Origin of the sequence: Mesorhizobium sp. WSM3224 (genome assembly GCF_000427725.1) — a bacterium.
GTDB lineage: Bacteria > Pseudomonadota > Alphaproteobacteria > Rhizobiales > Rhizobiaceae > Mesorhizobium.
Genome location: NZ_ATYO01000023.1, coordinates 57,672 through 115,342, shown reverse-complemented (window position 1 = coordinate 115,342; position 57,671 = coordinate 57,672). Strand labels below are relative to the sequence as shown.

Below are 57,671 nucleotides of genomic sequence, written 5' to 3'. Positions count from 1 at the left end.
CTCTTCGTTTGCGCCGCGCCTATCCGGCGCTCCACGCGACCATCGCAGGGCGCGCCTCTGTTAGACTCGCGCAGCTCCTCTGAGGGAATTAATGACCATTGCGGATCCAAGTTGAGTCTGGGCCGAGGATGACAGCCGGCGCCTTTAGAGGCCGATGGTCAAGGGGCAGGTCTGGGCGTCGTGGCGACGCTTGGAGGCAGGGTCGGATACGTCACCTGCGGCTGGTCTCCTGTTAGAGACGCCAAGAAGGCAATGATCTTGGAGACTTCCTCAGGCGCCAATTGGGTGCCTAGCTGACTTGTGCCCATCACCGCGACGGCCTGCTCCAGGTCCCATGCACGGCCGCTATGGAAGTACGGGGCGGTAAGTGCGATATTTCTCAAGGTCGGAACCTTGAAGGCATACTGATCGTCGGCTCTCGCTGTAACCTGGATACGGCCCTTGTCGTCGGGCGGTAAGAAGTCCCAGCCGGGCTTCTCGACCACCCCAAAGGTGGCGTACATGCCGCCGCCGACATTGATGCCGTTATGGCAAGAGGAGCATCCCTTGTCGACGAAAAGCCTGAGACCATCCTTTTCTTCGATCGTGAGCGCGTTCTCGTCACCCTCGAGATACCGGTCGAACGGCGCGTTGGGTGTGGTCAGCGTCGCCTCGAACACGGCAATGGCCTTCTCGATGTTGTTATAGTCGAGAGGATCGATTTCATCTGGGAAGGCTGCTCGGAATGCCTCCACATAGCCGGGAATGCCCTTGAGCTGCTCGACGGCCTGCTCAGGGGTGCTCCCCATCTCGATCGGGTTGGCGATTGGCCCACCCGCCTGCTCTGACAGGTCGGCTGCCCGACCGTCCCAAAACTGAGCGGTATTGAACACCGCGTTGAGCACAGTTGGCGCGTTGCGGCCGCCGTGCTGCCAGTGGTCGCCAAGGGAGGTGGAGCGCCCATCTGCGCCGCCGCGCCCGAGTTGATGGCAGGTGTTGCAGCTGATGTTGTGCGCTGCCGAGAGTCGCGGCTCGAAATAGAGCATCTTACCCAACTCGAGCTTCTCTGCAGTCGCCGGATTGCCGTCCAGGGCCGGCGCGTTCTTGGGAACGGGGCTGAACAGCGATTTCGCGTGATCGAGCAGACTGTCGTGCCCCGCCGCCATGGAGGTGAGCAGACAAGATCCGAGTGCAGCATATGGCAGACTCCATCCCATCGCCGTGCGCAAGTAAAAGACCACGCCTATTTTGAAAGGCGACATGCAAATATCCTGGCCATTCTCAACAAATCTTTCCTTGCGGTCCTGATCCTGCACGTGAAATCAGCGGCATTTCATCATCAGTTGGGTTGCGTCCTCAACAGCATGTGCGCCGTCGCGACGAGAGCAGCAAAAATCGAGCCAGAGGCGCAGGAGGAAAAACGAATAAATCTCCGCGCGATTTCACCCTTTCGGCCCATCTGGGCGAAAGATCGAACGCACTAGCGTATTGCACCCGACAAACCCGACAATGGGTGTTGCACCGGTGTTTTCGCGGGACTGGGACGAACTTTCATCGAGAGCGTGGTCGCGCCGCCAGTCGCTCCGGCGGGACACTTCCGCATGCAAGCGAGGAGCTTCTCCAGCAGAAGCACCGGGCGTTGTCGATCGCTGCGGATCTGCGCAAGAGGCGTCCGCGAATAGCCGAGCTCGTTGGCACTTGCTCCAATCGCTGCTGGCCCGATTGTAGGCCCTGGCACGGTCCGCGCCGGAGGCCCGGACACAATTGCCAAGACAGGAGCACGTAATTCAGACGTATTGTCATGCGCATCCAGATCTTTTAACGACCTTCGCGAAAACCCGGGCGTGGCTGCTGACGCCATCCTGGCGCGCACCATGCCCGCGCCGCATACATTGGTTAGCAGCGAAACGCTACGGTCAGCGGCGTTTTGCTATTGCTCGCTGATGCCGACGCGTCGACGGATCTAGGTTCCGGCTGCCAAAAAAATAGCGCCGCGCGTGCTCAAGCAGTAGCGAGGTACCTCAGGTCCATTGGTCTGCGGACGAGCTTCTCGATGCCTGTCCGCAGAGCCCTGTGGCGCTACCGGCAACCCACATCGAGAAATCACATGCGATGAGACGTTGGTGAACACGCCGTGACGGCAAGGACAGGGAGGTTAGCGGCGCGTCCTTAGCTCCTCAACGCCCACGGCGCTCTCGAAAACATAGCCCGCGCCGCGCTCGGTGCGGATATACTGAAAGGACGAGCGGTGTCCCAGCTTACGGCGAAGGCGCAGGATTAGCACGTCGATGCTGCGGTCATAGACTTCTTGATCATAGACCCTGGTCGCCTTCAAAAGCTGCTCACGCGAAAGCACCCGCCCTGGGTTCTTGAGGAAGGCCATCAGCAGGCTGAACTCGCCCGCCGTGAGCTTGATTTCAAGATCCGTCCCTCGGCGCAAGCGGCGACGCTTGGTGCTTACTTGCCAGTCATCGAAATTAAAGATCGCGTTGCGGTCGCGCCCCGGGCGCTGGCGTATAGCGGCACGCACGCGGGCCAGGAACTCCGGGTGGCCAAAGGGCTTGGTGATGTAATCGCGGGCGCCGGTTTCGAGCCCAACCACCTTGTCGGCCTCATCCTGATAGTCGGCGCTGATGATGATGATCGGAAGATTCCTGTTGGCGCCAAACTCCCGAACGAATTGCAAACCGTCCTCCCGGCTGAGGCTCAGATCGACAATTGCCAGATCAATCGCTTCAGACACCATCTTTCTGGCAGCCTGCTCGCCGTTTTCGACAGCACTGATCCTGAATTCATGCCTAGACAAGAAGTCCACAAGCAGTTCTCTGTCTGAAGCGTCCTGACTCAAGACGAGAATGTTCTTCATGGTTACTCCTGTTGACTGCATCTCGGGCTTCCGGACGCTGGGCCAAATTAGGCAGGGTCAGCAGGCGGCACAATCTTCGTTGTGCGTATGACACAATAGCGCGGACAGATGGGTCCTACACGGGATTGCTGATGTGGCCCAGGAACCGAGCTCGCCAAAGCTTCTAGACTTTATGGGCCGTGTTTTCCCGATTTTAGCGTTGAGTGTTGGCCCCTCCCCGGGAGCGTTCGCCCGTGAGACGCGCCGATCTTCTTCTCTCCTAGATCCCCTTCCCCGCGGATCGTCAGGCGGCGGCATCGGCGTTCAGCGCCTGTAGGTTCCGTTCATGCATCTCCCAATCGAATTCAACCTCGTTTCATCTGAAACCTCGAAAAATTTGACTTTCTCACGGCGAAGACTGCTTTATTACCGGACACGGCAACACATAACCAGATGTTCTTTAGCACATCTTATATCCACGAAAGCTCATATAGAAATGTACCCCTATCCTAGTATAGTTCTCCGTCGCTCAACACATGGGTCTAGCGCATTCTCTCCACCGCGAGCGGCCTTTAGTCTCAACCAAACTCAATCCAATTGCCAGCAAAATCAGAACAACTTGGGAGCAGAGCTCTCGCGACGTGCAACCGCAGGAGGTGAAATTGAGTAGACTCATCGTTGTATCGAACAGGGTTCCGTTGCCCGATGAACACGGGTCGGCGCCAGCGGGCGGGGTGGCCATTGCGCTGAAGGCGGCGCTCAAGCAAAAGAAAGGCTTCTGGATGGGCTGGTCGGGGAAGGTGAAATCCGAGGCGGCCCCAGCGGCGCTGATCCCGCGGGAAATCGACGGCATCAGCTACCAGCTTGTCGATCTCTCGCAGAAGGATCTGGACGAATATTACCACGGCTTTGCGAACAGGGTCCTTTGGCCGATCTTCCATGGCCGTCCCGATCTCGCCGAATATACCGAGGCACGAAGGTCCGGATATTATCATGTCAATCAGATGTTCGCAGGGCTGTTGAAGTCGCTCTTGCGCGAGGATGACGTCATTTGGGTGAACGATTATCACTTGATACCGCTCGCTGAAGAATTGCGTCAGGCGGGCGTGCGCAACCGGATCGGCTTTTTCCTGCACATTCCATGGCCGCCGGCAGACATCCTCTCCACCGTCCCGATGTACGCTACTTTGCTGTGCGGGCTTTCGGCGTATGACCTTGTCGGCTTTCATACCGATTACGATCTCAGCAATTTCAACGAATGTCTGGAGCGCGAGCAGCAGGGGGAAACCGTCGAACAGCGTTCCCGCGCAGTCGATGAGAACAAATCTCGCTGCGCCGTTTTTCCGATCAGCATCGACACGGCAAACTTCGAAAGCCTGGCCGAGCAAGCTGCGCGCGGCGAGCGTCTGCAGAAGGCTTATCCGAGGATCGCTGGATATGACATCGCGATCGGCGTCGACCGCCTTGACTATTCAAAGGGGATTGAGAAGCGCATTGGCGCCTTTGGCGCTTTTCTGCGGCGCTACTGTCAACGCGTCGACAAAACGCTGCTGCTGCAGATCACCCCGAAATCAAGAGGAGTTATACCGGCATATTTGGCGATTCAGAAGGAGATCGCCGAACTGGTGGGGCGCGTTAATGGAGAATTCGGAACCATCGATTGGGTGCCCGTGCACTACATTCATAAGCCAGTCAGGCACTCGGAGTTGGCAGGCCTCTACCGCAAGGCGCGCATAGGTTTGGTGACCCCGCTTCGTGACGGAATGAATCTGGTGGCCAAGGAGTATGTCGCTGCTCAGGATCCACTTGACCCCGGCGTTCTCATACTCTCGCGCTTTTGCGGTGCAGCCAGAGAGATGAAAAGTGCGATGCAGGTCAATCCTTATGACACGGAGGAGATGGCGCGTACCATTGAAGAGGCTCTTATCATGCGCCTAGAGGATCGGATTGAGCGCTGGAATGCAATGATGACGACGCTTCGCACCCACGATGTCCATCACTGGTGCGACGAATTTCTCCGGTCCCTGAATGAGTCTTGAGGTGTGGAAGCCGGTCCAGCTTGCGGCGATACCGTCGCGAGTACACCCTGGGCCGCGACTTGGTGAAGGAAGGCAGCGGTCCCTGGCGAGCGCCTTGCCCCTGCATCAGGCGAAACCGCAGGAGGCGCTCGTCGGCGATACCAACGGACTGCGATTGCTTCGCTGATTGAGGCCTGCAAACTCGAACCGCGTCGATTCAGCTAGCGAGACATCGCTGCTGTCACCAGCAAGAACTCGGCCCGCAATCTCAAATCTCAAGACGCCGGCCTGAGCACACTGCCAGAAAGATAAGGAGAGGCGCATGAACGACCTCGTTTACGACCGAAATAGTTCAAAGAACAGCGAGCGGCGGCAGCAGATTGTCACGGGCGCACGGGCCGCACGGCAACAGCGAATGCTGGCATCAATTGACCTGAAATTGCTCTTGGCTCTTGAGGCGCTGCTGGAGCACCGCAACGTTACGCATGCGGCTCGGCACGTGGGCGTGAGCCAACCGTCCATGAGCCGAGCGCTGGCAAGGTTGCGAGGAATTTTCAATGACGATCTGGTGGTCCGTGGATCGACCAGTCTGGTTCCGACGCCGCAGGCCGAGCGCCTGGCCAAGATCCTCCCGCCGGTCTTGAACGCTATCCGCGCGATGATGGACCGCAACTACGCCCACGAGAGATGGCGATCGAAAGCCACAATGGTGATGCCCGATCACCAAGCGCTGATTTTGCTGCCGCCTCTTCTACCGCTTCTGCGCCAGCACGCGCCTAATCTCGATATCGTTACCGATCCGCGTTTAGCCGGCGCTCTCCGGCGGCTTGAGCAGGGGGAAATTCATCTCGCCGTTGGTCAGATCGATGCTGCGCCACTGGGCTATTTGCGCCGTACGCTCTACGCTGACCGCCTTGCCTGCCTGCTACGCCACGACCACCCAGCCTTGGCGCAGGAATGGACGATCGAGACCTTTGCGGCTTTGCGCCATGCTGCCATCGCCTCGGACTCCAAGGATGGCTTCGGGCGGGTGCATGACGAATTGGTCGAATTAGAACTCCTGGAACGCGATCCTGTATTGGTTTCAAATATTCTGACGGCGGCGGCGGCGATCGCGACGAGCGATCTGGTGCTGATTGTCCCACGGCGCGTCGCCACGCGGATCGCCGTCTTGCTGCCGCTAGCGATTGTCGATCCGCCCGTGGAACTGACCCCCTACGAGGTCGCCCTGATCTGGCATGAACGGTGCCATCGCGATCCCGAGCACCGCTGGCTGCGCAACGAGATCACCGCAGCAGCAGCGGCAGCAGAGCTGACGCAAGTATCACAGAGTGGAAGTGCAGCAACGGATGCTTCCGCCTGGGAACAGATCTGACCCTTATCGCAATCGGGCTCTGTTCTCAGGTTGTGCGGGAGGGAAATCAGTCAACGCGGCAAACCGATGCCCGCCGATTTTCTGCAAGAAGCTGAAACGGCGATTTTGGAGAATATGGGCAAACGAGGAGGTTTTCACACTTGCACATTCAAATCAGTTAACCCTCTTCCCTCTTTGGCCGCCATTCAATTGAGCCAAGAGGCATAGCTGATACTTAGGGCTCAGCGCATTTGAGACGCCTCAGCAATCTAGACCTCACGTAGGAGAATAAGATGTCGAACAAATACGCACTGGATGTTCAGGAGCGTGAACAAAGATACTCGGACAAGAGTTACGAGGCAGCGCACGCATATTTCCTCGCCAAGCCTCTGCATTTCGCCCTGACAGATGCGGCACCCCCGGGGGAGGATAGTATCGCTAACGAACAAGGGACGATTCAGTTCCACCTCATCGGCCAGAAAACAGCCGACCAGATGTATAGCGCGATAATGAACGAAAACGAGGATAATCTTCTTGCGATTGGCGGGCTAATTCACGACTACATGCAGAGACATCATCCAAGCATTGATCGGAAGAAGCTAGACATCCGGACATGGACCGACGTTCTTAGCAACATCCCAAACCTCTCAATTGGAGGAGAACGGCAGAAAAGTTATTCAAAATCGGCTATTGGAACTTCTGTCTCAGCCGATATTCTTTCCTTGGTTGCGCAGGCGATCATCACCGACGGGGCGTCGCTGCTGACAGATTTCCAGTCCTTCCTGACGGCAATGGGTGACATCACCTTCAGAGCCAATGCCAACGCACAGCAATACAGGGCGGTGACATGCACGTATCAGAGCTACCTTCTCAACAATGGGGCCGGAGGATATTACGATTACGGAGCAATCGTTCTCCGCCAAATCAACTTCAAACAGCACTTCCTTGAGCTGAAATCCTGCTGCTCGTCGTCGCGGCATGTCAATGTCGACATTGACTATGCCGAGGTCACTAGCATCGTCCAGGCACGCAGGATCCGAAAAGGCGGACCTGACCACGAAAACTTCCTGAAACTCGTGAATACGAACTCCACCAACCGGTTCAGCACGGCGACGAACTTTTTTAACGGCGGTTCGACCCCACAAGACGATATCAAACCGCAGGTCTGAACTCAGCGCTCTTCCCGCGAAGGCAGCGCACCCAACCAACGGCGTGGTCCCAGGAATCTCGCTCGCGTGTAGAGGCCGTCGATCAAGACGGCCTCAGCTGGCGAAGGATATCCTCTCTATCTAGAAGCCCCAGCATCCCACAATACCGTCAGGCTGAGACGCTACAAACCATCTTGAGCATGGCAAGCCTAACCTTAACTAGCTTTCTCGCGGACGCGTGAAAATTGTGACGAGCACATTCCACGACAAAGACCAAGGTCATCAGGTCCAGCAAGAACTGCTGGATTGCGTCGGCGGTCATGATCGACTCGACCTGACGCAGCATCGTACGTGCATGATTGACGGCTTCGGCGTCGGGCGCATCGACCAATGCTTCAAGTCTTTCGAAAATTTCCATTTGGTCAATCCCCCTGACCGCGCGTTTACAATGCCAGGCGCCAAGTTACACCGCCAAAAAGTAACAAGGTACCGCATTTTCCTCGGCCCATTCCGGCGCTGTGCGGTTGTCCCGAACATCGGTTGCGGTCACCTGTCCAGCAAGCGAGCCAGTCTCACGATAGCGAGCAACGCGAACATGGACGATGCCGAGATCCTGACTCGACCCGGCCGCAGTCAAATTGCCTTTCCGGCAGGGTTGGGGTTCGATCTGGAGGAGAGGAAGCTTTCCCAACCTTGGGCGCGCAGTAAGCATGCTGGACAGGCTCCGCAACCGAAACCCCAGGCATGGGCGTGCTCGCGGTCGCCATTGTAGCAGGTGTGAGTTTCCTCGCAGATGAGTTTGACCAGCGCCTCTTTTCCTAGCCGTTCCGCCAAGGCCCAAGTCTGCGCCTTGTCGATCCACATCAACGGCGTGTGGATGACAAAGCGCGTCTCCATTCCAAGGTTCAGAGCGAGTTGCATCGCTTTGATCGTGTCGTCTCGAGAATCGGGGTAGCCTGAGTAATCCGTCTCGCAGACGCCAGCTATCAAATGCCTCAAGCCTCTGCGATAAGCGACAGCGGCCGCGAACGTCAAGAAGAGAAGGTTACGGCCAGGCACGAAGGTATTCGGGAGTCCATTCTCCTGCATCGCGATTTCGACACTGCGGGTAAGCGACGTTTCGCTCAGATCTCCAAGCACCGCTATATCGATGAGGTGATCTTCGCCGAGGCGAGCACTCCACCCCGCAAAGCCCCTCCGCAACTGATCGAGCACGCGCGGCCGGACGTCTAGTTCGATCCGATGCCGCTGCCCGTAGTCAAAGCCGATTGTCTCGACGCGCGCGAATGTCTCGAGCGCCCAAGCCAAACAAGTGGTTGAATCTTGGCCGCCGGAAAACAGAACGAGCGCAGTCTCGGAATCTTGTTGCATCGTTTCACCCTTCATATTCAGCCCCGCATTGCGGGGTCTCCCAAACTATTACCGATGCAATTTGCGGCAGCAGGGGCTTTATTCGGTCCCAAATCCAGATAGCGATATTTTCGGCGGTGGGATTTGCTAGACCCTCAACCTCATTTAGGCAGTGATGGTCAAGGCACTGCAAAAGGGGGGCGAAAGCAGCCTCGACGTCGAAGAAGTCCACGACGAAACCCGTCTCCCGGTCGACTGGGCCTTCGAGACGAAGATCCACACGGTATGAGTGGCCATGCATTCGGTGGCAGCGATGGGATTCGGGTACTTGGGGAAGGCGATGAGCTGCCTCAAAGGTGAAAGCCTGCGTGATTTTCATGGGATCCCCAGGAACTTGTGGGTTTGAAGGGTCAGCCGCCAGCTTGGATTAGCAAGACAATAGGCGACAGCGGCCGCGGTATTCGCGTCGCGTTCAGGTCCATCCATCGGTTGGAGCGACAGGTGGTCGAATGCCAAGCCTTCGAAGCGCTCTGGCTCGGCATTGATTTGGGGATAAACGAGCTTCAATTCGTCCCCGGCCGTGACCAGGAGCGGAGCCTCTGCCTTCGGACTGACACACAACCAGTCGATGCCAGCCGGCGGACGGATGGTGCCGTTGGTCTCCACAGCGATTTCAAACGCTGCGGCGCGTAGTTCCTCTATCAGCTCTTCATCAACCTGCAGAAGGGGTTCCCCTCCGGTAAGCACAACCAGGCGCTTCCCGCCCCCAGACCCGCGCCAGGCCCGTTCGACCGCAGATGCAAGCCCCTGTGCGGTCGCAAAGCGTCCGCCCGCGGAACCGTCCGTACCAACGAAATCGGTATCGCAGAATCCGCAGATTGCCATAGCGCGGTCGGCCTCACGGCCCGACCAAAGGTTACATCCTGCGAAGCGACAAAATACGGCTGCCCGTCCCGCATTCCGCCCCTCACCTTGTAGCGTATAGAATATCTCCTTGACCGCGTATGACATAGCTAAGCTACCTCCGATTGAGCGAGTGCCGCCTCAGTATCTCGACGACACGGGGAGACTGGGCGTAAGTCTGGCGGCACGTTCTGGACAGCGCTCCGACGTCGATCTCCATTCCCGAAGACCCAAACGCCCGGGGTAAGAAGCTAACGTCGGGGGCGGCAGCCTCAATGGAGGCCTCGCGCTCTTGGTAGCCTGTCATCATATGAATCACTTGAACCGCACAACGCTTAGCGACAGGGTTCTCTCGCGAAAGGCAAGAGGCAATCCTGCATGAGACCTTCTCCATTTAGGCAGCTCGGGATTGAGGGTGCGGTCTCGGGCGGTAGCCGAGCTGGTACCCTCCCAATCTGGTTAAAATTTTCAGACACTCGCCGCTTGTGCATCACCCAAAGGCGGCCTTTGTCTACCGCACCGCAGTGGCCGCTTTGCGCCTCGTATGCGGCCGTGGCCGACCCCCTCCTCGCCGATTCGAAAGCAAACGTTCGCGACAACCACAGATGGCGCAGAAGGGTAGTCGGCGACATGGCCGTTACTCCAGCGAAAGTCGCTTACTATCTTGAGAAACCGTCCCCTCCTCGGAGCACCGACGTCGGCAAAGCCAGAAACGGACAGCGATCGTCGTGCTTTCGACGTCGAACAAATTCAGATCGAAGCTCGCACCGTTGGGGAGCGGCCAGCGAGTCAGTTCGTCAGGCGGACGGGATCCGGTAACCGAGGTATGGCAGAAAGCATAGACGAGCCCTCGCTAGTAGTTGCCTACGACTCCATCTCGGCGCCAATGGCGACTAGCGTGTCGAGCGACAAGCAGCGGTAGTACAGCGGACCGCCGGTCTTGCCCATTCCCTTGACCAGAGACGCGTTGCCAAAAAATTGTCGGAAAGGGCCAGTGTTCCTGTCTTGTCCAGAAGGACGCCGAATAAATATTTGTCTGGCAACCATTAAGGCAACGCCTTACAGCATTAACGTATGGGAAATCAGTTTTCGATTAGGTCAATTCTTCGCCGCCCTGGCGAAAGATCAGACTGAACGCCGGAGCAGCCATGACCGCAGAGATTGCAATACTAAACCGGGAAGCCGTCGCGCTCGCAGCAGACAGCGCGATGTCGCTTGCCGGCCCCCAGTCGTCCAAGACCTATGACTCCGCGGAAAAAATCTTTGAGCTCTCCAGATTTTTGCCGATCGGTCTGATGATCTACAACAACGCACTCTTCATGAACATGCCGTTGGGCGTCCTAGTACGGCGGTACCGCGAGCGGCTTACCAGGAACGAACCCAGCGACCTGTTCGATGCTTGGGACCCGTTCGAGCGGTTCCTGATAGATACAGCATCGGACGAAGCCGACCACAATGATCATTTCCAAGTGATGTTGAACGAAGAGCTGAAAACCCTTCAAAGGATGGTCTTTAACTTGCTTTCGGAGGCCTTGGTTCGGGTTGGCAGAAAACCGAACCGTAAAAAGTTTCTGCAAAGGAAGATCGCCGAACGGGCGGCTGAAGCCCGGGCCGATCGTCACCACGATAACTTTCTGCAGGACATCAGCCTAGAACAGTTCGTCCAGATCTATGGCGAGCTCATCTCGTCTCGCGCGAAAGAATGGCTAGCATCCTTCATCAAAATCGACGAGGACCTGCTTCATGGCTTGCACGAAATGGTCTTCGCTGTAATTAGGTCCAATCACCGTTCTAATGCCTACACCGGCTTCGTGCTTGCGGGCTTCGGCTCAAACGACCTGCTGCCGAAGCTGGCCTCGATCGAATGGGACGGGATCTTTTTCAAGCGCGCGCGCAAGTTGAAGGCCGCGCCGCCGGTCGAAATCGACCGGCGCACCCTTACGGCCGCTGTCGTGCCCTTCGCACAGAAGGACATGCCCGAACGCTTCATGCTCGGGATAGATGGGAAGTGGGAGATCGACCTCGAAAAAGCGGCGGCGGCGGCGATCGGCGAGGTGATTGACCGGGCCGGCTCCGCCTTCAAGAAAAAGGCGGCGGGGGCGGCGAAAACCGAGGCGATTGCGATCTACCGGCAGGAACTGCAGAGGCTACGCAGCAAATCCCGTGACGCGATCGTCTCCGTGGTCAACCACATGTCCAAGAAGGAACTAGGAGAACTCGCGCACTCACTGGTCGAGATCACGTCGCGCAAACGGCGTTACTCCAACGAAAAGGAGACGGTCGGTGGGCCAATCGATCTCGCCATCCTTACTCTCAACGAAGGATTCATTTGGGTGAAGCGAAAGCACTATTTCGACCCTGCTATCAACCCGCAATATCCGCCCGCGGCGAGCACACTGCGTCAGTTGCGCGGCCTGAAATAACCCAATATCGACTTTTCTTGCCGCACGGCGATCTGCGTATGGTTGCGGGAATGAAAGCCGCCCCCGGGGTACAGTTCGCCGCCTTCGACGAACAAGCCCCTTACCGTGTTGAACGGGGGGACGGCAGGCACCTCGCCCTTCTTGGCCGCTTCCGTGGCGACTGCGTCGATGTTCTGATGAAGGTGCTCGATCACCGCACAGTCCAGTAGCCTCAATAGTTTGTCGCCCGTCCCGCCCTTCTTCGGATCCTGGTTTTCGGGCAGGGCCTCGCCAGCTTTCCTGAACGCCGATTCCAAGGACGCGAAAGCGTCCTTCAGCAATTCGAGATCGGACCTTTTAGTCAGGTCAAGGCAATGACCGAGGTCGATAATGGCGCCGACTACCGCCGCCTTCGTGAACTTTCCCCGGGCGACGCGGTCCTCTGCCCATTCTAGGGCACGCTTGGGATCACCCTCCCAGAAATATGCGCCCGGTCCCAGCCAATCATATTTTTCGGCGCTAGGCCTGATGGAGCCGCCTGCAAAGATCGCTTCGGCGACTGTGGCGTCGCATCCATGATAGCCCAAGACAAAGCCCGTGCGAACGTCGCTCAATCGTCCTGCTCGCCCTTACCCTCGCCGCCGAACTGGGGCTGAAGCTTGCCGTCCCTATTAAGGAGACCTTCTTCTACCAGCCACTGTTTGGCGAGCTCGGCGGTGGCGGTCCTTTCGCGTTCCCGTTTCAGCAGGAGTTCCTTGATGGCCTTTTTCTGATCTTCGTCCAACATCGACCTCACTTCGCATTCTTGGTTAGCCGCGTGTAAGCTGCGGTGATCATATCGATCATGGTGTCCCTACCATCCTCGGAAAGGCTCTGATCGGCGTACAGGACGCTTGTGATCTGGCTGAGGGGCTCCGTCGCCTGCGGCTTGGGCCGGCCGCCCACGAAAGCGTCGGCGCTCAGACCGGACCAACTGACCAGCGACGCGAGGCTGTCCACGTCCGGCCTTTTCCCTTGGGCCAGCCTCGTCAATGTAGATGCGCTCACGCCGGATGCCTCGGCCACCTGCTTCCAGTTGAGCCTTCGGATCAACCGCGCACGATCCAGTGCCTCGTAAAATGACTCAGTACGGAATTCCGATCTCGCCATCGAATTTCATTCTTGCAATTGAGACCTCTTGATTGCTAGATAGCAATTCAGAACGACTCATGCAACGGAGTTTCCGATGACTCAGGCTGGCAAGCATCTCGTCGACTTCATCGAGGTAGCCGACGTCGACCTCGTTTTCCGACCCATTACTGTTTCCGACAGGACCCTGACAGGCCATCAGATCCTAGCGTACGCAGACGCGGCGCCGCGCGAGGAACATGTAGTGCTGCACTGGCTACCAGGGGGCGATATCGAGGAGATCCGGCCCGACGAGGTCGTGCAGATTCCGCCTGCGGCCCCGGCGCGCTTCATCGTTTCGAAGAGCGACAGGCTGTTCAGGCTCGTGCTGGACGACCGGTCGATCGTTTGGCCAAAGCGGAAGATCAATGAAGCCGCGCTTCGAAAGCTCGCCCACATCGACGCCCATGCAGAGCTCTACCTCACCAAGGAAAAGGGCAGCGACCATTCGATCGCGAGGGATCAGGACGTGTCTCTCGCCGAGGCGGGGGTGGAAAACATCTACTCCAAGGAGACCATTTGGAAGCTAAACGTCCAAGGAGTGACGATCAAGTCGACAGACCCGGTCATCACGGTCCGGAAGGCACTGGCCGAAGCCGGGTTCGACCCCGCACAGGAATGGATAATTATTCTAAAGACATCCGACTCCAAACGTCCAGTGACATTGGACGACGCCATCGACCTTCGCGCACCCGGCATCGAGAAGCTCCGTCTGACTCCCAAGGATGTGAACAACGGCGAATTCGCGGCAAAATGCGATTTCAAGCTACTCCCTACAGACGAAAAGGGGCTGGCGGCCCTGGGACTGTCGTGGGAAACCGTGATTGAAGGCGGCCACCGGTGGCTGGTGATGCGGTCTTACTCGGTCCCGACGGGATACAATCACGCGGCCGTCACCATGGCGCTCGATATTCCTAGCAGCTACCCGGCCGCCGAGATCGACATGTTCTACTGCTCGCCGCGTCTGGAGCGTACCAACGGCCGCCCTATTCCCCAGACGGAGGCTAACGCGACCATCTGCGGGATGTCGTTCCAGCGCTGGTCTCGCCATCGTGGTCCGGCATCACGGTGGAAGCCGAGCGTTGACAATGTCCTGTCACACCTTGCACTGGTCGACTCCGCCCTGCTGCAAGAGGTCGAGGGATGAGCCAAGCGTTTGACCTGGTCCTGTCCGGCATCGACCACGATGTCCTCACGCGGCACCTTCTGCCGGAGGATGGGAAGGAGGCGGCGGCTATTCTGCTTTGCAGGGACATCACACCGGTGCGCAACCGGCTGTTGGTGACTGGGGTGCGTCTCGTTCCCCACGAGGAATGCCGGTCGCGCGAGCCGGACTGGATCACCTGGCCGGGCAAAAGGCTTTCCGACGCCATCGGAGAGGCGGAGGACCTGGGACTCTCCATCATCCTGATCCATTCCCATCCGGGTGGATACCCGGTGTTCTCGGCGATCGATGACAAGAGCGACCGCGTGACGATCCCGAGCATCTTCTCCGGTTGGAGTGGGCCGGAGCCGCAGGCAGGCCACGGTTCGGCGATAATGACTCCGCCAGGTGCTATCCGAGGTCGGCTCTATTCCGCGGACGGACAGATGGGCCACTTTCGGCGGGTAATCGTCGTCGGGGATGACATCAAGATCTTTCCTGATGAAGAACCAGGGCGACCTATCGCGATGGCTTTCGGGTCCGGAATGACCGAAACGCTAGCGGGGCTGCATGCCTGCGTCGTGGGGGTCTCTGGAACAGGTTCCATCATCGCAGAGCAGGCCGCCCGCATGGGTTTCGGCACCATCACATTGATCGATTTCGACACGGTGGAACCCAAAAACCTGAATCGCATCCTCGGGTCATCTATCGAGGACGCGAACACCTCGGCCATCAAGGTCGAGGTAGTCGCCTCAGCGATCCGGCGCTATCGCAACGACGTCGATCTAGTCACTGTTCCGGAGAACATCTTTTCGCGCGTAGCGGTGCTCGCAGCCGCAAAAGCCGATATCATCTTCTCCTGCGTCGATTCATCCGAAGGGCGTCAGATTTGTGACCTTGTCGCCCGTGCTTTCCTGATCCCTCTGGTGGATATGGGCGTGACCATCCCAACCCGACGCATACCCGAGGGTGGGACCGCCATCGCGGAGGTGATGGGCCGGATCGACTATGTCCAGCCCGGCGGTCCCACGCTTGCGGACCGGCAGGTCTTCACACCTACTTCGCTACGGGCGGAGTATCTGGCGCGGGTCGACCCAGTTGCCTACGCGCACGAGGTCAACGAGGGTTACATCCGTGGGGCGCCCAGGGAGGCTCCATCGGTGATCGCTCTGAATATGCGCGCGGCCAGTGCCGCGATGCTTGAATTCATTGCCCGGGCCTTTCCCTATCGGCACGAAGCAAACAAGCTCTACGCGCGCACGCTTTTCGCGCTGGCGGATGGGGAGCAGGAATACCTGCCCGAGAGCGTTTTTGAGAACTCGGGGGTTCCCCCCGGGGGGGGATTGACGGAACCACTTCTCGGGCTGCCGGCCTTGGGTATCTAAGATGTTCAAGTCGTTCTTTCGGGGCATTGCAGGCTGGTTTTCAAGGCTGCTCGGCCGAAAGCCGACGCCACCAAAATTACGCACCGTATTGTTCGTCGAGGGTGATGACCTTCCCGCCGAACTTGCGCCCATGAACTTGGTCGTCGCCCGCGAAGGCGAAACACTGTGGTCGGCCGGGATGATTTGCCCATGCGGGTGCGGCCGGCGACTTGAACTCATGCTGCTTAAGGGGGTCAAACCGAGATGGGATCTGGACGTGGACCAAAACGATGTCCCGACGCTTCATCCCTCAGTATGGGTGGCGGACGGGTGCCGGTCGCACTTCTTCCTGCGCAGCGGGAAGATCGAGTGGTGCCATGACGGTCTCACCCACGAAACCACATCGGGACGAGGCTTGTGAACTCAATACTGCAGGCGCCAGATCCGGCAGCACCTGTGTGATCCAGTCGGAGGTTGCTCAGAGGGTTTAGCTCCTACGTGCCGTAGCGTTGCCATACCACAAGAACTGCGCCTCTGCGGCAAACCTCACGTAACCTACATTAATATTGGCCGCGAGTTCTGGGGCGTAGCGGATAGCTCCAATGTCGCTAGGTCAGCTTGAGGCGACGTCGATCAGTAAGCTGCCTTGCCGCTACAGTGAAGAGTTTCAGGCGCCGGCGGGCGTACGAAAATCCCCGAGAAAGGAAACCGCGGGCCACAATCGATGGTTATGGGGATTTCGGATTTGGCGGTGTAGGCAGGTTGCGCGATGCGCCAGACGAACGAGTCGCGCGCCGGATCCGGACGATCCACCGTATGGGTGAGGAAGAAGCGAGCGCGGACACGATGCTGTCATCGTCGGCACCGGAACACCGTCGTCCTGCTGCTTGATCTGGAACCGTCGCAGGTGGTCGGTGGTCGCTGCATCTGGTGAACGCCCGAGGAACGTCGCCAAGTATCCGATGTCGCGGAGATAGTTGCGCTGGGTTCTCCCGTGAGAAACGCCGCATGTTCATATTGTCGATCAGCCGCTGGCGCAACAGGCTGATGGGAGCTTCGAGAACTGAATGAGGCATAGCAGGCTCCTTGTTGAAGAAGCCTGCTATGCTCTGCCCCTGCCGGACGGCGCACAACGCGAGCGCGGCGCTCGGCCCATTACCCCTAGCTCAACCGCAGGTGCCCTCCTGCGGGAGGTTGCCCTGTTCTGAGATGGCGCTGTGTCCATCGGCCTTGAGCGGGTAGAGACCGGATTTGATCATGGAGTTCCCTTAATGAGAGGAACTTGCCACGGCTATCTTGTCGACCGATGCTCCGAGATATGCTGCACGAAATACTTATGCGGGGCTTGGACGCGAAACAATTTAGCAAGTCGGTCGTAACGGTTCCTGCTTGTCGACCGTGGCCCAGAGCAGGCTGTAGGCGATCGGCGGCTCTCGGTAGCTGCTTCTCCATGACCCGGTAAACAGGATGATCCCGCAGAAGAAGAGCAATGCCGGGATCCTGCCTAGGCGGGCCGCGTCTGCAGGACAGTACGGCGATCGAGCGCCTGCAGCAGCACCGCCACGATCGCCGCCAGCAAAGCGAGCACCGCGCCGACCAGCGGCAAATTGGCATAGGAAACGCCCGCCGACAGCGCCACGCCGCCGATCCAGGCGCCGCCGGCATTGCCGACATTGAAGGCGCCCTGGTTGAGCGTGGCGGCAAGGTTCGGTCCTTCGGACGCCGCCTCGACGACACGGATCTGCAGCGGCGGCACGACGACGAAGATGAGCAGGCCCCACAGGAAGACGATGCCGATGGCGACGCTGGCGATGGCGCCGAACTGCATGAAGCCGACGAACAGCAGGGCCATTAGCAGCAAGGTGCCGATCACCGTCGGCATCAGTTTCCAGTCGGCCAGCCTGCCGCCGATGATGTTGCCGATGGTCATGCCGGCGCCGAACAGCAAAAGCACCCAGGTGACCGCCGCGGTCGACAGGCCCGACACGTCGGTGAGGTAGGGTTTGATATAGGTGAAAACGGCGAACAGGCTGGCCGAGGTCAGCGCCGCGATCAGCATCGCCAGCCACACCTGCAGCTTGCCGAGCACGCGGACTTCGGCGCGCAGACCGCCGCCGCTCGGTTCCGTGACGTCGGACGGCACCAGCCAGGCGATGGCCGCGACCGAGATCAGGCCGATGCCGACCACGGCCAGGAAGGTCGCCCGCCAGCCAAAGGCTTCGCCGAGTGCGGTGCCGGCCGGAACGCCGAGGATGTTGGCGAGCGTCAGCCCGGCGAACATCAGCGCGATGGCGCTGGCGCGCTTGTTGCGCGGCACCAGGCTTGCCGCGACGACCGAGCCGATGCCGAAGAAGGCGCCGTGGCCGAAAGCGGTGAAGACGCGCGCGGCCATCAGCAGCCAGTAACTGGGCGCGATGGCGCAGAAGAGATTGCCGACCACGAACAAAGCGGCGAGCCCCACCAGCACGGGTTTGCGCGGCAGATGCGCGGTGGCCATGGCGACGATGGGCGCGCCGAAGACGACGCCCAGCGCATAGCCGGTGACCAGCAGGCCGGCTGCCGGGATCGTCACGCCGAGATCGGCGGCGACCTCCGGCAGCAGCCCCATGATGACGAATTCGGTGGTGCCGATGCAGAAGGACGCAATGGCAAGCGCAAGGATCGGCAAAGGCATGGGAGGTCCAGACCGGTTCGATGACGATTCGCAGACAGCCAAGCACGCACCGTTCCAAGCCAGAGGTCGTGCCGAAACAAGATGATAGGGCTGAGACGGCTATCTCGATGTCCGACGATGTCGGACATCGCACTCGACGAGCCGCTTCTCTCAAATTTCGCTGGGCACGCCAAAAGACGCGTCTCTGCCGTTCCGGGCGCATCTGGGTGGGGTCGTGAGTCGAATGCCACAGAGGGCCATACCGCTAGAGACGGGCTTGGCGCCTAAGATGAGTATTTCGCTAGGGTGCAGGTGCTGTCCCTGAGACCGCGCAGAAAGGCGATGCGGCGGCAGGTTGCTTCGCGCTTTGGCACACGCTCGACGTGAACGGGCATTGGCGCTTGCAGGCCAATCTGTCGGGTTGCCGGCTGGCAAATCGGCGAAATCGGACAGGTTTCGATCAATCTCTTGGGTTGAAATTGACCCAGATCAAGGCTCGTCCGTCAATGGCATGCTCTCCTCACCCCGTTTTCAAAGGAGAATGATATGACAGCGGAAAGCGTTTTCGTGGCTCTTGGGATTTGCATGACAGTGATGGGCTTAGGGTCCTTCGCAGTCTCGTCATCACGCATGCAAGCGGCAACTGTCCCTGGCCGGAACCGGCGGCAGGTCGCCATCACACGAGGTTTAGCCGAGCCGAAAGCCTGAAGCATCAAATATGAGATGACGACCGGTGATCAATGGGACCATGATCGCTGGGCCGGCTTCGTTCTGATGATGCAGCGGCCGGCCGGCGACATAGGAATGTCGCTTCAGCGTTGTCTGCCAGATCGTGGAAAAATCGATCCCCTGTTCTCGCGCTGAATTGCACTCCCGGACGAGCCTCAAGACGATGTCGGCCATGAATCACCTGCCTGACGTTGCTCTTACAAGGATCGTCTGAACTCGCCGGTCGGCCATGACCTGGATCAATCTCGCCAAAATTTCCTTTCTCTTGAGGGGCAACATGTCGAACGGTGCCATGCGAACGCTGTCGGGAACGCCGGTTCCACCTCTGCTCCCTTCGCATCACTACGGCGTTAGCGCGACATGACCAGCTTTGACATCGTCGTCGTCGGGGCCGGCCCGGTTGGCTTGGCCTTTGCCGCGTCGCTCGCCGCAAGTGACCTCAAAGTCGCGCTGATCGACCGCCAATCGATGGCCGATCTGGCGCAGCCCGCCTTCGACGGACGTGAGATTGCACTCACTCACGCCTCGATCAAAATTCTACGAGAGCTCGGCGCATGGGATGCCATTCCTTGTTCGGAGAAATCCCCGCTGTTTGGTGCTCGGGTGCTCAACGGATCGAACCCTTTCGCACTGAGCTTCGATGCACCTGCTGGATGCTGGAAACCACTCGGGGTTCTGGTCCCCAACCATTGGATTCGCAACGCTCTTTTCAGCGTGGTGCGGACACGGGCGCATGCACGCCTGTTCGCCGGCTGCAACGTCGTCGCCGCCCAAAGCAATCCCCGCGAAGCGACGGTGACCCTTTCGGATGGTCGACAGCTCAAGGCCCGGCTCCTCGTTGCGGCGGATTCACGCCTGTCTGCCCTGCGCGATTTGTTGCACGTCGCCGCCGAGATCAACCGGCTCGGATGCTCGATGCTGATCTGTCGTGTGCGGCATGAGGTCAACCACCACCGGATCGCGACCGAATGGTTTGATCATCGCCAGACGATCGCAATGCTGCCGCTTGCGGAGGGCATGTCGTCACTGCTTGTCACGCTTCCGGCAAACGAGGTCTCCAGGCTTCTCGTTATGGACGATGCTGCTTTTCTTGCGGAGATGACGCGGCGCTGTTGCGGACGCTTGGGCAAAATGTCACTGGCCAGCAGCCGCCACGCCTACTCACTTGTCACGACCTGGGCACATCGGTTCTGGACGTCGCGCGCCGCACTTATCGGGGATGCGGCCGTCGGCATGCATCCCGTCACAGCGCATGGTTTCAACATCGGCCTTGGCGGTCAGAATAGGCTCGCTCAGGGAATCGTGACGGCTTGGTGCAAACAAAGCGATATTGCCGATCCAACCTTGCTGCGCAGGTATGAAATCCGGCACCGGCTGACCGCCGCGCCGCTCTACCACGCCACCAACATGCTGGTTAAGCTTTACACAGACGAGCGCCCTCTGGCGCAGGCTGCAAGGCATGTTGGCCTGCGGGTCAGCCAAAATCTGCCGTTTGTCCGACGTGGAATCTCTGCCTTCCTGAGGCGTTGACTTCGCTCTTGCAGCCCGCAGCCGGATGAACGCCGATCGTCTCGGCCGACGATGGAGGCCAACACGCCCAGATCACCTTCTTGAGAGTTCGCCACAACGACGTCGCCCATGATTGGTATGTTCAAGATGCGGGGCCACACCGAACGGCTTCAGACGGCCAGGGAATACCTGATTGTTCCCGTCTCGAGATATTTGTCGAATTTCGCCGCCACGGTCCTGACCAAAGGACGGCTCTCCTGCGGCACGATAAAACTGTCGCCATCAAGTTTTAGCAGCCTGCCTGAGCCACCGATCGCGAGGCGGCTAGCCTGGCAGAGAAGCCTTTGGCCGGCTTTGCCGAAACGCTCCACCAGATCGAGCGCCGAGAAGCCGAAGTTGCACATCAGCCGTTCGATGATCCAGCCCCTTGCCAGGTCATCGATGCTGAACTCAATCCCGCGTGCCGTCACCAATTGACCGGCAATCACAGCTTTCTCATACTCGCCCGTCGCAACGATGTTCTGGGCGTAGCCTTGCCGGAAGCGGCTGATGGAAGATGGGCCAAGACCGATCAGGGTTTGGCAGTTGTCCTCGGTATAACCTTGAAAATTGCGGCGGAGGCCGCCAGTGCGCGCAGCAATGGCCAGCAAGTCGTCCGGCTTTGCGAAATGATCAAGCCCGATCGCCTCATAACCGGCGCCCACGATTAGCCGCGCGGCAAGCTGCGACTGTGCCAACCGCTCGGCGGAGTCAGGCAACCAAGCTTCGTCGATCATCGTCTGATGTTTCTTGAACCACGGCACGTGCGCGTAGCCGAACAGCGCAATCCGTTCGGGCGCCAGCGTCAGCGCCTTCGCAACTGTCACGCCGACACTTTCAAGCGTCTGGTGTGGCAGTCCGTATAGTAGATCGAGATTGACGGACTTCGCTCCGCGCGCCCGAACCCCGTCCACCACCGCCTTGGTTTGCAAAAAGCTCTGCTCGCGATTGATGGCTTTCTGCACCTTGGGATGAAAATCCTGTACGCCAAGGCTTGCTCTCGTCATGCCGATTGCGGCGAGCGCATCCAGACGGGCTTCGTCGATGTCGTTGGGTTCGACCTCGACGCTGATGCAGGCATCGGGGAGAACGTCAAACCACTCCCGCAGGGCTTTTCCCAGCGCCAGGATGTCCTCGGGTGTCAGCATGGTCGGCGAACCGCCGCCGAAATGGATGGCACGCACGCCGCCCTTGCCGCGCACTAGAGCGGCGACGGTTTCGATCTCCCTATGCAGCGCGTGCAGGAAGGTCGCCACCCGCGTATAATGCCGCGTGTGCTTGGTGTGGCAGGCGCAAAACCAGCACAGCTTGTGACAGTAAGGAACGTGCAGATACAGCGATAGCTCGTGGTCGCTTTGAAGCGTCTCCATCCAGTTGCGAACCAGACCCGCATCAACACCCGGATGAAATTGTGGCGCGGTCGGGTAGCTCGTGTAACGCGGCACGTTCTCGCGCAACATGGCAGTCAGTTCGGGATCGGTGTCGATGGCTGCGGCTGCTGTTTTTTGCATGGCGGTATTTTGCCCTCAGATGCCCGCGGCGGCCTTGATTTCGATCAAGCGTGGCGCAGGCAGGACAAACTGACGCAAGGCCTAACGAACCAGCGGTGCTATCGTGCTGCGATTATCAATCTGGGGGCGATGCGATGACCATCCAACAAGACGTCCACAGTGCGGTCATTCCGGTGCTTTGCCAATCGTGCGACGTACGGCACGGCGGGGTCTGCGGCGCGCTCGAGCCTAATCAGTTGGTCGACTTGGCCAAGACCTCCTCGAGGCATAGCATCCCAGCAGGAACCGCGCTGGTCGGCGATGCCGAAGCGGTCGAGAGCTATTCAAACGTGCTTTCGGGTGTCGTGAAACTGACCAAAACCCTTTCGGACGGACGTCAGCAGATCGTCGGGCTTCAATTCCCGCCCGATTTTCTGGGCCGGCCGTTCAAGTCGGAAAGCGTGATCAACGCCGAGACCGCGACCGATGTCTCGCTGTGCTCGTTCCCGAAAGCGGCAATCGAGCGGATGATGCGGGAGGCGCCGGCTCTGGAACACCGACTGTTCAAGCAGACCCTGATGGCATTGGACGAGGCGCGCGACTGGATGGTGACTCTCGGCCGCAAGACAGCGATCGAGAAGGTGGCGAGCTTTCTCTTCCTGATCGCGCGGAATATTGACCCGGCGACGGATACCAGCAAGGGATCGGTAACGTTCGACCTGCCGCTCACCCGTGCCGATATCGCGGACTTTCTCGGCCTGACGGTGGAGACCATCAGCCGCCAGCTGACAAAGCTTCGTGACGATGGCGTGATCCGGATCGCGAACAATCGCCGTGTCGTGGTCGATAGCGTCAGCCGGCTGCAACGCTGTTCGGTTTCTGGGGAGCTTACTGACGCTTAGCCCTCCGGTCTATTCTTCAGTTCCGTTGTGCGATAAACGGCAGGATGTGCTCCCGCTCGAATGCGACATGTCGCCGCGACGCACAAAAGAAGGCCCTTAACATGAAGCCGAGGGCTTCGGGGTTGGCGACAGCCTCCCGATACCCGACCGTCAGCAAGGCATCGGTCAAATCCTGTGCTGCGTCCTCGTCCTCAATGTGCTCGGCCCGCAAGCGATTTATCGAAGCGGCCCGCTCTCCACCACTTGCGCCGCTCGCAAACGCAGGAAATACATGCTGTTCCTCACAGGAATGGCTCATGCGGAGCAACGGCACCAGTGCGTTTGCCGTCAGCAGACACTTCAACCGATCCACCCTGGGCAGTTGATCGGCTATCGCCTCCAGCTCATCGCATATCCGCAACTTGCGATCGTGCCAGAGACAGACATCTCGGCACGGCCGGCTGCCATGAACGCAGCCTTCGACAAACGGCAAGGCTTTGCAATTAAAGGCGATTGAGCATTCGCAGCTGGCCATCAGGACGTCTCCGCGTGAATTCCACACGAAGCATTGTCCAGCTGGCGACCATTGCCCTTGACATGGATCAAGGCGCCGACAGGCCATTTGCGCAAGAATGTGGAGCGGACCGCATCCGCATCAAATCCGCCGTCGGGAACCTGATATGAAGTTTGGCACCGAGATCGTCGCTTTGAGTCTGTTCGCGTTCGCGGCCGTGGTGGCCGCCGGCTTCGGTGTGGACGCACCTTTTCGGCAACATATGTGGGTGTTGTTCTTTGTCCTTGCCGGGTTCACGGCAATCTTGTTGCGCAACATCGACTTGAAACCGGCAGCTCCGATTGATCCCTCGGCTTATATGGATGGGCCGATTCGTTACGGGACCATCGCCACGGTGTTCTGGGGCGTCGTCGGCATGCTTGTCGGCGTGGTCATCGCGCTGCAGCTGGCCTACCCGGATCTCAACATCCAGCCCAGGTTCAATTTCGGCCGGCTGCGCCCGTTGCATACGTCGGCCGTCGTCTTCGCCTTCGGCGGCAACGCGCTACTCTGCACATCTCTGTATGTCGTACAGCGCACCTGCCGGGCGCGGCTGTTCGGCGGCAATCTGGCCTGGTTTGTGTTCTGGGGCTATCAGCTCTTCATCGTCATGGCGGCTACCGGCTACCTGCTCGGCATCACCGAATCCCGGGAATATGCCGAACCCGAATGGTACGTGGACATCTGGCTGACCATAGTCTGGGTCGCCTATCTCATCCTGTTCCTCGGCACCATCCTGAAGCGCAAGGAACCGCATATCTACGTCGCCAACTGGTTCTACCTGTCCTTCATCGTGACCATCGCGATGCTGCACGTGGTCAACAACCTGTCGATGCCTGCGTCGTTCCTCGGATCGAAGAGCTATTCGGCATTCTCGGGTGTCCAGGATGCCCTGACGCAATGGTGGTACGGCCACAACGCGGTCGGCTTCTTCCTGACCGCGGGCTTCCTCGGCATGATGTATTATTTCGTGCCCAAGCAGGCCAACAGGCCGGTCTACTCCTACCGGCTGTCGATCATCCACTTCTGGGCGCTGATCTTCCTCTACATCTGGGCTGGCCCGCATCACCTGCATTACACCGCCCTGCCCGACTGGGCGCAGACGCTTGGCATGGCGTTCTCGATAATGCTGTGGATGCCATCGTGGGGCGGCATGATCAACGGCCTGATGACGCTTTCGGGCGCTTGGGACAAGATCCGCACCGACCCGATCATTCGCATGATGGTCGCGGCCATCGCCTTCTACGGCATGTCGACCTTCGAAGGCCCGATGATGTCCATCAAGACCGTCAATTCGCTGTCGCACTATACCGACTGGACAATCGGTCACGTTCACTCGGGTGCGCTCGGCTGGGTCGGCCTGATCTCGTTCGGCGCGATCTACTACATGGTTCCGAAACTGTGGAACCGGGAACGGCTCTACTCGCTGCGCCTCGTCACCTGGCACTTCTGGCTGGCGACACTCGGCATCGTCGTCTACGCGGCCGCGATGTGGGTCTCCGGTATCATGCAGGGAATGATGTGGCGCGAATACGACGAGCAGGGTTTTCTCGTCTACTCCTTCGCCGAGTCCGTGGCCGCCATGCATCCCTACTACCTCATGCGCGCCATCGGCGGAGCGATGTACCTCTCAGGCGCACTGATCATGGCCTGGAACATCACCATGACCATCCTTGGCCGCCAGCGCAAAGAACAGCCATTGCCGGGTTCCGTATCCGCTTACCAGCCGGCAAGGAGCCAGACATGGGCTTGATCAGCAAACACGCCCTGATCGAGAGAAACGCGACCCTTCTTCTCGCCGGGTCACTGCTGGTCGTGACGATAGGCGGCATTGTCGAGATTGCCCCGCTCTTTTACCTCGACAACACGATCGAGAAGGTCGACGGCATGCGGCCCTATTCGCCGCTCGAGCTGGTCGGCCGAAATATTTACGTGCGCGAAGGCTGTTACCTCTGCCACAGCCAGATGATCAGGCCGTTCCGCGACGAGGTCGAACGGTATGGACACTATAGCCTGGCCGCCGAGTCGATGTACGACCATCCCTTTCAATGGGGTTCAAAACGCACCGGTCCCGATCTGGCGCGTGTGGGCGATCGATATTCCAACGAGTGGCATACACAGCACCTGACAAACCCGCGCTCGGTCGTGCCTGAATCGATCATGCCGAGCTATGGGTTCCTCAAGGACACACCGCTCGACGTCAAAGACTTTTCAACCCATCTCGTGGCGAATGCTGATGTCGGCGTTCCCTACACGCCCGACATGATTGCAAATGCCAATGCCGACCTGAAGGCGCAGGCGGATCCTGCCGCCGACACAACCGACCTCGAGAAGCGCTATCCCAAAGCCAAGGTCGGGGATTTCGACGCCAATCCAGCCGAGGTCACCGAGATGGACGCGCTGGTCGCCTATCTGCAGATGCTCGGCACGCTGGTCGATTTCAAGACCTACGATGATGCAGCCGGCTACCGCTGAGGAGGGCGCGATGAGCTATGATTTGATGCGGGAGTTCGCCGACAGCTGGGGTCTGCTTGCCATGGTCCTGTTCTTCGTCGGCTGCATTGCCTTTGCCCTGCGGCCCCGTGGCAGAACATGGGCCGATCAAGCCGCCCGGATCCCTTTCAAGGACGACTGATCATGAGCAGCGAGCATATCGACGAGGTTTCCGGCATCTCAACGACCGGTCACGAGTGGGATGGGATAAGGGAGCTCAACAACCCGTTACCGCGGTGGTGGGTGATAACCTTCTACATCACAATTGCCTGGGCGGCGGCCTACACCATCGCCTTTCCCGCATGGCCCATGCTGACTTCGGCGAGCAAGGGCGTGCTCGGCTATTCCAGTCGCAACGACGTCAAGAATGAGCTCGCTGCGGCGGAAGCGGCCAAAGGCAAATATGTTGCCGCCATTCAGCAGAAGACGGTATCGGAAATCGCTTCCGACAATGCGCTGCGTGAATTCGCTGTCGCAGCCGGCGGCGCGACATTCAAGGTCAACTGCGTGCAGTGCCATGTCTCGGGCGCTCAGGGCTCCAAGGGCTTTCCAAATCTCAATGACGACGACTGGCTGTGGGGTGGCAAGGCCGAGCAGATCCAGCAGACCATCACGCACGGGATCCGCTTTGGCTCGGACGCGGATACTCGCCAGTCAGAAATGCCGGCTTTCGCTGACGTGCTTGAACCCGAGCAGATCGCCCAGGTCAGCGCCTATGTGGCAAGCCTTTCGGGGTCGGTGCGCGACAAGACCCTGATCCAGCCCGGCGCGGAGGTGTTTGCGGACAATTGCGCTGGCTGTCATGGCGAAAGCGCAAAAGGAAACAGGGAGCTTGGGGCTCCTGACCTGAGCGACGCGATCTGGCTTCATGGCTCGGGCGAAAGCGCAATCGCCGCGCAGGTCCGCGCACCCAAGCAGGGTGTGATGCCGGCATGGGGCGCACGCCTGGGGGACACCAAGGTGAAGGAGCTTACCGTATACATCCATTCGCTTGGCGGTGGGGAATAGGTGACGGACCTATTCCCCGCCCCCCGCCGTCAAGCGACGAGGCCCGGCTGCGGCCGGGCCTCGACACTTCGCCGCGACCCACGCTGCGGCAAAGATTGTTAACGGGCAGCTGGAGACTCTCGATTGGAGGTGTGGTGCTGGACCAAACGCAGATAGAACGGCACGAAGCCGAGGCTGTGACCTGCGTCAAGCTTCGGCAACCGCTCTATGCCGCGCGCAAGAAGATTTTCCCGAAGCGTGCTTCGGGCCGCTTCCGCCAGTTCAAATGGCTGGTCATGGCGGTCACGCTGGGGATCTACTACCTGACGCCCTGGCTGCGGTGGAATCGAGGGGCCTTCGCTCCGGATCAGGCAGTCCTGCTCGACCTTGCGAACCGCCGCTTCTATTTCTTCTTCATCGAGATTTGGCCGCAGCAATTCTACTATGTCGCCGGCCTTCTCATGATGGCCGGCATCGGCCTTTTCATGGTCACGTCTACGGTCGGGCGGGCCTGGTGCGGCTACACCTGTCCGCAGACGGTCTGGGTCGACCTGTTCCTCGTCATTGAGCGGGCGCTCGAAGGCGACAGCAGTGCCCGCATCAAGCTCGACGCGGCCCGGTGGACGGCCCGCAAGCTATTTGTACGCGGAGCCAAGCATGCGATCTGGCTCATCATCGCAGCTGCCACGGGCGGTGCCTGGATTTTCTACTTTGCCGACGCGCCGAAATTGCTCGGTGCCGTCCTCACCGGAGCTGCGGCACCGGCCGCCTATGTCACGATCGCCGTCCTGACGGGAACGACGTACCTATTTGGTGGGCTGATGCGCGAGCAGGTGTGCACCTATATGTGCCCCTGGCCGCGCATCCAGGCCGCCATGCTCGACGAGAATTCGCTGACGGTGACATATAACGACTGGCGCGGCGAACCCCGTTCGCGCCATGCCAAGAAAGCCTTGGCGTCCGGAAAGGCCGTCGGCGATTGCGTCGATTGCAATGCTTGCATGGCTGTCTGCCCGATGGGTATCGACATACGCGATGGCCAGCAGCTGGAGTGTATTACCTGCGCGCTGTGCATCGACGCCTGCGACGGCGTGATGGACAAGCTCGGCCGGGCGCGCGGCCTGGTCTCGTATGCGACCTTGGCGGACTACAACGCCAACATGGCACTGGCGACAGCCGGCGGCACCGGTGCCATCAACCCGGCGCTGATCAGGAGCTCGAGCACAACCTTCGTCAACGCTATTGCGGGCTTCCACCTGCGCAAGATTTTCCGGTTGCGCAGCTTCATCTATCTCGGCGCGTGGTCGGCGATCGGCCTGGTGCTCCTGTTTTCGCTGCTGACGCGTGAGCGGCTGGCGTTGACTGTCCTTCACGATCGCAATCCGCAATTCGTAACACTTTCGGACGGCTCGATCCAAAACGGTTACACCGTCAAATTGGTCAACATGATCGCCGCGCCGAGGACGATCATGCTCAGCCTTGAAGGGCTCGCCGGCGCGGAAATGAGTGTCGTCGGCGTCGACCTGCCAGCGGGCCGCTCATTCGCCATTCCAGTGGCGCCCGACCGGCTCACAATGCTCAAAGTCTTCGTCCGCCAACCGGCCAACCAAGTCAGCAAGCCGGCGCAAAGCTTCGCGTTTCGGATTGGGGACGAGGCGAGCTCTGAATCCGCCGAGTACACCGCCAGCTTCAATGCACCGGAGATCACCCGATGAAACCCAATGCGGTTAGCGGAAACGAATTCACTGGCAAGCACATGCTGCTGACAGTTCTTGGTTTCTTTGGCGTCGTCGTCGGCGTCAACGTGACCATGGCAACGCTCGCCAGCGCGAGTTGGACCGGGCTTGTGGTGGAGAACACCTATGTGGCCAGCCAGCAGTTTAACGGAAAGGCCAAGGAAGGACGGGCACAGGCCGCCCTTGGCTGGGCTGGCAGGTTGACCATTGCCTCCGGCGAGGTTCGCTACAGCCTTGTGGATGTCAGGGGCAAGCTGGTTCGGCTGCACGGCGTGCGGATCCTGTTTCGGCATCCAGCCTACGACGCGCAGGACGGAGCCGTCACACTTGCTGCGGCTTCAGGCGGCAATCGCCAGAGCGCCGGGGAATTCGCCGCGCCCTATAAGCCGAAGGATGGCGTCTGGATCGTCGAGATCGACGCCGATGCAGGTCTTGCCTCGCCATACCGTGATGTCCGCCGCATCATGATTTCGAAGGGAGCGCTGCGATGAGCTGCTGCGCGCCGGGCGCCGAAACGGCACTGGATGTCGTCGACCCAGTCGCGCTGCCGTCGAGCGATGAAGTCAGACTGGCCAGCCGCAGTTTGGGTGGTGGCACGCACCAGACCGCTCTATCGGTGCCGACAGTTCACTGCGGGGCCTGCATACACATCGTTGAGACGGCCCTGAGCACGCTGGAGGGGGTCGAGAGCGCTCGCGTCAATCTATCCACCAAACGCGTGTTGGTGCGCTGGCATGGCGACCAGGTGCCACCGTTCTTCGCCACGCTTGGGCGACTTGGTTATCGGGCGTATCTGTTCGACCCGGAGACCGGCAAGGGGGACACAATCTTGTCGGAGTTGATCCGGGCGGTTGCCGTTTCCGGCTTCGCCGCCGCAAACATCATGCTGCTGTCTGTCTCGGTCTGGTCCGGTGCGCAAGGAGCCACCCGCGATCTGTTCCACTGGGTTTCGGCGTTGATTGCCATCCCTGCCCTCGCCTTCGCCGGCGGCATCTATTTCCGTTCGGCGTGGAATGCCCTTCGCCATGGGCGGATGAACATGGACGTGCCGATCGCCGTCGGGATTTCACTCGCCTATGCCATGAGCCTCTACGAAACGATCACCCATGGCGAGTATGCCTATTTCGATGCGTCGGTGTCGCTGCTCTTTTTCCTATTGATCGGCCGCACGTTGGACCACGTGATGCGCGAACGGGCACGCACCGCGGTGAGTGGCCTTTCGCGGCTGGCCGCACGCGGTGCCATTGTGCTGCGCCGCGGCCGTGTCCGCGAGTATCTGCCGGTGGGAGAGATTGAAGCGGGCATGGACTTGATGATTGCCGCTGGCGAGCGCGTGCCCGTTGATGGCGATATCCTCAACGGCAGCTCGGATCTGGATTGCTCGCTTGTTTCGGGTGAAAGCACGCCTCGCATGGTCAGTCCGGGAGCGCATATCCAGGCCGGCACACTCAATCTCACTGGTCCGCTCACGCTACGTGCGACGGCGGCCGCGAAGGATTCCTTCCTGGCGGAAATGGTTCGGCTGATGGAAGCCGCCGAGGGGGGCCGTTCCCAGTATCGCAGGATTGCCGACCGGGTCGCTGGCCTCTACGCCCCGGTGGTGCATCTGGCCGCGCTTGTGACCTTCCTTGGATGGATGGCCGCATCGGGCGACTGGCATTTGGCAGGGACGATCGCAATCGCCGTTCTTATCATCACATGCCCCTGCGCGCTCGGCCTTGCCGTGCCGATCGTGCAGGTGGTCGCGGCTCGGCGTTTGTTCGATGCCGGTGTCATGGTCAAGGATGGTTCCGCCATGGAAAGGCTGGCGGCCATCGATACAGCCGCGTTCGACAAGACCGGGACGCTCACGCTTGGACGGCCGCGGCTTGTGAACGCACCATCCATCGATAAGGCCTTGCTGGCGATCGCAGCCGAGCTGGCCACGCATTCGCGCCATCCATTCTCGAAGGCGATCGCTGCTTTTTCAGGCTCTTGCAACCAGCAGAGACCGGCTTCGATCAGCGAGCACCCGGGCTTCGGTATCGAGGCCACCACCCAGGGCCAGGTTTGGCGCCTGGGCCGACGGGAATGGGCCGAATGGAAGGCGTACTGTGGTGGGGAAGGCCAGCATGGCACCTGCAGCGGGACGGTGCTTTCGAGGAACGGTGTGGTCGTCGCTTCGTTTGACTTTGAGGACGCCGCGCGTCCCGACGCCGGGACCGCGGTGAAAGAACTGAAGGATGCGGGCCTGTCCGTCGAGATCTTATCGGGGGATACCGGCAAAGCTTGCCGTGACGTGGCCAGGTCCTTGGGGATCGGCAGTTTCATGCCATCGCTTCTTCCGTCGGGCAAGGTCGAGCACATCGAGGCGCTGACCCGGGCTGGCCGCAAGGTCCTGATGGTCGGCGACGGGCTTAACGACACGCCGGCCTTGGGTGCCGCGCACGTCTCGATGGCTCCTGCCACCGCCGCCGATATTGGTCGCAATGCCGCCGATTTCGTCTTCCTGCGGGAGAGCCTTCTGGCTGTGCCTTTGGCATTGGATATCTCGCGAAAGGCAGGCCGGCTGATCCGTCAGAATGTAGCCATTGCAATCGTCTACAACGTCTTTTCGGTGCCGATCGCCATATCAGGGCATGTGACGCCACTCATCGCGGCGATCGCTATGTCGGCCTCGTCACTGATCGTGGTCGCAAACGCCATGCGGCTTCAAGCGTCCACGAAGCCTGCCCGAAAGGCGCGCACCCCTTACATGGTGGTCCAGCCCCGATGACGACGCTTGTCTATCTCATCCCGGTTGCGCTGTTTCTCGGTGCGCTTGGATTGGCCGGTTTCCTGTGGGCTCTGCGCAGCGGCCAGTACGAGGATCTCGAGGGTGCGGCAGAGCGCATTCTGATCGACCGGGACGACAGGCCGGACGGTTTGACTGGACGCGCGAAGATGCGGCCCTGAAATCAACTCGAGGATTATTCCGTCCCGGATCAGCTCGAGGATGGAGCAAACCGTCTCGCCTGCGCACATGCCGGAAATTTGCCAGCCTATCTTCGGGCAAACACGCAGCACTCTTGGCGGTCGCAACGCAGCAACGCGCTACGCCGACGCTGATGTCCGAAGATTCATTCCTCATCCTCATGGCAGGTCGGCCACTGGCGCCGATCCTCCTTGGCGCCATCGGGATGCTTAGTGTCTTGTGCAACTCTCCCAGGACGCCTTGACCGCCAGATCAGAAAGAGCACGCTTCCGAAATAGCCTGCCTGGAGAAGCAGCGCACAACTCAGCGTCTTGACGATCACCGCTCGGATGGAATGCGAGACGAGATAGACAGCCAGAGCATTGATGGACAGGATCACCGCCATGGCGTGGCAAAACATTCTGAGAGTCACCGACGTTCTCCCGTTGTCTATCAGATCATGCTGCGGCGTTGTCGGCCGCTTCATGGGTCTGGCAGTTCTTTGCACAGACGCGGGCGCAGGCTCCGCAACCGATGCAGCGGCCAGGATGGTCGACGACCATAATCATGCGATTGAGCTCGCCGTCGAAGTCATCGTCCTCATCGCAAATGCCGAGGATTTCACCCGCGTCGTCGACGCCGTAAAGATGCATGACTTCGCGCGAGCAGACCTTGAAGCAACGGCCGCAGCCGATGCAGGTCGTGCCATCGATGGCGCTCAGATATGCAGGCATCCAACTGGAACCGTCGCGGGTAACGAACGGGCTGGTCATTGTAACCTCTCCAAGGCAGCGAGTTCTCTCTTTGCAGCATCCAACTCGACAAAAACGTCGGTCGCTTGCCGACTTTCTTTTGCAGTTCGTCACGATCCGACATGACGTCCTTCCTCCGAACCGTTGCCCTGCCCCCCGCGCTGCGGCGACTCCTTGGATGACACTTGCCGAACCGTTCCGGCCAGGCTCGATTTCTTCGTGCGGCAACTGACTCGATCTTCAGCGCGCCACAAGCAGTGGCAATGGCGGTTCCCCCGTTATCCATCTGGTGACGCCGCCGAAAATCCGCTCACGCAGCCGGCGGTGGCCACAAGCGCCCAGGACGACCATGTCGGCGGACGTGTCGATCGCGTGCCGCGCGAGAGCTGTGGTGACGGGCTGGACGGGGGTCGGCAGTCGGTCGACAACCACGCGAATACCCTGCTGGGCGAGAAAGGCCGCGATGTCGATTTCCGACTCGGGGCCGTTCCCGGTTGCCTCCGGATCAATCAGGGTGACACGAACGTGCGCTGCGCCGGATAGCAGATGCAGCGCTTGCCGAACGACACGCGACGTCTCCACTCGCGAATCCCAGCCGACCAGTATGCGGCGCGGCCGTAGCGAGGCCTTGACGCCGTTCGGAACAAGGAGCACCGGCTTTCCCGATTCGAACAGGCTACCGTCTATCGCAAGTGGTCCAAGATCGTCGTCGTTGAGGAGGGAGGGGCCGATGACCGTCAGGTCTGCACAGAGTGCTCTCTGCCGCACCACGTCGCCGACACAGGCCCGGTCAGAATAATCTGTGTCAATGTCACAAGGAACCCACATTCCTTCCAGCAGGGTATGGATTTCCCTGCACCGGTGTTCCAGTCTGGCGAGATCATGTGAAAGTGTTTCGGCAGACCGTCTTTGCAGTCCGAGCATGTCCTGTTTGCACTCAAGCCACCCGGTTGAAACTGCGTCGATGGGCCGACGCAGAGCAAATTTGATGACCAATACGGACAGGCGTGCGGCAACCTCGGCACACAGACTGGCGGCGATTCTGACGTCCTGATTGGAGTGGTCAACTTCCGTGACACACAGCACCGTTTTAAAAGCCATTTCACTGCTACTTTCCGAGTATTTTTCTACTTGCCACGCGTTCCAAGCCGCATCCTGCCCTCGGCAATAGGGGCAATGGGCAATGGCGCCGCAATCGCTGCATGGTCTGCCGCGCTCCTCCCCCAGAGACTAGCCGGCCAGTTCGTGGCACCGCTTGGGGCTGGCACCGAAGACGGACCTTGCCCACCCTTGATGTTCCTCAGTACCGGCGCGCGGCAGCGAAAGCGTTCCATCACGCCCGGGCGGCGTCGGGATAGATTTCGATGGCCGCGATCGCATCATCAACCAGCCTTGTCCCAGCCTCCGCAAGCGTCCGAAACGTCTCGAACCCGAACCGATGCACGTCGCGAAGCGTCTTCGACAGAACCACCAATCGCCCGGCCGTGAGAAGCACGCGTCCGAAGCCCTCATGGCTGATTTTCATCATGGGCGATGCCATGAGGCCGGTGCGCTCCTCGATGGCTAGCCCGACAGCGGTGTAATAGACGTCGAGCCTCCACAAGACGTCCGGATCAGGATCGCCGATGATTGGGATCTCACGACGCTGTTCTTTGGTGACTATGAAGTCGGCCAGTAGTTCTGGGTCAGGCTTGCCTTCCCACGCGCCGTAGGAATCCTGCGCGCGAAGCAGCCGCACGAGACACTTGACGAAAGAGGTGGCAAGCGCCGCCTTGTCCTCATTGACTGCTGGGATCATCGCCGCATCATCCATTGTGCATTCTCCTTGATTCAATCTTCGTCATCGAAAGACGGTTTCCTTTGGCGAAGGCCTGCGCCCGCTAACACCTTGCGCAGCCAGGGCGGAGGCGTCTTCCTGAGCATCCCCTGGGTTCGCCAAAGGACGTCAGAGATGGATTGAGGGTGTGGCACTTTGATCGGATGGATTTTTGCCGTAACGAGCTTGGCTGCGGAGGGCCCGCCGATCGCCAGACAAAACAGGAGATGACAGCCTTTCAATGCCCTCACTCTCGGGGTGATGCGGTCGTCGCCTTCGGTTCGCTGCGTACCGCTCTCGTTGGAAATGTCCTCGAACTCCACTGCTTCCACGAAACTCCACCCGGCGGGCGTCACGTCGTAGACGGCAAACCGCCTGGCCGATCCGAAATGGGCGTTAAGATTTTTCAAGTCTTGTGTAGCGATCGCCACGCGTAATGCGCCAGGTCGCCTCTCCGGGGGCATTGCGTGAACCTCGTCAGGAACGAGCGAGAAGCGACGAAGCGTCATCTGGCATGTCTCGGTTGCGAAATGGATCAAGTGTCTCGGGCTTCGGTGCATGCTGGGTGGCCTGGAAAAGGTTGGCGGCTTCGAAGAGGAGGTCGCGCGTCCCTTGATAGAGGATTGTGAGCTTGTGCTGGCTGCCGAGACGGTCGAAGATCGGGAAGCCGACGCGCATGAGGGGAATGCCGAGCCGCGCTGCTGCCTGGCGCCCGTGGGAATGGGTGACAATGAGGTCAGTGCCGGCAGCAAGGGCTTCCAGATCGCCAAGATCGCCGACCTGGACCGATTCCGCTGGAATTGTCTCCAGAATCCTCGACGTCTCGGCCGTGGTGACGGCCGCCGCAATTTCGGCGCCCATGCCGACGAAAAAGGTCGCCAGTTGATAGAGCTGATCAGGTTCGGCTGCGATCGCAATTTTCTTGCCACCGAAATGGAAATGTCCGTCGAGCAAGGCATCCTGCAATTGAGCCCGACGACGGCGTACCGTGACCGGCACCGCCGCGCCAGAAATCATGGAAAGAAACGAGATAAGCCGATCGACGGCCTGCAAGCCGATCAGAGACTGAGACAACATGTACGGCACCCCCGTCAGCCGCTGCAGCGCCTCCGCCGGACAGCGCATATGCTCGCCGATGGCGATGCAATGCGCCGCGGTGCCAAGCTCGCGAATATCCTTGACGCTGGTGCCGCCGTAGGTGGTGGGAACCCAGCGGTCAGGCACCATACCATCGAGCGAGCCGGAGACGTCCGGCAGGACCACCGGCTGCAGACCGAAGCTTTCCACGACCTCGCGCAAGTGCTCGATATCAGCCACGGTGAGATTCCAGCCGGGCAGGACCGCGACCTTACTGGCCTGCCGCACCTGCTCGCCGGGCCGTGTAATGCCTTCGATCATCGCGGTGACAGCCTTGGCCCAGCCCTCTTCGATCGCGCCGTCGAAATCCGGCGTCTTGGCCAGCATGATCTCCGTCCCCGCGAGTTCTTTCGCGCGATCGCGCTTAATGCTGGCGATGTCGCTCGCGAAATCTTCACCACGGGTTTCCACCAGCGCCGTTGTGCAGACTCCGATCAGCTTTGGCTTGGTGCGGGTCTTGAGGTTCAGGATCGCTTCTTCGAGATGATCCGCCCCGCCAAGGATCGTCGCCAATTCGTCCATCGCCGTTGTTTGCAAGGGCACTGCTTCCTTGAAATGCCGCACGAAGAGCACCAAAGCGAAGCTGGTGCAGCCTTGGCTGCCGTGGAACAGGGGAATCGCGCCATCGACGCCGAGAAAGGCGAAAGCGGCACCCAGCGGCTGAGAGGATTTCAGCGGATTGACCGCCGCCGATTTGGCCTGGGGAAGGATGCTGGCCATCGGGTTCCTCAACCCTGGCCAGCGGCGTAGGCCGTGCTGCAGGCGATTTTCTCACAAGCGCGGCCGGTCGTGCTGGCGCTGGTTGTGGACGTCGGCCCATCCGCCGAGACAGGATGGCTATCCCACGGTGCCGGCTCGCGCACCTGGCACCAGATCGGGTTGTGTATGGCAAGATCGATCTGGCGTACGAGTTCAACCATGCCGTCGTAGCCGGCATAGGGATGATGACGCTCCTGGTTGATGTCGAGCCAGGGTGTCTTTGCTTTCAGCGCGACGAATTGCGTGCGCCCGCCCGACAACATGATATCGACCTTGTCTTGCGAGAGCATGGCGTAAAGTTCGGGCGGTGCCAGCGACTCGAAGATCTGGTCCTCTTCCATCAGGATCTGTGTGATGCGCTCCTTGTCTTCAACAGTTGATTTCTTGACGGAGGTTCCGACGATCTCAATGCCGATCTCCATCAGCGCATCGACGAGCGACCAGGACTTCACACCGCCGGTGTTGATGAGCACTCGCTTACCTTCCAGCCTCCGGCGGTAGGCCGCTAGCTTTTCCCAAGCGATCGCCTCCTCCTGCGCAATCAACGCCTCGGTACGGTCGACGAGCTCCGGATGGGCCCCCTGGCTGACGAGCTGGTCAGCGATCTTGCGAAGTGCTTGGGAGGTGGCTGTGATGCCGTAGAAGGACCCCTCGAAGAACGGGATGTCCCAGCGCTTCTCCAGCTTACGGGCGAGGCCGATGAGAGCGGTCGAGCACACCACCATCGTGATGCGGGCGCGGTGCGCGCAAGCGATGTCGAGATAGCGCGCATCGCCCGGAATGCAGGCGCGCACGCGAATGCCGAGGCGATCGAGAAGTGGCTTTACCAGCCAGAACTCCCCCGAGAGATTGAATTCGCCGATGATATTGATGTCGTACGGGCCGACATCATCGGGCTCAGCAGTGCCGATGACGTGATCGAGCAACGCCTCGCCGGCGAGTTTGTTGCCAAGATTTTTAGAGCCGACAAAGCCTGGTGCATTGATCGACACCACCGGCAAGCCGAACTTCTCCGTCGCGCGCTTGCAGACGGCGTCGATGTCATCGCCGATCAGCGCCGTCACGCAGGTTGCATAGACGAAGATCGCCGGCGGCGCATAAGCTTGCTTGATCTCGCGAATGGCTTTGAAGAGCTTGCGCTCGCCCTGCCCCATGACGATGTCGAGTTCGCTGAGATCGGTCGTGAAGCTTGTGCGCCACAGAGTTGACCCGGACGAAGCCGCGCCGCGGTTGTCCCAGGAATTGCCCTCGCAGGCGAGCGGTGCATGGATCAGATGCGCGACGTCGGTGATGGGCTGCAACGCAATCTTGGCGCCGTCGAAGGCGCAGCCTCCGGCTGCGGCCCCGGGAGTCAGCGGCTTCGAACAGCCCTGTTTTCGGGCGTTGGCATCCTTGCCCTGGTTCTTCTGGCAAGCGGGCTCGTTGAAGACCTGCTGAAGTTTCGCACTAGGCAAGGACATACATGGTCTCCAAAGGCCGTCGGAAGCAGCAGCCAGCCTGCGGGGCGGGCTGGCTGCTGCTTTTAGCGGGTCAGATCGAAGGAATAGTCGGTGCCCGGCTCGATCGTCTCACGGTCGAGCTTGTCGAAGATCTTGTCTAGGATTGTCGTCAGCACGCGCAGGCCGCCCTGGTAGCCCATGAGTGGGAAGCGGTGGTGATGGTGCCGATCGAAAATCGGGAACATCAGTCGGATCAGCGGCGTGCCCGTGTCGCGCTCCAGATACTTGCCGTAGGAATTGCCGATCAGCAGGTCCACGGGTTCGGTAAAGAGCAGGGAGCGCATCGCCCACAGGTCCTTGCCTGCCCAGACCTGGGCATGCTTGCCAAAGGAGGACGCTGCGAGCATCCTCTTCATCTCGGCTTCCCAGGCGTTGGTGCCGTTGGTGGCCAGGCAGTGGGTCGGCTCTCCGCCCGTCTCCATCACGAAACGGGCCATGGCGTGGACGAAGTCCGGGTCACCATAGATCGCGTATTTCTTGGCGTGCAGCCAGGACTGGCTGTCGGCCATCGCGTCGACCAGGCGGCCACGTTCCAGGCGGATCGCCTCGGGGATTTCCTTGCCGGTTATCGCCGATACCCTCATCAGGAGCTCGTCGGTTGCCTCGACACCGATGGGATAATGAAAGGAGGCTGTCGCCTGCCCGACCTGCTGGCAATATTCCAGTGTCTTGCGGGTGTTATAATGTTGCAGCGACAGCGTTGCTTGCGCATTAAGCGCCGCTTTCACGTCCTCGATCTTCGTGCCACCATCATACATGCGAAATTCGCCGTCCGACGGGGTGTCATACTGGTCTGATGCGTCCTGGATGAAAGTGTAGGACACACCCATCAAGTCCAGCAGACGTTTAAGCTCTCGATTGTTGCCGACGCAGAAACCGTCGAAACCGGGAATGATGTTTATGACGTTGGGCACTTCAGCGCGCTGCTTCCCCATCCAGAAGTTTTCCAGCACGCCCTTGACCATTACGTCGTAGCCGTCGACATGGCTGCCGACAAACGCCGGCGTGTGGGCGAAAGGCACTTCGAAGTCCTGTGGTACGGAGCCCTCCGTCTTGGCATTTTCAATAAACGAATGCAGATCGTCGCCGATCACCTCGGCCATGCAGGTGGTCGAGACGGCGATCATCTTCGGGTCGTAGAGCTTGTAGGTGTTGGCGAGCCCGTCGATCATGTTCTTCAGCCCGCCAAACACGGCTGCGTCTTCGGTCATCGATGACGAGACCGCCGAGCACGGCTCCTTGAAGTGGCGCGACAGGTGCGAACGATAATAGGCCACGCAGCCCTGGCTGCCGTGGACGAATGACATCGTGCGCTCGAAGCCCGCGGCCGCGAATACCGCGCCAAGCGGCTGGCAAGCCTTGGCTGGATTGACGACAAGCGCTTCGCGCGCGAGGTTTTTTTCCCGATATTCCCAGGTCTTGGTGAATTCGCGTTGATCGGTCACGATCTCGACCGGGTGCGGACATTCGAAATTCAGCCTCTTTTCGGCAAGCATCTGCCTGTATTCCGCCTCGCGGAACAGAGGAGCGTGATCGAGGATTTTTTCGGCCGACTGCGGCATTGGGGGGTACCTTTTTTGATCTGGGCGCGCCACCCGGCGGCACAGGGACGTCAAGACGTTCGGGTCTCCCGCGGATCAATAGCCGCAGGCGTTCGAGGCCTCGCTGGCGCTGCGAAGCGAGGTTCTCATTCGGCTGCCATGGCGGTCGACGGCGTGGTGTTTTTCTTCCACGGCGCGTCGAAGAGATCCCAGACCGGGTTGTTGATGGCCATGTCCATGTCACGGGCGAAGATGGCGAAGCCGTCATAGCCATGGTAGGGGCCGGAATAGTCCCAGGAGTGCATCTGACGAAACGGTATGCCCATCTTCTGGACCGGATACTTCTCCTTGATACCGGAGCCAACGAGATCGGGACGGATTCCCTCGATGAATTTTTCCAGTTCGTAACCGGTCACGTCATCATAGATCAGCGTCCCCTCTGTCACGTAGTGACCGGTGCGCTGATAGTCGTCGTTGTGCCCGAATTCGTAGCCTGTGCCGACGATCTCCATACCGAGGTCTTCGTAGGCGGAGATGACGTGCCGAGGGCGCAGGCCGCCAACGTACAGCATCACCGTCCTACCCTCCAGGCGTGGCCAATATTTGTCGATGACTGCCTCCACCAGCGGGCGGTATTTGGCAATCACGTACTCGGTTTTCTCCTGGATCTCCGGCCCGAAATGCTTGGCTATGTTGCGTAGCGAGGATTCGATCTGGGAGGGCCCGAAGAAGTTGTACTCCATCCAGGCGATGCCGTATTTTTCTTCCATGTGTCGGCAGATGTAGTTCATCGATCGGTAGCAATGGATGAGGTTGAGCTTGGCTTTGGGTGCCCGCTCGATTTCGGCGAGCGTCGCGTCACCCGACCAGTTGCCGACCACGCGCAGGCCAATCTCCTCGAGCAGGATGCGCGACGCCCAGGCATCACCGCCGATGTTGTAGTCGCCGATGACGTTGACGTCGTAAGGACCCACCTCGAGCTCGACGTCCTTCTTCTCAAAGACCCAGTCGCGGATCGCGTCATTGGCGATGTGGTGGCCGAGCGATTGCGAGACGCCGCGGAATCCCTCGCAGCGCACCGGCACGATGGTTTTTTCGTGCTGCTTGGCCTTTTTGCGCGAGACCGCCTCGATGTCGTCGCCGATCAACCCGATCGGGCATTCCGACTGAATGGTAATGCCCTTGTTCAGCGGGAAAAGCTCTTCGATCTCGTCGATGATCTTTTCCAGCTTCTTGTCGCCGCCGAAGACGATATCCTTTTCCTGAAAGTCGGAGGTGAACTGCATGGTCACGAAGCTGTCGATGCTGGTGGTCCCGACATAGTAGTTGCGGCGCTGCGACCAGGAATATTGGCCACACCCGACGGGCCCATGCGAGATATGGATCATGTCCTTGACCGGCCCCCACACCACGCCTTTGGAACCGGCATAGGCACAGCCCCGGATGGTCATCACACCGGGAATGGACTTGATGTTGGATTTGACGTCGCATTCGGAGAGAGGTTGCGCCTCTCCGGCTACCACTTGGCCGCCGGCGGCGACGCCCAAGTGTTTCCTGCGCCGCTTTGCCGTTTTTTCTGGATAGCGCGATAGCACTTGCTCAATGAGCTTGGTGTTCAAAGCGCCGTCATTTTGAGAGTCAAGGCTCATAAAACTGCCCTTTTTGAGGTTCTTGGCCGGCGCCTTTAAACGCCGTTCGGTGAAGGCCCCGGCTTCGAGCCTCAGGCCCGGTCCAGCGGCGACTACTGAGCAGCCGCAGATGCAGCTTCCTTTGCTGCGAGCTCGGCCAGCATCTGCTCCTCCGTCTTCATGATGCCGAAGTCGAGCAGCATGTCTTCCAGCTCTTCCATGGTGATCGGCGTGGGCACGGTTCCTTGACCGCCATTGGCGTGGATCTTCTCGGCGAGCGCGCGGTATTCCCCCGCCTGCTTGGAATCGGGCGCGTATTGGATCACCGTCATCTTGCGCAGTTCGGCGTGCTGGACGATGTTGTCACGCGGCACGAAGTGGATGAGCTTGGAATTGAGCCTTAGCGCGAGAGCTTCGGCCAGATCGAGTTCGCGGTCGGTCTGGCGCTCGTTGCAGATCAGGCCGCCCAGACGCACGCCGCCCGAGTGGGCATATTTCAAGATGCCTTTGGCGATATTGTTTGCAGCATAGAGCGCCATCATCTCGCCGGACATGACGATGTAGATTTCCTGTGCCTTGTTCTCGCGGATGGGCATTGCGAAGCCGCCGCACACAACGTCACCAAGCACGTCGTAGGACACGTAATCCACGTCGTTGTAGGCGCCATTCTCCTCAAGGAAATTGATCGAAGTGATGACGCCGCGGCCAGCGCAACCAACGCCCGGCTCGGGTCCACCCGATTCCACGCATTTGATGTCCTTGTAACCGATCTTCAGCACATCCTGGAGCTCGAGATCCTCGACTGACCCTTCCTGCGCGGCCAGGTGGAGCACGGTGTCTTGAGCCTTCGCGTTAAGGATGAGACGGGTCGAGTCGGCCTTGGGGTCGCAGCCTACGATGAGAATCCTCTGCCCAAGGTCGACCAGGGCGGCGAGCGTGTTTTGGGAGGTGGTAGACTTTCCGATGCCCCCCTTCCCGTAGAACGCGATCTGACGCAGACGCGACATGTTGCTTTCCCTTCCTTCGTTCCATTAATTGCGGCTAGCGCACGCGTGACCGGGTCGGCAGCTCAGCCGCCTCGCAAGGGAACAATCAAAACGCGTGCCAACCTGGTCGGATCGAGTGATGGAAGAGCTTTGTGGTTGCTTTTCAGCTATTTAGTATGAGGCAAATCATACATTGGCTAAACAAGCCCATGTCGCGGATTGGACAAGCCTGCACGAAAGTGTCCATGGCTAGAAGTTGACATTCGCGGAGGCCACAGCGGCTGGCGGCCCCTTTCCCCTCACGGCTGGGCTCATGCGCGGCTACCCGCGATCCGATGTTCTTTCCACCATGTCGCAGCCGCCTATCTGGTGGCTTGCAGTGTCGCTGTAACCAAGGATTCCAGACCTGATCCATCTGGCGGCGATCCGGGCGGGTCCATGGTCTCGCCCGCCACCAGGAACGGACCGGCGCCCGTGTGTCGCTTCAGTCCAGCGTTTCAGGCCTGGCCGCCGCAGCGCCATGGTTGAAAGCACTCCCGCAGTCGCTAGATTACAAATGTAACGCGAAATCAATGCAACGATCGCTGCTGGGTGGTAGCCTTACAGTAGCAGAAGCTACTTAAGGAGTTTGAATAATATGGATCTCGACGTCTTTCAGGCCATGATCCCTGTCGCAAGACGCCCGGTGACACTCGTTTATCTCAAATTCACTTCATTCGCGGCTGCGCGATCTGATGCGCTGCTTGTGGGAAAAGAGGCGACAATTACCAGAGAGGAGATACCTTATGAACCGTAGCACCATTCCGATGCTCACACTCACCGCCGCCGTCGGCACATGGCTCTTCGACACGCCTGCTGTGCGGGCTGACCCCGTTGCCGATATGTGTTACCTTTTCTGCTCCTCGACGCAGGATCAGGATGATGCCGTTGCCGCGGTTTGTTCATCCTTTTGCTCTTCATCTGACTCCTCTTCTGACTCCATTTCGCTTCCAATGAACCCGCAGGCCAAAGCGACAAGCACGCCAGAGGGAGAAAGTCCGACTGCGACCACAAACGCTGGGAGCGCAACGTCAGTGACGCCTTGACGGGAGCAGCTTCCGACATCCCTGTCCAACCTTGCACAACAAGTTCGAGGGCGATGATCTTGGCGAAGCCGGAGCGCGCCGGGCATGCGCGGCAGAAGGCCGTGCAGAGCAGCGGGCGCAGCCGATGCAAGCCTTTCAGTAGATAGCTGTCTCAGCCTTGGGCACCGCGTCTGTGCCGTCATCGAACGGCCGCCGCTTTGTTATGCCAATTGAAGCGAGCGCCGAAATGCGGCGAGAAGTTCAAACCTCCACGCGAGCGAGAGCCTTGTTGACTGCCGGGATAATCTTGTCCCCCCAGAGATCGAGCTGGCGCAGCATCGCCCTTTGATCGAAATCTCCCAGTTGGGTTTGAATCGCGACCTGATCCGGTTTTAGGATGTCAATCTCTTCCAGTAGGCGATCGATCACACGATTGACCCCGCCGATCGGCAAGTTGTCGCGCATAGTCTCGAGCGACAGATCATGCTGCGTCGGCGTTTCCTGCAGCAGGTAGCCGTCCTGGCTCTGCTGGCGGCGCTGCTGCAGCGCTTCAGACAGCCGGCGCTGGAAGCGGGCGTTGTCGAGATAGCTGTTGATCTCTGCCGCGTCATCGCTGGCATAGCAGCAGCGAAGCAGCGAAATTCTGGCATCCGCAACATTCTTGGCCTCCGAAGCAGCCGCCTTCGCAATGCTATCGCGCAGCATGCTCACAGTCTCCAAACCATTGTGGAATGCCGTGACAAAAAGATTGTGTCCCTGACGATACGCGCGGCTCATGCTGCGCGCGGAGCCAGCGGCAATCCAGATCGGCGGGGTCGGCTTTTGGACGGTTTTTACCGAGATCGCCGTCGGCGGGATGGTCTCATACTGGCCCTGATGCTCGAAGACCTTTTGGTTGAGCCCTTTGAGAAGAATCTCCAGATATTCCGAAAAAACGGCTGGAGCTTCATTGACGTCGACGCCGAAGCGCTCAAACTCGAACTGCTGGTAGCCCGAGCCGACTCCCAGTTCGAGGCGGCCGTTCGACACGACATCGGCGAAGCCTATTTCGGAGAGCAGGCGCTGCGGTTGATAAAGCGGCAGCACGCAGACGCCGGTGCCCAGCCGAATGGCGCTCGTCACGCCGGCGCAGTGGGCGACCATCATCAAGGGCGACGGAACCAGGCTATAATTGTTGAAATGGTGCTCGGCGAACCAGGTGGTGTTGAAGCCAGCCTGCTCCGAAACGACTGCCTGTTCGACGGCGTTGCGAATGACGCTGTCGGACGATTGATGATAGCCGCGTTGAGCGGCCAGGATGAATGTTGCGAATTCCAATGTGATGCCTCGCTTACACAGAGAGTGGCAGAGACGTGTGCGGACGGCGTCGGAGGCGCTGTAACGTGTGGAGCGAATTCGCCTCGCATCCCGGGCCGCGGTTTGGTGCCACCAGCAGGAGCTTAAAAGCCCGTGAAATTTTCGGCTCCGAGGAGCCCGTCCAATCGCCTGGGGAACAGCCGGCAGTCATTCCACGGCCTCGATTGACTCGTGATCGGGTTCGTTGGCGAATCCCACATCGCCGAACGAGGTCGAGCCGCCATCCACGCAGAGGCTCGAGCCATTGACATATGAAGCATCAGGCGAAGCCAGGAAGAACACTGCGTGCGCGATCTCTTCGGGCCGTCCCATCCTGCCCATCGGAATGCGCCGGCTGATCGCTTTCGGGTCGATGCTGCCGGGCTTCGTCAAATAATCAGTGTCGGTCGTGTCGATGTAACCAGGAGCAACGGTGGCTGTTCGAATGCCGACCGGCCCGAATTCGGCTGCCATGCACCGGGTAAGGATTTCTATGCCTGCTTTGCATGCGCCATAGGCATGGCGCCTTGCGACGGGCAGAAAGCTGTTGATTGGTCCGAGATTAAGGATCACGCCTGCGGGACGCATCATCTTGATCGCCTCACGCGCGCAGGTGAAGGCGCTGGTAAGGTTGACGTCCAAGATGCGTTCGATCTCTGCCGGACCTTGTTCGATCCCCGACACAGACGTATCGACGACAGCAGCACTGTTGACGAGAATCTCGAGGCGGCCGAAGCGCCTGCGCAGATCATCGAAGAGCCCCACCACCTGACTCTCGCTGGCCACGTTCACGCGTGCTACCACGTGGTTGCCGCCGAGCGATCGAGCGAGCTCTGCCGCTGCACCGACATCGCTGTCGGCAATCACGACAGTGTCGCCGTTCTCGGCAAAGCGACGAACGATGGCCGTGCCTATGGCGCAAGCCCCACCCGTGACGAGCACGATCCGTCCATTGGTGTGTTCGGCCGGACGGGAGAGCTCGGCTTGTGGCGTCTCGTCCATCGGCGGATGCGCATCGCCCGGCTGGTTGAAGGACATCCAGCCTCCATCTACCGTCAGCACCGAACCGGTGATGTAACTCGCTTGCGGGCTGGCCAGAAACCGCACGGCCCGGGCGATCTCGTCGGGGCGGGCCATACGCCCGATCGGGACGCGGCGGCGCACCGTCGCTAGATCCACTTTGCCCGCGCGTTCAAGTTCGGCGACCATCGGCGTACGCACATAACCCGGCGCTACCGCCGCCACGCGGATGCCGCGCGAAGCCCATTCGCACGCCAACGATTTCGTCAAAGAGATGAGGCCCGCTTTGGAGGCGGCGTAGGCGTTGCGTTTGGGATTGCCGACCACGCCAGCGATCGAGGCCACGTTGACGATGACAGACCCTGGCAGCATCCGCCTCGCCGCTTCGCGTGCCATGACGAAAGGCCCGATCAGGTTTACTGCCAGGGCGCGTCGGAAGCACACGATGCTGGTGTCGACAGTCGCGGCCACGGAGGGCCCAACAGCCGCGTTATTGACGAGGACGCTGATCTGAGCGAACTGTGCTTCGATGCGGCGACAAAGGGCACGGATGTCCTTGGCTCTCGAGATATCGCACTCGAGGCCGAGATGCGGATGGCCAAGACCGCGGGCCAATTCAAGCACCCCGCTTCCGGGAAGGTCCACCGCCACGATGACGTCTCCATTGGCGGCAAACGTATCGGCTAGGACCCGGCCAATTCCGCCTGCAGCGCCTGTAATGATGACGACGCGCGCTGCCAGCTTCATGAGAACGCCACCGTGCTAGCGATCATGCCCAGCGGTCAGGGCTTCGCCGGAAGAAGCACTGGCACATTGCGGGGTTGTCATAGCCTTTTGCCTCCGCCGCGGCGCGTCCCCAGCCGATAGACCGGATCATCCGGATAAGGTGCACCGATCGTCTGCCGGGGCGGTCCGAACCGATCCGCTTCGCAGCCTGCCGGTGCGGTCTGCTCCTCCAGCCAGTCGTAAACCACCGTCCGTTCGGCAATCCGCCACTCGCCTTCCCTCTTCTCAAAAAGATCGCAGTAGCGGCCGCAGAGGAGCAATTGGCGCGTCTGTTGATCCTCATCCGTTCCGCGCTGGAGCGCAGTGAAATAGCTCTCGACGAGGGCGCGTGTCGGGCGAGTGAAGTCGATCAGAATGTTGGTAACCTGATGGACGTTGCGGGGTCGGGTCTTGAAGACACTCAGCGCAAACTCCACGAAGCCCTCGGCTGAGCCGCAATAGGTCCCATGATTGTCGTGGGCATCGGGCCAGTACGCGCTTCGCAGAGCCGACTCGTCCGCGCGGTCTATTCCGCGGCAGTAGCGGTAAAGGCAGTCGCGGATTGCCTCCCGGTCGAGCAGTTCGGTAAGTTTTGCCTGGTCCATTGTCTTGTCCAACTTTGAGATTGGAGGAGGTGTTTCCGCTCATGCAGTGACGCGGCACGATCGTGTGTCGCCTAATGCTGAAGGGAGCCGAACTGTCGACGAACTTCCCCCGGCGGTTTTGGGTCATATCGAGCGGCCGACGCCGGAAAGGGCCACCCAATGCCCAGTTGGACAAACCTGTCGCAGGAGAGAAGGGGCGCGGCGCTTTCCATACGCGGGATGCCGCTTGACTCGGTTGATAAGGACGAACACCCGTGTCAAGCGGCGGCCGTGAGATCGATTACCAGTGCACGTTCTGGGCACGATCGCGCGCCTTGTGACGCGAGCCGTTCGTCCTTCTCCGCCACTTTGATGTCACCGGGCAGGATGTAGCCCTCGTCATCAAGCTTGAAAATGTCCGGTGCGTGCGCCCAGCATCGCGCGTGGCCCTGACACTTCGTATTGTGGACGATGATCCGCATGCGCTAGCTCCATGTCTGTTCTCTGACGGCCGGCGTTGATCAGGACCAATCCAGGATCAGATTTTCGATCCCGAACACATGGCCGCCATGGGCAATAGGCGCCGTACCCTCCTTGATCCGGAAGGGCGGGATGCGCGCCAGCCACTCCTCCAGGCCAATGACAATTTCGCGACGCGCAAGGTGTGAGCCAAGGCAGCGGTGGGGACCATAGGCAAAGGCGGTGTGGCGGTTGTGCTCTCGCGCCAGATTGATCGTGTTTGGACAGTCGAATTCAGCCGGATCACGATTGGCAATCATTGAGGCGCAGGAAACATAATCGCCCTTTCGGATCGGCGCGCCTTCGAAGTCGATATCTTTGGTTGCCACCCGGATTATCTGCACAGTGGGATAAGCGCGCAGCAATTCTTCGGCTGCGAGCACGATGCGGTCGGGTTCGCTCCGCAGCCATTCCTGGTCTTTCTGATTGCGCGCCAGATAGGCCAAGTCGAAGCCTATCGCTGTTGCAACCGTGTCGAGACCTGCAGCGAACACGAGCACGCCGATGCCACGGACTTCCTCGTCGGAAAGTGGGCGGCCCTGCACCTGTGCCTGCACGACAAAGGTCATGAAATCATCGCCGGGCACCTTGCGGCGCAGGGCTGCAAGTTCGTCGATGAAAGCGACAATCCGTTGGGCCGCCGCTAGCCTTTTGGGAACATCGCCGTGGAACAGATTCTTCCCCCAGCCGACGAACGTGGTGAGCCGGTCGTCCGGTAGCCCCAGAAAGCGAAGAAAGATGTTGACCGCGAAAGGAAAGGCAAATTCCTTCATTAGATCGCAGCTCGTGCCCGCGGCGGCGATGCTGTCGATCAGTGCGACCGCCCTTTCCCGAACAGCCGGTTCCAGCGCTGTGACCCGCTGGGGTGAAAACAACGGGTTGAGCAGTGAACGAAAGATGCCATGGGCCGGTGGGTCGAGTTCGAGCGGGATCATCGGCCAGTTTTCGCCAAGCGCGGATGCGAAGATGCTGCGGTGGCTGGAAAAGGTTTCAGTGTCCTGCAGCACTGTGCGCTGGTCTTTGGCGCGTGTGATGACCCAGGTGCCCTGGCCATCGCGCGTGTTGTTGGGGGAATAAAAGATCGGCGGCCCGTCATGCACGCATGCCACAGCCGCGTGTGGATCTCCGTTGGCCGTCGGCGCCATCCCAGGCGACGTGAACAGGCTGAAGTCCCTTACCATTTCGGGCGGGACGTGATCTGGAAGCGGGTTGCTCGCAATCTGGTTTTTTCTCATCTGGCGGCTCCTTGGGGCCGCATATGTTCGGCCTTCGGCTCAAACGACTGTCACGAACACTGGCGAAGCGATGAACATCGCTCTCCCGGCACGCCGCCGGACCCGGCGCCGGCCACCTCGTTTCCGCTGACAAAAGCGGCTGTTAATTCAGATCGATGTCATTCCTGATCCGGGCCAGGAAGCTTTCGTCTTCCTCCGGGCCAAAGCAGCTGTCGAAATCACGGCATTCCCCGCAACTGGGCGCTGTACATATGGAAAAGCCTTCAGACTCGCAGAGCGTGCGGTAAAGGTATTTCTTCCATTTCATGTCTTTCGCGTTGCCGGCTGCCAGCAACGGGAAATGCGCGGCAAGCAACCGGCCAAGTTCGGCTCGGTTGAACAGGCCAAGATCTTGCCAGAGATGGTCATCGCGCATGGCGCGCCGGGCGATGATCTTGGCGAACCTGGCGCTCGCCGGGTCGCCCGGCCGCGCGTAGACGAGCAGCAGGTCGCGCAGGAGTTCTTCCTCCATCTCCAGCTCGGGGTCGGTCGCCTCGTCCAGGGCGAAGGCACAGATAGGGACAGTGGGGAAACTGAGCGTCAGGAGATCCCGCAGTTCGGCACACGAAAGCCCGGTTGCCTCCGTCGCTGTCGTCTCGCCGGCGTCAACCTCCTCGAGCGCTCGTGACAGGACACAGGCGAGCACATGTTCGTCGAACCTCGCCGCGGGGTCGATTGAAGGCCATGGACCAGTGCTGCGCGATCGTGAGTGTCGAAGCCGATGAGGCCGATAGGACCTTTGAAGCGCGCGCGGGATGCCCGTTCGCCACACAATGCGCGTCTGAGACTTACCTGACATGTTCCCTCTCCTCATCGGCCGCGATGTCACCTGCGCAACCCATGCCACGATCGGCAGGTTCATGCGGTCTGATCCTGTGGGAGGTTCAAATGCCGTGCCAACTGCACGAGAGGAGCTATTTCGGCTGATCATTCAACCGTTTGGCGGGCGCGCAGCAAGGAGGGGCGAACACCAACGTGTCGCGAGCCCGACAAATTCGACACTAGGGGTGTCCGTTCGCAGCATTTGCCAGAGATGGCGGACACGATATTTCCAAGGCGAAAACGGAATTCCCCGGCTCTTACGAGCGCGCTTCGCATTTGTTCAATGTTCGACATACAAATCCAACGTAGAACGCATCGCCTTGTTTAGAAAAGACTTTCTCCGTTGGCACGGGACGTGCGTAGGATCCGCGAACGCTTAACGCACCGCGGAGAGAACCTTGTTGCTGAGTGAATCCCAATGTCGATGCGGCTTGAATGCGGCGCGCGTGCGCATGCCGTCTGAGTGCGCTTGGCCCAACGCAGTCGTTGTTGACCGTGCGGCAAGGCGTTTCCGGTGCGATGAGGTATTGCTCGACGTTTACGGCCGTTCGACAAATGGTTGGACCGTCGGTCTCAAGCGCTGCCACCAAGCTGGTCGGGACATCGTCGATTGCGATGGATCTTTGTATCGTGGCGTCGGCAATGCTGACGTAATCGCCCCGCCGCTTGTTGATCGAGGACAAGTCACTCGTGCTCGATATCTCTTCCACCGGCATGGCCACACGAGGCGCGCCAGAGCGCCTGGACCGACGCCGACGGATGCCGCGGACCAGGAACCAGAGCCTCCCTTGCGGATGGTGAGGGATCGGGGACCGCAAAGGGCCTCAACTCATGTCCGGCCAGCGGTCGGGATGCCTCAACCCAAAGCGAGAAGCAGTGCGAAAGTTTCCCTTCCAGAGGAGCGATTTTGATGACCGTTAATAAGAAAATTCCGTCTGTTACCTTTCGCACACGGGTTCGCGACGACTTCGTTGGGGTGCCAAACCCCTACCGCTGGGCAGACTACACATCCGACGATTATTTCACAGGCAAGCGCGTCATCCTGTTTTCGCTGCCTGGCGCCTTCACCCCGACCTGCTCGACCTACCAATTGCCCGATTTCGAAAAGCTCTATGATGAGTTTGAGAAAGAGGGAATTGACGCGATCTACTGCGTCTCCGTCAACGACGCCTTCGTCATGAATGCGTGGGGCAACGCCTTGGGGCTTCGCAAGGTCAAGCTCATCCCGGACGGCTCGGGCGAGTTCACGCGCAAGATGGGCATGCTGGTCGCCAAGCACAATCTCGGCTTCGGAATGCGATCCTGGCGTTACGCCGCTGTCGTCAATGACGGTGTGGTGGAGCAGTGGTTCGAGGAGGAAGGTTTCGCCGACAATTGCGACACCGACCCCTATGGCGTTTCGTCGCCGCAGACGGTTCTTGAAGCGCTTAGGGGCCTCAAATTCACGGCCGCGAAATGGCCAGCGGAAGCAGACCGCTCACACGGTCCATCACCCAGACCCTAGCTGCATCGCTCGACGGGAGTTCGCGGTAGTATGAAGACCTCAGCAAGTCTGATTCAGAGCCAGAGGCAATCTCAGGTTCTAACACCGCAGCTCATTGCGTCGATCCGCTTGCTGCAACTGGCGCATGCTGAATTGCATCAATTCGTTGAGCAGGAAGTCGAGAAAAACCCGCTTTTGGAGCTGACCGAAAACAATGACGAGCCTTATGGTGGTGTTTCGGCCATTCCGGGGGAGGATCGGCCCATCGGCGACCGCGAAGGAGACGTCAATGGGCCAAGGGCCGAGCCCTCGGAGCGGCTGACGCAACAGAAGTCAACCCGCGACACGACCGGCATGTCGCCCGGAGAAAGCCCTGCCCTAGAGACGTTTGTCGCCACCCCCGAAACACTGCACGAGCATGTCGCTGGTCAGATCGCCCTGACTGTTTTCACGCCACAGGAGCGGCTGATTGCTGGCGAGCTTGCCGGTTATCTGGAGGACACTGGATATGTCCGGGTCAACGTTTTGGAGTTGGCTGAAAGCTTAAATGTTCCGGAGGCTGTGGTGGAACGTGTTCTTGGAACTCTGCAGCTTTTCGATCCGCCTGGAATATTTGCGCGAACTCTCAGCGAATGTCTCGAGATACAACTGCGTCAGCGAGACCGGTTCGATCCGGCGATGGCGGCTTTGGTCGCAAATCTTGAGATGCTCGCGCAACGCGATTTTAAGGCATTGAAGCGGCATTGCGGCGTGGATGAAGAAGACCTTGTCGACATGTTGCACGAAATCCAGGCGCTGGATCCCAAGCCTGGAAACAAATTCCAATCCGGAGGGCCCGAATCCATCATACCCGACGTCTGGGTCCTGCCCTCGCACGGGAGTGGGTGGCAGGTCGAACTGGATCCGAATACGCTGCCCAAGGTTCTGATCAACCAAAGCTATTTCGTCGAAGTCTCGCGCCGAACCGCCCAGGACCCTAAAGATCAGGCATTTCTCAACGAATGCCTGGCGAATGCGAATTGGCTGGTCCGCAGCCTCGATCAACGCGCCAAAACGATCCTTAAGGTAGCGGCTGAAATCGTCCGCCAGCAGGATGGCTTCTTGCGCCATGGCGTCGCTCATCTGCGGCCTCTCAATCTCAGAGCTGTCGCTGAGGTGATCAACATGCATCAATCGACTGTAAGTCGGGTGACGTCCAACAAGTACATGCTCACGCCGCGTGGCGTGTTCGAACTGAAGTATTTTTTCACCGTCGCGATCGGCTCCTCCCAACACGGCGACGAACACTCCGCTGAAGCCGTCCGCCATCGCATCAAGGCAATCGTCGGTGTCGAAACCCCTGACAACGTGCTTTCCGACGAGGACATTGCTGTCCAGCTCAAGGAAACCGGCTTCGACATTGCGCGCCGCACCGTCACAAAATACCGCGAGGCGATGAACATCCCCTCTTCGGTGCAACGCCGCCGCCAAATGCGTGGGTGGCGTTAATAGCCATCACATCTTGGCTGGCTGGTCCGCCGACGAACGGATTTTTGACCCCAATCGCGTGGGCGGTGTTGCTCGTGTGACGCGGCTTTCGTTTTCTTCGGATAGCGCAGCTTTCGACCGCAGCGCCTTTCCCGGCAACTGCACACGGACAGCGACATAGCTTCAGCCACGTAGACTATGGATAACTGCACTTCGTCCAGCGCCCCGTTTCTTGTTGCGGCCTTGGCGTGGCGGTCTCGGCTGGCCTCAGGTCTGGGAGCCCGCTTGCGGCGTGATATCGATTTGCTCCTCGTCCGGAATGTCGTTGAACGACGCATAGTTGAGGTTGTAGAGTTTCGAGTATAGCCCGCCGATGGCCATCAGCTGATCGTGGTTGCCGCTTTCGACCACTCGTCCGTTCTGGAGCACGATGATGCGGTCGGCACCGCGGATCGTGGCAAGACGGTGAGCAATCACGAGGCCGGTGCGGCCTTCAAGAACTCTTGCCAGAGCCTTCTGGATCAGCATTTCCGTGTAGCTGTCGATATTGGCAGTCGCCTCGTCAAGGATAAGGATCTTGGCATCGGCCACGAGAGCGCGAGCGAAACTGATGAGTTGGCACTGGCCCAGTGAGAGATTGCCGCCGCGCTCGCCGAGCGTGGCGTCGTAGCCGCCGTCCAGGCTCATGATGAAGTCATGGGCCCCGACGGCCTTAGCGGCATTCATCACGTCGTCGCGCGTAGCGTCCGTCTTGTGGTAGCGGATGTTGTTGAACACCGTTCCAGTGAAGAGGAACGGCTCCTGCAGGACCATGGCGACCTGACGTCCGAGCGATTCCTGCGTAAGATCGCGCACATCATGTCCGCCGACCAGCACCTGGCCATGCTGGACTTCATAGAAGCGGTGGAGAAGCGCCATCGCGCTCGATTTGCCTGAGCCGGTCGGGCCGACCAGCGCGACCGTATCGCCTGGATTGACCCGGAAGGAGACATTCTTCAGCACCGGATAATTGGGATCGTAGCCGAACGTGACGTTCCTGAATTCGACCGAGCCGTCCATCAGCGGCGAAAGCACCTTGGCGTCGGGCTTGTCATGAATTTCGATCTCGACGTCGAGCACGTCCGTCAGTCGCTTGCCCGACGCCATTGCGCGTTGCATGACCGAGTACTGTGCAGTGAGTGAGCGGATCGGATCGAAGAAGCGCTGGATGTAGAAAAGGAATACGATCATCACGCCCACATCGATGCGGCCATTCATGACCTTTGAACCGCCGACGACGATGACGACGGCTGTGGCGAGGCCCATGAGGCTGTCGACAATCGGCACCATGATCTGGGCATATTTGTCGCCAATCAGATGCTTCTTGAGACTGGCCCGGGCCTTGTCGTCGTAGAGGAGAAAATTGACTTGCTGGCGATCCATGGATTGCACGGCCCGCACGCCATGAATGGCCTCAGCCAGCGCGCCATTGGCGACTGAATTAAATTCCTGCGCGGTCGTGAAGGCATCGCGGGCGTGCGGCAGCCAGAACAAGCGTACGATGAACAGAACTGGCAAGACAGACAGCGTAAGGAGTCCCAGCCGAAAGTCCAGCCACAGCATGACGGAGACGATGCCCAAAAGAAGGGCAATATCGCCCACCGAAAGCACTGAGGTCTGGAGGAATTCGTGCATCGAATTGACGTCGCCCTGTAAGCGCGACATCAAACGCCCGACCTCGGTCCTGTCCATAAAGGAGAGCGACACCTTCTGAAGATGGGCGAACATGGCGCGGCGAATATCGAAGATAACATTCTCGGCCATTTTGCTGATCACTGTGTCTTGCGTGTAGCTGGCTGCGAAATTGAGCAAAATCGTGACCAGAAAGGCGCCGGCAGCCGCTAGCAGGGCAGAGCGATCATCGCTCCCGGGACGCATGCCGTGCTCAATCGCATAGCGGATGATTAGCGGAATGAGAAGCTGCGTGGCGGCGAAGATCAGTACCGCGGCTATTGAGATAACCAGCTTTGCCCGGTAGGGTCCGACGAAGGCCCAGATCCGCCGGACAATGTTCTTGTCGAAGGCCCGTCCGAATATCTCTTCTTCGATGCGGTGCGAGCCGACAACTGCGCGCGGCGGGCGCGTACCGAAATCGCGCATATCATTGCGCTCGGTTTCAACTTCGCCGGGATGGGCCATCAGCTCGCGCCCCCATGCGGGGTCAACATGCCATCGCCGGGGCGCAACTGGAGGTCATGAAGGGCTTTGTAGCGCCCCCCCTTGGCCAGAAGCTGTTGATGAGTGCCGCGTTCAACGACCTCGCCATTGGCGATGAACAGGATTTGATCAGCGTGCATGAGTGAGCTCAGCCGGTGGGCAATGATGATCGTCACGCGATCCTTGGCGAAGCGCCGCATCGAAGAGCGTATGCGCTGTTCCGTATCGGCATCGATCGCCGCAGTGGAGTCGTCGAAGACAATGACTGACGGGCGCAGCATCATGGCGCGGGCAATCGTGAGACGCTGACGCTGGCCGCCCGAGAGGGAAACGCCGCGTTCGCCCACGACCGTCTTGTAGCCAGCGGGCAGGCCGAGGATGTAGTTGTGCAGTTGGGCGGACTCGCAGGCGCCCGCAATACGCGGTTCCCTGGCCCAGGGATCGCCATAAGCGATATTGTTCTCGATCGTTGTGGTGAACAGAAACGCATCCTGTTGCACGACCGCGACCGCTCTACGCAACGTGGAAAGGGTGACGTTGCGGATATCTTGCCCGTCAAGCGAGATGGTGCCGCCAGTGACATCGTAAAAGCGGGGGATCAGATGAGCCATCGTCGACTTGCCCGATCCGGGTGGACCAACGATTGCGATCGTCTCGCCCTTGCGGGCCTTGAAACTGATATTCTTCAGGATCGGGCGGTCTTCAGCGCTAGGATAAGCGAACGAGACATTGTCGAAGCGCATAGTGCCCTCGCTGATCTCGAGGGGCTTCGCATCGGGAGCGTCCTTAATCATGATATCGAGGTCGAGGAACTCCAACAGACGCGATCCGCAGGTTGAAGCGCGAGCGAAGCCATTGACCATCAAGCCGATTTGGCGGACCGGCATTTGCAAGATGGTCATGAATGTCAGGAAGCTCGCAAGCGTTCCGACGCTGATCTCACCAGCGATAACCTTGTTGCCGCCAATCCAGAGGACCAGCCCCGTGGCAACCCAAAAGGAGAAGGTCATCGCCGAACTGTTGCGCACGTGAATGTCAACGCGTTGCTGGGCAAGCGCCAGGGCGCTCTTCGAGGCACGCTCGAACTTCAGCATCTCATGAGCCTGAGCCGAAAAGGCTCGGACAACGCGGATGCCGCAGAGATTTTCCTCCATGACGCGGCTCAGGACCGAAAGTCGCTCTTGCAGGTCCAGCCAGGTGGCGCGGAGCCTGAGCTGGGTGACCGATGAGCGCCATCCGACGAAGGGAACGAAACTCAGCGCCAAGAGGCCGAGCACCAGATTGGTGGACAGCAGCATATAGGCGCCGATTCCGATTAGCATGGTGAGCAGCACGGCGCGGACCACGGCGCTGGAAAAATAGATCCACACGCCTTCCAGATCGAGCATGCAGATCGTGATCAGATCGGCTGAATGCCTCCGGTCATGAAAGGAGAAGCTCAGGCGCTGGATCTTCTCATAACAGGCGAGCCGCAGCTCGTATGCGATGTGATGCCCAACCGATTCGGCGAAATAGGTCTGTGTCATCGTGAAAACACCGCGCAGCACGCTGACCGCAAGCAGCAAGAGAGCCGTGGTCCAAAGCGCTTGTTCCACGGCTCCCGCAGAGAAATCGCCGTTGTTGGCTGTCTGGACCTGGTCAACTGCGCGACCGATCAGTTGAGGAATAAGCAGTTGGAGGGTCGCTGCGACGAGAGTCGAGCCGATAGCGAAGGCAACCTGCCACGGGTGCCACAGATTCATGCGGCTGATACGCACGAGTGTGCTTAGGCCCCGACCCCAGCCTGCCGCCTCCACATGCGCGAACGATTTCCTCGGATAGGTCGCGCTGTCGATGACGTCACGGTTCACGGGCGTATGTTCCAGATCTGTTTTTCTGAGCCGTGGAGAGGGCTGAGTTGAGCCCGTGAAAGACCAAGGCGGCCGGAGATCATTACGACGGCAAGCCGTGCGCTATTCCTTGCCGTCCAAGTGTTCACGGTCACTGGCCGAGCACGCGTTAGCAGCAGGTCGCCCCTAGTCGGACTCGAGCTCGGTCACCTTGTGCAGGGGAAAGCGCTGAGGCGATGGCGGGGAACTGCGGGGCAGGACGCCCCGCAGTTCGGCACGCGAAGACCGGCCGACGCTATGGCCGCGCGCCGGCGTTGATCTCTTCGCGTGCTCGTGCTGGCCGCGATCTTAGCGTCAACCGGTTTGTTAGGGGTCTCGGTGAATTTCCGAAACGTCCAAGACCGGTTGTTGCCCGATGGGTCGGGTATCGCGGCCGACGATCAAGATCCTTCGCCCAAGGATGACAATGGCGGCGCGCGCATTTGGGGCGGCGGCCAATGCCGGCACCACTTTGCCGGTTGAATGAGGAACCGAGGCAGACCTGACACGTTGCTGTCCTTCCTTCGTTCTATCGATCGCGATGTCACCCGCGCCGCCAATGCCGGCCACCGCTTCTCCTGCCGGCTAGCGATGAGGCATCAAAAGTCATGCCAAGCGAGCAGGAAGAGCGTCACAAAAGAATTCTGCTAGTTTTCAAAGGCTTGAAGGAGCCACCAGAGAGCCAGGCCGAACATCGCCATGTCGTGGGCTCGACAAACCCGACAGTGGGTTGATTGCCAGACATAGCGCAGGCGCAGGACGATCCCAGTCACACGCGATCCAACCGTGTGACGCGTTGTCCGATGTCCGACGGTGTTAGACATTCGTCCGAGAGCTGTGCCACGGCTATCGCGTTGTTTAGACAGCGACTTTCTGTTTTGGCACGGTAAGTGCGGTGCCGTCCGCGAACGCATCGCGGACCGAGGAGAAATCGTCCCATGATCACGCTCACCGAAAATGCAGTCGCCGCGATCAAGACCGCCCTTTCCCAAGCCGACGAGCCGGCCGAAGGTTTGCGCATCATGATCGAGAGTGGCGGCTGCGCGGGATTGAAGTATCTCATGGGCCTGGAAAGCCTGGCCCGCGAGGGCGATGCGGTCATCAAGACAGACGGGGTCAGGGTGTTCGTGGACGCAGATACTCAACCCTATGTCGCGGGCATGACCGTCGATTTCGTCACCGGGTTCGAATCCTCCGGCTTTATCTTCGACAATCCGAACGCGACGGAGAAATGCGCCTGTGGGAAGTCCTTCGGCTAATCGCGTCGGAGCGACGGACCCATCGCGGCAGCGCAGACCTGTATGGCGGGCGTAACACATGTCCTTGCCCTGAAGAACAAGGCACAGTCGAGGCCATTCCGGGAGCGGGGATCGCTGCGGGCGGGATGCGAGAACGTCGCTGCCGAAACAGTTCCGTCCCAAGCGGGAGGCTGGCGGCCGCGAAATGACGACGCTGCAGGCAAGGCGCTGGGTCTGCGCTG

At 59.7% G+C, this 57,671-nt stretch carries 51 protein-coding genes; 20 read left to right on the top strand and 31 right to left on the bottom strand.

Annotated elements, in window-relative coordinates:
• Window positions 1–158: 158 nt before the first annotated feature.
• Both YU3_RS0126020 and YU3_RS0126015 read right to left on the bottom strand, forming a co-directional pair.
• Window positions 159–1,295, bottom strand: a complete 1,137-nt coding sequence (locus tag YU3_RS0126020) for a cytochrome-c peroxidase (RefSeq protein WP_280797901.1) — start codon at window positions 1,293–1,295, stop codon at window positions 159–161.
• Window positions 1,296–2,134: 839 nt separating this feature from the next.
• On the bottom strand, window positions 2,135–2,845 hold the full coding sequence (locus tag YU3_RS0126015) for a winged helix-turn-helix domain-containing protein (protein ID WP_027168951.1): 711 nt from the start codon (window positions 2,843–2,845) through the stop codon (window positions 2,135–2,137).
• A 641-nt stretch (window positions 2,846–3,486) separates the two neighbouring features.
• Between YU3_RS0126015 and YU3_RS0126010 the strand changes: the two genes are divergently transcribed.
• The 3 genes from YU3_RS0126010 (at window position 3,487) to YU3_RS0126000 (ending at window position 7,365) form a co-directional block, all read left to right on the top strand.
• A complete protein-coding gene (locus YU3_RS0126010) occupies window positions 3,487–4,863 on the top strand; it encodes a trehalose-6-phosphate synthase (RefSeq protein ID WP_027168950.1) in 1,377 nt (458 codons plus the stop codon).
• A gap of 394 nt (window positions 4,864–5,257) precedes the next feature.
• Window positions 5,258–6,217: a LysR family transcriptional regulator gene (locus YU3_RS37615; protein ID WP_245273669.1), complete on the top strand. Its 960-nt coding sequence runs from the start codon at window positions 5,258–5,260 to the stop codon at window positions 6,215–6,217.
• Between the two features lie 272 nt (window positions 6,218–6,489).
• On the top strand, window positions 6,490–7,365 hold the full coding sequence (locus YU3_RS0126000; RefSeq protein WP_027168949.1) for a hypothetical protein: 876 nt from the start codon (window positions 6,490–6,492) through the stop codon (window positions 7,363–7,365).
• Between the two features lie 148 nt (window positions 7,366–7,513).
• On the opposite strand, the gene YU3_RS0125995 is transcribed toward YU3_RS0126000, so the two are convergent.
• The 4 genes from YU3_RS0125995 to queE form a co-directional block, all read right to left on the bottom strand.
• Window positions 7,514–7,762 carry a hypothetical protein gene (locus YU3_RS0125995; RefSeq protein ID WP_051334094.1) on the bottom strand — a complete coding sequence of 83 codons (249 nt, stop codon included), beginning with the start codon at window positions 7,760–7,762 and terminating at the stop codon, window positions 7,514–7,516.
• Between the two features lie 215 nt (window positions 7,763–7,977).
• Entirely contained in the window at window positions 7,978–8,715 is a 738-nt protein-coding gene (gene queC / locus YU3_RS0125990) for a 7-cyano-7-deazaguanine synthase QueC (protein WP_027168947.1), read from the bottom strand.
• Window positions 8,716–8,719: 4 nt separating this feature from the next.
• Window positions 8,720–9,073, bottom strand: a complete 354-nt coding sequence (gene queD / locus YU3_RS39750) for a 6-carboxytetrahydropterin synthase QueD (protein WP_084508335.1) — start codon at window positions 9,071–9,073, stop codon at window positions 8,720–8,722.
• A complete protein-coding gene (queE, locus tag YU3_RS0125980; RefSeq protein ID WP_027168946.1) occupies window positions 9,070–9,705 on the bottom strand; it encodes a 7-carboxy-7-deazaguanine synthase in 636 nt (211 codons plus the stop codon). The genes queD and queE overlap by 4 nt, the downstream gene beginning before the upstream one ends.
• A 1,040-nt stretch (window positions 9,706–10,745) precedes the next feature.
• Here queE and YU3_RS0125965 point away from each other — a divergent pair.
• Complete coding sequence (locus YU3_RS0125965) at window positions 10,746–12,020, top strand: hypothetical protein (protein WP_027168944.1); 1,275 nt, start codon at window positions 10,746–10,748, stop codon at window positions 12,018–12,020.
• Here YU3_RS0125965 and YU3_RS0125960 read toward each other — a convergent pair.
• The 3 genes from YU3_RS0125960 to YU3_RS0125950 are packed head-to-tail and all read right to left on the bottom strand — an operon-like array spanning window position 11,999 to window position 13,148.
• Window positions 11,999–12,613, bottom strand: a complete 615-nt coding sequence (locus YU3_RS0125960) for a hypothetical protein (RefSeq protein ID WP_027168943.1) — start codon at window positions 12,611–12,613, stop codon at window positions 11,999–12,001. The genes YU3_RS0125965 and YU3_RS0125960 overlap by 22 nt on opposite strands.
• A complete protein-coding gene (locus YU3_RS40820; RefSeq protein ID WP_156913606.1) occupies window positions 12,610–12,786 on the bottom strand; it encodes a hypothetical protein in 177 nt (58 codons plus the stop codon). The genes YU3_RS0125960 and YU3_RS40820 overlap by 4 nt, the downstream gene beginning before the upstream one ends.
• 5 nt (window positions 12,787–12,791) lie before the next feature.
• On the bottom strand, window positions 12,792–13,148 hold the full coding sequence (locus YU3_RS0125950; RefSeq protein WP_027168942.1) for a helix-turn-helix domain-containing protein: 357 nt from the start codon (window positions 13,146–13,148) through the stop codon (window positions 12,792–12,794).
• 76 nt (window positions 13,149–13,224) lie between these two features.
• On the opposite strand from YU3_RS0125950, the gene YU3_RS0125945 reads away from it, so the two are divergent.
• From YU3_RS0125945 to YU3_RS37610, 3 genes are read left to right on the top strand one after another with little or no spacing between them, the layout of a single operon-like run.
• The gene (locus tag YU3_RS0125945; RefSeq protein ID WP_027168941.1) at window positions 13,225–14,313 is read left to right on the top strand and encodes a multiubiquitin domain-containing protein; all 1,089 of its coding nucleotides are present in this window, start codon (window positions 13,225–13,227) and stop codon (window positions 14,311–14,313) included.
• Window positions 14,310–15,695: a ThiF family adenylyltransferase gene (locus tag YU3_RS0125940; RefSeq protein ID WP_027168940.1), complete on the top strand. Its 1,386-nt coding sequence runs from the start codon at window positions 14,310–14,312 to the stop codon at window positions 15,693–15,695. Before YU3_RS0125945 ends, YU3_RS0125940 begins: the two co-directional genes overlap by 4 nt.
• Before the next feature lies 1 nt (window position 15,696).
• The gene (locus tag YU3_RS37610; protein WP_084508333.1) at window positions 15,697–16,095 is read left to right on the top strand and encodes a DUF6527 family protein; all 399 of its coding nucleotides are present in this window, start codon (window positions 15,697–15,699) and stop codon (window positions 16,093–16,095) included.
• A gap of 1,083 nt (window positions 16,096–17,178) precedes the next feature.
• Here YU3_RS37610 and YU3_RS0125930 read toward each other — a convergent pair.
• Together YU3_RS0125930 and YU3_RS0125925 are read right to left on the bottom strand one after the other, a co-directional pair.
• A complete protein-coding gene (locus YU3_RS0125930; protein WP_027168938.1) occupies window positions 17,179–18,348 on the bottom strand; it encodes an MFS transporter in 1,170 nt (389 codons plus the stop codon).
• 666 nt (window positions 18,349–19,014) lie between these two features.
• Window positions 19,015–19,230, bottom strand: coding sequence for a hypothetical protein (locus tag YU3_RS0125925; RefSeq protein ID WP_027168937.1), 216 nt, complete (start codon window positions 19,228–19,230; stop codon window positions 19,015–19,017).
• A gap of 186 nt (window positions 19,231–19,416) precedes the next feature.
• On the opposite strand from YU3_RS0125925, the gene ubiM reads away from it, so the two are divergent.
• The gene (gene ubiM, locus YU3_RS0125915; protein WP_027168936.1) at window positions 19,417–20,586 is read left to right on the top strand and encodes a 5-demethoxyubiquinol-8 5-hydroxylase UbiM; all 1,170 of its coding nucleotides are present in this window, start codon (window positions 19,417–19,419) and stop codon (window positions 20,584–20,586) included.
• Between the two features lie 149 nt (window positions 20,587–20,735).
• Here the strand turns inward: ubiM and hemN are convergent, their stop codons facing one another.
• Complete coding sequence (gene hemN / locus YU3_RS0125910) at window positions 20,736–22,115, bottom strand: oxygen-independent coproporphyrinogen III oxidase (protein ID WP_051334093.1); 1,380 nt, start codon at window positions 22,113–22,115, stop codon at window positions 20,736–20,738.
• A gap of 134 nt (window positions 22,116–22,249) precedes the next feature.
• On the opposite strand from hemN, the gene YU3_RS0125905 reads away from it, so the two are divergent.
• Window positions 22,250–22,996 carry a Crp/Fnr family transcriptional regulator gene (locus YU3_RS0125905; protein ID WP_027168934.1) on the top strand — a complete coding sequence of 249 codons (747 nt, stop codon included), beginning with the start codon at window positions 22,250–22,252 and terminating at the stop codon, window positions 22,994–22,996.
• Window positions 22,997–23,012: 16 nt separating this feature from the next.
• On the opposite strand, the gene YU3_RS37605 is transcribed toward YU3_RS0125905, so the two are convergent.
• Entirely contained in the window at window positions 23,013–23,510 is a 498-nt protein-coding gene (locus YU3_RS37605; protein WP_027168933.1) for a hemerythrin domain-containing protein, read from the bottom strand.
• Window positions 23,511–23,655: 145 nt separating this feature from the next.
• Here YU3_RS37605 and ccoN point away from each other — a divergent pair, with 145 nt between their 5' ends.
• From ccoN to ccoS, 8 genes are all read left to right on the top strand, one after another.
• A complete protein-coding gene (ccoN, locus tag YU3_RS0125895) occupies window positions 23,656–25,281 on the top strand; it encodes a cytochrome-c oxidase, cbb3-type subunit I (RefSeq protein ID WP_027168932.1) in 1,626 nt (541 codons plus the stop codon).
• Entirely contained in the window at window positions 25,272–26,003 is a 732-nt protein-coding gene (ccoO, locus tag YU3_RS0125890) for a cytochrome-c oxidase, cbb3-type subunit II (protein WP_027168931.1), read from the top strand. The genes ccoN and ccoO overlap by 10 nt, the downstream gene beginning before the upstream one ends.
• A gap of 10 nt (window positions 26,004–26,013) precedes the next feature.
• Window positions 26,014–26,163, top strand: a complete 150-nt coding sequence (locus YU3_RS0125885) for a CcoQ/FixQ family Cbb3-type cytochrome c oxidase assembly chaperone (RefSeq protein ID WP_027168930.1) — start codon at window positions 26,014–26,016, stop codon at window positions 26,161–26,163.
• Window positions 26,164–26,165: 2 nt separating this feature from the next.
• A complete protein-coding gene (gene ccoP / locus YU3_RS0125880) occupies window positions 26,166–27,029 on the top strand; it encodes a cytochrome-c oxidase, cbb3-type subunit III (RefSeq protein WP_027168929.1) in 864 nt (287 codons plus the stop codon).
• A gap of 134 nt (window positions 27,030–27,163) precedes the next feature.
• Window positions 27,164–28,723 (top strand): cytochrome c oxidase accessory protein CcoG, encoded by a 1,560-nt coding sequence (gene ccoG / locus YU3_RS0125875; protein WP_027168928.1) that lies wholly within the window; start codon window positions 27,164–27,166, stop codon window positions 28,721–28,723.
• Window positions 28,720–29,235 (top strand): FixH family protein, encoded by a 516-nt coding sequence (locus YU3_RS0125870; RefSeq protein WP_027168927.1) that lies wholly within the window; start codon window positions 28,720–28,722, stop codon window positions 29,233–29,235. Before ccoG ends, YU3_RS0125870 begins: the two co-directional genes overlap by 4 nt.
• Window positions 29,232–31,499, top strand: coding sequence for a cation-translocating P-type ATPase (locus YU3_RS0125865; protein ID WP_027168926.1), 2,268 nt, complete (start codon window positions 29,232–29,234; stop codon window positions 31,497–31,499). Before YU3_RS0125870 ends, YU3_RS0125865 begins: the two co-directional genes overlap by 4 nt.
• A complete protein-coding gene (ccoS, locus tag YU3_RS0125860) occupies window positions 31,496–31,678 on the top strand; it encodes a cbb3-type cytochrome oxidase assembly protein CcoS (RefSeq protein WP_027168925.1) in 183 nt (60 codons plus the stop codon). Before YU3_RS0125865 ends, ccoS begins: the two co-directional genes overlap by 4 nt.
• Window positions 31,679–31,842: 164 nt before the next feature.
• On the opposite strand, the gene YU3_RS37600 is transcribed toward ccoS, so the two are convergent.
• From YU3_RS37600 to YU3_RS0125780, 16 genes are all read right to left on the bottom strand, one after another.
• Window positions 31,843–32,109 carry an exopolysaccharide production repressor protein gene (locus tag YU3_RS37600; protein ID WP_084508340.1) on the bottom strand — a complete coding sequence of 89 codons (267 nt, stop codon included), beginning with the start codon at window positions 32,107–32,109 and terminating at the stop codon, window positions 31,843–31,845.
• Between the two features lie 25 nt (window positions 32,110–32,134).
• Window positions 32,135–32,449, bottom strand: coding sequence for a ferredoxin III, nif-specific (fdxB, locus tag YU3_RS0125850; RefSeq protein ID WP_027168924.1), 315 nt, complete (start codon window positions 32,447–32,449; stop codon window positions 32,135–32,137).
• A gap of 219 nt (window positions 32,450–32,668) precedes the next feature.
• Window positions 32,669–33,529, bottom strand: a complete 861-nt coding sequence (locus YU3_RS0125845) for a universal stress protein (RefSeq protein ID WP_027168923.1) — start codon at window positions 33,527–33,529, stop codon at window positions 32,669–32,671.
• Between the two features lie 232 nt (window positions 33,530–33,761).
• Complete coding sequence (locus YU3_RS0125840) at window positions 33,762–34,241, bottom strand: NifX-associated nitrogen fixation protein (RefSeq protein ID WP_027168922.1); 480 nt, start codon at window positions 34,239–34,241, stop codon at window positions 33,762–33,764.
• 17 nt (window positions 34,242–34,258) lie between these two features.
• Entirely contained in the window at window positions 34,259–34,753 is a 495-nt protein-coding gene (gene nifX / locus YU3_RS0125835) for a nitrogen fixation protein NifX (protein WP_027168921.1), read from the bottom strand.
• The gene (gene nifN / locus YU3_RS0125830) at window positions 34,722–36,101 is read right to left on the bottom strand and encodes a nitrogenase iron-molybdenum cofactor biosynthesis protein NifN (RefSeq protein WP_027168920.1); all 1,380 of its coding nucleotides are present in this window, start codon (window positions 36,099–36,101) and stop codon (window positions 34,722–34,724) included. The genes nifX and nifN overlap by 32 nt, the downstream gene beginning before the upstream one ends.
• 8 nt (window positions 36,102–36,109) lie before the next feature.
• Window positions 36,110–37,600: a nitrogenase iron-molybdenum cofactor biosynthesis protein NifE gene (gene nifE, locus YU3_RS0125825; protein ID WP_027168919.1), complete on the bottom strand. Its 1,491-nt coding sequence runs from the start codon at window positions 37,598–37,600 to the stop codon at window positions 36,110–36,112.
• A 62-nt stretch (window positions 37,601–37,662) separates the two neighbouring features.
• The gene (nifK, locus tag YU3_RS0125820; RefSeq protein ID WP_027168918.1) at window positions 37,663–39,201 is read right to left on the bottom strand and encodes a nitrogenase molybdenum-iron protein subunit beta; all 1,539 of its coding nucleotides are present in this window, start codon (window positions 39,199–39,201) and stop codon (window positions 37,663–37,665) included.
• Window positions 39,202–39,326: 125 nt separating this feature from the next.
• Entirely contained in the window at window positions 39,327–40,829 is a 1,503-nt protein-coding gene (gene nifD, locus YU3_RS0125815; RefSeq protein WP_027168917.1) for a nitrogenase molybdenum-iron protein alpha chain, read from the bottom strand.
• A 92-nt stretch (window positions 40,830–40,921) separates the two neighbouring features.
• A complete protein-coding gene (nifH, locus tag YU3_RS0125810) occupies window positions 40,922–41,815 on the bottom strand; it encodes a nitrogenase iron protein (RefSeq protein WP_027168916.1) in 894 nt (297 codons plus the stop codon).
• Between the two features lie 1,304 nt (window positions 41,816–43,119).
• A complete protein-coding gene (locus YU3_RS0125805; RefSeq protein ID WP_027168915.1) occupies window positions 43,120–44,175 on the bottom strand; it encodes an LLM class flavin-dependent oxidoreductase in 1,056 nt (351 codons plus the stop codon).
• Between the two features lie 186 nt (window positions 44,176–44,361).
• Window positions 44,362–45,960 carry an SDR family oxidoreductase gene (locus YU3_RS0125800; RefSeq protein WP_027168914.1) on the bottom strand — a complete coding sequence of 533 codons (1,599 nt, stop codon included), beginning with the start codon at window positions 45,958–45,960 and terminating at the stop codon, window positions 44,362–44,364.
• Window positions 45,961–46,037: 77 nt separating this feature from the next.
• Window positions 46,038–46,583 (bottom strand): nuclear transport factor 2 family protein, encoded by a 546-nt coding sequence (locus YU3_RS0125795; protein ID WP_027168913.1) that lies wholly within the window; start codon window positions 46,581–46,583, stop codon window positions 46,038–46,040.
• A 257-nt stretch (window positions 46,584–46,840) separates the two neighbouring features.
• Window positions 46,841–47,044 (bottom strand): ferredoxin, encoded by a 204-nt coding sequence (locus YU3_RS0125790; RefSeq protein ID WP_027168912.1) that lies wholly within the window; start codon window positions 47,042–47,044, stop codon window positions 46,841–46,843.
• Window positions 47,045–47,083: 39 nt separating this feature from the next.
• Window positions 47,084–48,301 carry a cytochrome P450 gene (locus YU3_RS0125785; protein WP_027168911.1) on the bottom strand — a complete coding sequence of 406 codons (1,218 nt, stop codon included), beginning with the start codon at window positions 48,299–48,301 and terminating at the stop codon, window positions 47,084–47,086.
• Window positions 48,302–48,458: 157 nt separating this feature from the next.
• Window positions 48,459–49,154, bottom strand: coding sequence for a nitrogen fixation protein NifQ (locus tag YU3_RS0125780; RefSeq protein WP_027168910.1), 696 nt, complete (start codon window positions 49,152–49,154; stop codon window positions 48,459–48,461).
• A 933-nt stretch (window positions 49,155–50,087) separates the two neighbouring features.
• Between YU3_RS0125780 and YU3_RS37595 the strand changes: the two genes are divergently transcribed.
• Window positions 50,088–50,681 carry a peroxiredoxin gene (locus YU3_RS37595; RefSeq protein ID WP_051334091.1) on the top strand — a complete coding sequence of 198 codons (594 nt, stop codon included), beginning with the start codon at window positions 50,088–50,090 and terminating at the stop codon, window positions 50,679–50,681.
• Window positions 50,682–50,711: 30 nt separating this feature from the next.
• Complete coding sequence (gene rpoN / locus YU3_RS37590; RefSeq protein WP_036259577.1) at window positions 50,712–52,148, top strand: RNA polymerase factor sigma-54; 1,437 nt, start codon at window positions 50,712–50,714, stop codon at window positions 52,146–52,148.
• 246 nt (window positions 52,149–52,394) lie between these two features.
• On the opposite strand, the gene YU3_RS0125755 is transcribed toward rpoN, so the two are convergent.
• A complete protein-coding gene (locus YU3_RS0125755; RefSeq protein WP_027168906.1) occupies window positions 52,395–54,305 on the bottom strand; it encodes an ABC transporter ATP-binding protein in 1,911 nt (636 codons plus the stop codon).
• Window positions 54,305–56,065: an ABC transporter ATP-binding protein gene (locus YU3_RS0125750; RefSeq protein ID WP_245273668.1), complete on the bottom strand. Its 1,761-nt coding sequence runs from the start codon at window positions 56,063–56,065 to the stop codon at window positions 54,305–54,307. The genes YU3_RS0125755 and YU3_RS0125750 overlap by 1 nt, the downstream gene beginning before the upstream one ends.
• A gap of 1,064 nt (window positions 56,066–57,129) precedes the next feature.
• Here YU3_RS0125750 and YU3_RS0125740 point away from each other — a divergent pair.
• Window positions 57,130–57,450 carry an iron-sulfur cluster assembly accessory protein gene (locus tag YU3_RS0125740; protein ID WP_027168903.1) on the top strand — a complete coding sequence of 107 codons (321 nt, stop codon included), beginning with the start codon at window positions 57,130–57,132 and terminating at the stop codon, window positions 57,448–57,450.
• Window positions 57,451–57,671 lie beyond the last annotated feature (221 nt).

Bases quoted from the DNA above. Each gene is read 5' to 3' on its own strand.
- YU3_RS0126015 (WP_027168951.1), bottom strand. From the start codon at position 2,845: ATGAAGAACATTCTCGTCTTGAGTCAGGACGCTTCAGACAGAGAACTG.
- YU3_RS37615 (WP_245273669.1), top strand. From the start codon at position 5,258: ATGCTGGCATCAATTGACCTGAAATTGCTCTTGGCTCTTGAGGCGCTG.
- YU3_RS0126000 (WP_027168949.1), top strand. From the start codon at position 6,490: ATGTCGAACAAATACGCACTGGATGTTCAGGAGCGTGAACAAAGATAC.
- YU3_RS0125995 (WP_051334094.1), bottom strand. From the start codon at position 7,762: ATGGAAATTTTCGAAAGACTTGAAGCATTGGTCGATGCGCCCGACGCC.
- queC (WP_027168947.1), bottom strand. From the start codon at position 8,715: ATGCAACAAGATTCCGAGACTGCGCTCGTTCTGTTTTCCGGCGGCCAA.
- queD (WP_084508335.1), bottom strand. From the start codon at position 9,073: ATGAAAATCACGCAGGCTTTCACCTTTGAGGCAGCTCATCGCCTTCCC.
- queE (WP_027168946.1), bottom strand. From the start codon at position 9,705: ATGTCATACGCGGTCAAGGAGATATTCTATACGCTACAAGGTGAGGGG.
- YU3_RS0125965 (WP_027168944.1), top strand. From the start codon at position 10,746: ATGACCGCAGAGATTGCAATACTAAACCGGGAAGCCGTCGCGCTCGCA.
- YU3_RS40820 (WP_156913606.1), bottom strand. From the start codon at position 12,786: ATGTTGGACGAAGATCAGAAAAAGGCCATCAAGGAACTCCTGCTGAAA.
- YU3_RS0125950 (WP_027168942.1), bottom strand. From the start codon at position 13,148: ATGGCGAGATCGGAATTCCGTACTGAGTCATTTTACGAGGCACTGGAT.
- YU3_RS0125945 (WP_027168941.1), top strand. From the start codon at position 13,225: ATGACTCAGGCTGGCAAGCATCTCGTCGACTTCATCGAGGTAGCCGAC.
- YU3_RS0125940 (WP_027168940.1), top strand. From the start codon at position 14,310: ATGAGCCAAGCGTTTGACCTGGTCCTGTCCGGCATCGACCACGATGTC.
- YU3_RS37610 (WP_084508333.1), top strand. From the start codon at position 15,697: ATGTTCAAGTCGTTCTTTCGGGGCATTGCAGGCTGGTTTTCAAGGCTG.
- YU3_RS0125930 (WP_027168938.1), bottom strand. From the start codon at position 18,348: ATGCCTTTGCCGATCCTTGCGCTTGCCATTGCGTCCTTCTGCATCGGC.
- YU3_RS0125925 (WP_027168937.1), bottom strand. From the start codon at position 19,230: ATGGCCGACATCGTCTTGAGGCTCGTCCGGGAGTGCAATTCAGCGCGA.
- ubiM (WP_027168936.1), top strand. From the start codon at position 19,417: ATGACCAGCTTTGACATCGTCGTCGTCGGGGCCGGCCCGGTTGGCTTG.
- hemN (WP_051334093.1), bottom strand. From the start codon at position 22,115: ATGCAAAAAACAGCAGCCGCAGCCATCGACACCGATCCCGAACTGACT.
- YU3_RS0125905 (WP_027168934.1), top strand. From the start codon at position 22,250: ATGACCATCCAACAAGACGTCCACAGTGCGGTCATTCCGGTGCTTTGC.
- YU3_RS37605 (WP_027168933.1), bottom strand. From the start codon at position 23,510: ATGGCCAGCTGCGAATGCTCAATCGCCTTTAATTGCAAAGCCTTGCCG.
- ccoN (WP_027168932.1), top strand. From the start codon at position 23,656: ATGAAGTTTGGCACCGAGATCGTCGCTTTGAGTCTGTTCGCGTTCGCG.
- ccoO (WP_027168931.1), top strand. From the start codon at position 25,272: ATGGGCTTGATCAGCAAACACGCCCTGATCGAGAGAAACGCGACCCTT.
- YU3_RS0125885 (WP_027168930.1), top strand. From the start codon at position 26,014: ATGAGCTATGATTTGATGCGGGAGTTCGCCGACAGCTGGGGTCTGCTT.
- ccoP (WP_027168929.1), top strand. From the start codon at position 26,166: ATGAGCAGCGAGCATATCGACGAGGTTTCCGGCATCTCAACGACCGGT.
- YU3_RS0125870 (WP_027168927.1), top strand. From the start codon at position 28,720: ATGAAACCCAATGCGGTTAGCGGAAACGAATTCACTGGCAAGCACATG.
- YU3_RS0125865 (WP_027168926.1), top strand. From the start codon at position 29,232: ATGAGCTGCTGCGCGCCGGGCGCCGAAACGGCACTGGATGTCGTCGAC.
- ccoS (WP_027168925.1), top strand. From the start codon at position 31,496: ATGACGACGCTTGTCTATCTCATCCCGGTTGCGCTGTTTCTCGGTGCG.
- fdxB (WP_027168924.1), bottom strand. From the start codon at position 32,449: ATGACCAGCCCGTTCGTTACCCGCGACGGTTCCAGTTGGATGCCTGCA.
- YU3_RS0125845 (WP_027168923.1), bottom strand. From the start codon at position 33,529: ATGGCTTTTAAAACGGTGCTGTGTGTCACGGAAGTTGACCACTCCAAT.
- YU3_RS0125840 (WP_027168922.1), bottom strand. From the start codon at position 34,241: ATGGATGATGCGGCGATGATCCCAGCAGTCAATGAGGACAAGGCGGCG.
- nifX (WP_027168921.1), bottom strand. From the start codon at position 34,753: ATGACGCTTCGTCGCTTCTCGCTCGTTCCTGACGAGGTTCACGCAATG.
- nifN (WP_027168920.1), bottom strand. From the start codon at position 36,101: ATGGCCAGCATCCTTCCCCAGGCCAAATCGGCGGCGGTCAATCCGCTG.
- nifE (WP_027168919.1), bottom strand. From the start codon at position 37,600: ATGTCCTTGCCTAGTGCGAAACTTCAGCAGGTCTTCAACGAGCCCGCT.
- nifK (WP_027168918.1), bottom strand. From the start codon at position 39,201: ATGCCGCAGTCGGCCGAAAAAATCCTCGATCACGCTCCTCTGTTCCGC.
- nifD (WP_027168917.1), bottom strand. From the start codon at position 40,829: ATGAGCCTTGACTCTCAAAATGACGGCGCTTTGAACACCAAGCTCATT.
- nifH (WP_027168916.1), bottom strand. From the start codon at position 41,815: ATGTCGCGTCTGCGTCAGATCGCGTTCTACGGGAAGGGGGGCATCGGA.
- YU3_RS0125800 (WP_027168914.1), bottom strand. From the start codon at position 45,960: ATGAAGCTGGCAGCGCGCGTCGTCATCATTACAGGCGCTGCAGGCGGA.
- YU3_RS0125795 (WP_027168913.1), bottom strand. From the start codon at position 46,583: ATGGACCAGGCAAAACTTACCGAACTGCTCGACCGGGAGGCAATCCGC.
- YU3_RS0125790 (WP_027168912.1), bottom strand. From the start codon at position 47,044: ATGCGGATCATCGTCCACAATACGAAGTGTCAGGGCCACGCGCGATGC.
- YU3_RS0125780 (WP_027168910.1), bottom strand. From the start codon at position 49,154: ATGTCAGGTAAGTCTCAGACGCGCATTGTGTGGCGAACGGGCATCCCG.
- YU3_RS37595 (WP_051334091.1), top strand. From the start codon at position 50,088: ATGACCGTTAATAAGAAAATTCCGTCTGTTACCTTTCGCACACGGGTT.
- rpoN (WP_036259577.1), top strand. From the start codon at position 50,712: ATGAAGACCTCAGCAAGTCTGATTCAGAGCCAGAGGCAATCTCAGGTT.
- YU3_RS0125755 (WP_027168906.1), bottom strand. From the start codon at position 54,305: ATGGCCCATCCCGGCGAAGTTGAAACCGAGCGCAATGATATGCGCGAT.
- YU3_RS0125750 (WP_245273668.1), bottom strand. From the start codon at position 56,065: ATGAATCTGTGGCACCCGTGGCAGGTTGCCTTCGCTATCGGCTCGACT.
- YU3_RS0125740 (WP_027168903.1), top strand. From the start codon at position 57,130: ATGATCACGCTCACCGAAAATGCAGTCGCCGCGATCAAGACCGCCCTT.